Source organism: Cloacibacillus sp. An23, from assembly GCF_002159945.1.
Classification (GTDB): Bacteria; Synergistota; Synergistia; order Synergistales; family Synergistaceae; genus Caccocola.
Map to the genome: position 1 here is coordinate 112973 of NZ_NFJQ01000004.1, position 56020 is coordinate 168992.

A 56020-nucleotide genomic window follows, 5' to 3' on the forward strand; every position below is an offset into this window, starting at 1 on the left:
AAGGCACGGCGGCCTGCACCTCGCCGACCGATACCGCGTGGACCCACACGGGGCGGCGGCCGCGCAGCGCGGCGAGCTTCTCCTCCGGGATGAGCCCCTGACGCTCGTCGTTGCCCTCGGTGTATTTCGCCTTGAGCTTTTTATGCGAGAGCGCGAAGAATATATCTATCGCGGCTCCGTAGACGCTCCGCAGCAGGGACAGCTACGCCACCCCCGCCTTGAGTATCTCGTGGATGTGTACCATGCCGACGGGACGGTTGTCTTTATCAACGACGATGAGGGCCGAGACCTCCCACTGCTCGACGATGCGCACCGCTTCGACAGCGAGGCTGTCGGGAGATATCACGCGCGGGTGGGTCGTCATAGCCTCGGAGACCGGATGTTCCAGCCCTTCTACGCCGTTTTTCTCAATGAAGCGGCGCAGGTCTCCGTCTGTGAAGACGCCGACGAGTTCTCCGCCGTCGCCGACGATGGCCGTCGCGCCGTAGCCCTTGCTCGTGATATCGAATATCGCGTCGCGGACGCGCGCGTGGACGTTCGTGAGCGGCAGCTTGTCGCCGCTGCCCATGAGGTCGCGCACGCGGAGCAGCAGGCGCTTGCCGAGCGAGCCGCCCGGATGGAAGAGAGCGAAGTCTTCCTTCTGGAGGCCGAGCAGCAGCGTCGCCATGCCCGCGACTGCGTCGCCTATCGCCATCTGGAGCGTCGTGCTGCTCGTCGGGGCGAGGCCGAGCGGGTCGGCCTCGGCATCGACGTGGCTGTTGAGCACCACGTCCGCCTCGCGTGCGAGCGACGACTCGGGATTGCCGGTGACGGCGATTATCGGCGCGCCGATCCTTTTGAAATAAGGGATGATGTCTATGAGTTCGTGAGTCTCGCCGCTGTTGCTGAGGAAGTAGCCTACGTCCTCGCGGCAGACCATGCCGAGGTCGCCGTGCGCGCCTTCGGTCGCGTGCAGGAAGAAGGCCGGGACTCCGAGCGACGCGAAGGTCGCGGCGCTCTTGCGCCCGACGTGCCCCGATTTGCCGAGCCCGGTCACGACTACGCGCCCTCCGCAGCGGCTGACTAAGTGCGCAGCCTTGACTATCTCGTCGCCGAGACGCCCCGCCGCGGCCTCGAGCGACGCGGCCTCCTTGCGCAGTATCTCGCGCCCGGTCTTTATCAGCTCTTCGTTGGAAATTTTCTTCTCTTCGCGTTCGTATGGAAGATTCATCGGCTATTCCTCCGCCCAGTCGAGCCGCGAGAAGCCTAGCTCCCCGCGCGCTGTTTTGTCTATTTCGTATGTCTGGCGCAGAACTTCGCGCACTTTGGCGAGCGGTATCGAGTTCGGCCCGTCGCACTTGGCGCGGTCCGGCTCCGGATGTACCTCCATGAACAGCGCGTCGATGCCTATCGCAGCCGCCGCGCGTATCAGCGGCAGGACGAACGAACGGTCGCCTCCGCTGCACGTCCCTTTGCCTCCGGGCTTCTGCACGCTGTGCGTCGCGTCGAACATGACGGGGACGCCGAGCGAGCGCATGACCGGCAGCGAGCGGAAGTCCACCGAAAGCTCATGATAGCCGAACTCCGTGCCGCGCTCGCAGAGTATCACGTCCTCGCAGCCGCTCTCGCGGCATTTGCCGAGCACCGAGGCCATGTCCTCGGGGGCCATGAACTGCGCCTTCTTCACATTGAGCGGCTTCCCCGTGCGGCTCGCCGCCGCGAGCAGGTCCGTCTGGCGGCAGAGGAAGGCCGGTATCTGGATGAGATCGACGTGCTTCGCGGCGGCCTCGGCCTGCCACGGCTCGTGAACGTCCGTGACGACGGGGACTCCGGCCTCGCGCCCTATCGCGGAGAGCCACTCGAGCCCCTTCTCTATGCCGGGGCCGCGGTAGCTCTTTATCGAAGTCCGGTTCGCCTTGTCGAAGGAAGCCTTGAATATATAGCCGAAGCCGAATTCGGCGCAGTATTCCTTCATCGTCTTCGCGATCATGAGCGCCTCTTCGTAGGTGTCGAGCACGCACGGACCAGCGGCGACGGCAAGCGTTCCACCTCCGACGGAGACGTTTCCAACCTTAACAACTCTTACGCTATTTGAGTCGGACACCTTCATCAGCTCCTTCGCCTTTCGTTTCTTTTTCTCCGAGTGAATCGAGATATTTCTTATATTTTTCATAGACGCTGCAGCGGGCGTCCCAGCCCAGCTCCGCCGCGCAGTATTCCACGACGTTGTCGAGCGCGCCCATGCGCCCGAGGTTCTTTATCCCGGCCTCCTGCATCGAGCGGCGCAGCTCCGGGTCGGTGAGTATGCGCTCCGCGGCCGCCGCGAGCTCCGCCGGTTCAGCGGGCACGAGTACCTCCGCGTCGCGCAGCAGCTTTTTCTGGCGCAGCTTGCCGCGCTCTATTATCGAGACGACCGGCACGCCGAGCCCGGCGCAGAGCTGATTCGCAGTACCGCCGAGCCCTATCAGCAGCTCCGCGCCGTAGGCCGCCGCCGCGACCGGCGCGCGGCATATCGCGACCGACGCCGCGACCGACGAAAGTGTGAGGCCGTCTTCCGACAGCTTCCAGCCGTCAAGGCTTTCCGTCATTTTCTTCAAATCTATCGTCGGCGCGGGCACCATGACGAAGCAGCACTCCATACGGGAGGCGAGCAGCGTCACTGTGTCGAGCACGAGTTTTATGTCTTCATAGGCGCGCGGGCGGCTGCCGGGCAGCAGCAGTATCTTGAAGCCCTCGCCGTTCCACGCGAAGGCCGGCTCGTTCGTCTCGTCGAGAAGGTCCATTATCGGATTGCCCTGAAAGACGGCCGGCACGCCGGCGGCGACGAGCTCGCGCGCCGTCTCCTCGTCGCGCGTCCAGACGAGGATGCAGCGGCGGCGCATGAGCCATTTCTCGATGCGCATGTGGCCGTTAAGGTGGACGGACTTCGCAGTAGCGACGAAGAGCGGCTTCATGCCCTGCCCCCACAGCACGCTGAGAAGCAGGTAGACGTCGCCGACGCATATAGGAGTGCGGTATTTGCCGTAGAGCTCGCGCATCTTCTTCATCTGGCGGCGTATCGCGCCGCCGAGCCCGTGGCGCACGTCGCTCACGAGGTCGCGCAGGTGGTACTTCACGACGCCGCCGCTCGGCATCTCCGCCGGCGGCGAAACGACGTTTATTCCGTTCATCGTGTAAGGCTTGCCCGAGCCGACGAGAGCGAAGGCGTCCACTCTCGCGCTCGGAAAGCGAGCCTTGAGCTTCTTCGCAAGCACGACACCCATCGCATCCTCGCCGTTGCCGTTCGAGGCGACGAGAAACGCCGGGCGCAGCTTTTCGAGAATTTTCCTGCGGAAGCCGAGCGGGTCGCGCAGCGAGACCTTTATGCACGGGACGTAAAGCGGAAGGTTCAGGCTCAGCTTCCTCGGCATGTTCGCGAGGTCCTTCTCCGTGCATACGAAGCCGTCCGCGCCGGTCGCTGCGGCGAGGCGTTCGAGCTCCGCTATCTCGTTTTCCGTGAGTATGTGGTGGTCGCGGTAGGTGCGGCGCTCGGCCACGGCGACGCCGAGCTCGTCGAGGAACTGATAGAAGCCGCCGGGATTGCCTATCGCGGATAACGCGATATATTTTCCGCGCGGGACGAAGCCCTCTTCATCGACGGCGTGCTCGCAGCCGCCGGCCTCGCGCGCCATCCACGACTCGAGTTTTATGTCCGCGACGAATATCTTGTCCTCCGTCACGTACGGCGAGATTTTTTCCTTGATTTCGTCTATCGCCTCGGGACGCGCCTGGTTCGCCTTCGTCAGCACGATTATGTCGGCGCGGCGGAATGCCGACATCGGCTCGCGCATCGACCCGGCCGGCAGCACCTGTCCGTTGCCGAACGGGCAGGTCGAGTCCACGAGCACGATGTCCACGTCGCGCCCCATCTTCCTGTGCTGAAAGGTGTCGTCCGTAACGGCGACCTCCGCGCCGAGCGAAGCGAGCAGCTTCACGCCCTCGATGCGCTTGCGCGAGACGACGACCTTCGCGTCGGGCAGACGGCGCGAGAGCATCAGAGGCTCGTCGCCCGCGAAATCGCGGCGCGTGCTTTTTTTATCCTGTCCTATCCATAGCGGCGGATGTTCCTTCGTCCTGTAGCCGCGGCTCACGAGGCCGGCCTTGATGCCGGCTTCGGCGAACTGGCGCACGACGTACTCAGCCATCGGAGTCTTGTTGGTGCCGCCGAAGCAGTTGTTGCCGATGCTCACGACGGGAAGCACCGGGTCGGCGACGGAGAATATCCCGCGCTTGTAAAAGCCTATGCGCAGCCTCATCCAGGCGCGCGTGACGAACTGGCAGGGCCAGAGGAAGCCCCACAGAGGTGAGCCGCCCTCGCCGCGCGCGTATTTAAGGTAGCTGCGAAGCAACTTAGACATTTTTTCTATTCCGCTTCCACGTGTTCGCCGGCCGTGAAGAGCCTGTAGTAGTGTCCGTGGAGCGCCACGAGCTCGTCGTGCGTGCCGGACTCCGTGATGAGGCCGTCGCGCAGCACGAATATCCTGTCCGCGTCGCGAATCGTCGAGAGCCTGTGAGCTATCACTATCGCGGTGCGCCCTTCCATCGCGTTGCGCATCGCCTCCTGCACCTGCTGCTCGACAAGCGCGTCGAGCGACGAGGTGGCCTCGTCCATTATCAGTATGCGCGGGTCGCGCACCACTGCGCGCGCTATCGCCACGCGCTGGCGCTGTCCGCCAGAGAGCGTCACGCCCCGCTCGCCGACCTCGGTGTCGAAGCCGCGCGGCAAAGAGGCGATGAAGTCGTAGATGCCCGCCATCTTCGCGGCGCGAATCATGTCGTCTTTGGTCGCGCCCTTAAATCCGTAGCAGATGTTGTAGGCAAGTGTCCCCTTCATCAGGACCGGGTCCTGCGGCACTACTCCTATCTGGCGGCGGTAAGATTTCAGCTCGAGGCCGCGGAGGTCAATGCCGTCGATCTTTATCGCGCCGCCCTGAGGGTCGTAGAAACGCATGACGAGGTCGGCGATCGTGGATTTGCCCGCGCCGGTTGGCCCGACTATAGCGATCTTCTCGCCGGGGCGTATCTCGAAGTTTATATCCCTGAGCACCTGCTTCGACTCGTCGTAGCTGAAACGCACGTCCTCGAACGTCACGCGTCCCTCCATCTTCGGGTGGACTATCGGATGTTCCGCGAGCGGCACTTCGTTCGCCTCGTCGAGTATTTCAAAGACGCGGTCGGCGGAGGCGACGCCCTGCTGTATCGTGCTGACGACTCGGCTGAGGACGCGCACGGGCTGGACGAGCAGGCCGACGTAGGTGCAGAAGGCTATGAGGCCGCCAGCGGTGAGCGAGCCGGCGATGACGCTGCGCCCGCCTATCCAGAGGATGAGCGCGAGCGCCGCTATGAGTATGACTTCGACGAAGCCCTCGAGTATGCCGCGCACCTGCGTGCCTTTCATCAGGGCTTTGAAGTGGAGGTTGCTCTCCTCCTCGAAGCGCTTATATTCTTCCTCTTCCGTCGCGAAGGCGCGGACTATGCGTATCGACGAGAGAGCCTCCTGCGCTATCGCCGCGACCATCGCGAGGCGCTCCTGTATGACGGAGCCGACGCGGCGCAGCTTAGACGCCGCCTTGTCTATGACGAGGACTGCGACCGGGATTATCGTGAAGGTCGCGAGCGTGAGCTTCCAGTTGAGGAAGAGCAGCAGCCCGATGATGCCGACGAAGGTGACGCCCTGCACGACGAAATCGACGATGACGCTGCCGAGAATATTCTGGAGCGTAGCAACGTCGTTCGTGATGCGCGATAGGAACTCGCCCGAGCGCTTTTTGTAGAGCGTCAGCAGCGAGAGACGCTGCGTGTGGTCGTAGAGCTCGAGCCTTATGTCTATGACGACCTTCTGCCCGACCCACGTCATCAGGTAGAGGTTGATGTAGGCGAAGACCGCCTTGAGTATATAGAGTACTACTACGCCGACGCAGAGGACGTTCAGCATGTAGAGTTTTTTCTGAATGAGCACGTCGTCTACGACGTTCTTGATGAGCCACGGCGGGATGATGCCGAATATCGCGGAGAGCACCATACACATCACCGCGTAGGCGAGGCGCTTCTTATAAGGCAGGCAGTACTTCAGAAGACGGACGTACGACTGCCATTCTTCTTTCTTCGCAAGGTTCAGGCTCATGCCGGGGCCCCCGTTATGCGGGCGCACCAGAAGTCGTATACGCCCTCTTCGCCGAGCGTCGCGCGCGCGCGTTCCATTACCTCGCGCGTCCTTCCGCGCAGGCCGTTCCTGTCCTCGAGCCACGCGAGCGCCGCGTCGGTAAGGTTGCCGGCGGTCGCCTTCTCCTGCAAAAGCTCGGGGAACAGCTCGCATCCGGCCAAAATGTTAGCCATCGCGTAATATTTGGTCTTTATCACGCAGCGCGCGACGAAGGCCGAGATCGGGTTGAGCCTGTAGGTCACGACCATATAGAGGCGGCGCAGCAGCGCTTCGACCGTTATCGTGCCGCTCGCGCCGACCGCACACTCGGCGGCCTCCATGAGGTCGCCTCCGGGGCCGTCGTAGTAAAGTATATTTTTTTCTTTGAAGCGCGCTATCACTTCGTCGCGCACGGCGTGGTTCAGCCCGGGCGCGACGGAGAAGACAGGGCGCCATCCGGCGGCGCCGAGCGCGGCGGCGGACTCTTCCATTATCGGAAGCAGCGTCTTTATCTCGCTTCTGCGGCTTCCGGGAAGGAAGGCGACGAGCCGGCCCGGCTCGTAATCGAAGCCGAGCTCCGCCCCTTTCGCGCGGTGGTTGTACTCCTCGAGAAGCGGGTGGCCGCGCCATGCGCTCGCGCAGCCGCGCGAAAGCAGATATTCGTGTTCAAATTTGAACAGCGGCAGGCATTCGTCCACGTCGCGGCGGAGGTCGTCCGCGCGTCCGCTGCGCCATGCCCAGACGGTGGGCGGCGAGATGTAGAATATTTTTCCGCGGTAGCCGCGCGCGCGGAGCTTCGCTATCAGCCTCATGTGGTAGTCGGGGCTGTCGCATACGACGACCGCCTCGGGCGCGCGTTCCATTATGCGCTCGACCATCTCGCGGCGCAGCGCGAGTATCGACGGTATCGCGGAGAAGACCTCGGTCAGACCGAGAAGCTGAAGCCGCTCGCCGTCCCATTCGGAGCGGATGCCGGCCTTCCGCGACTCCATACCGCCCATGCCCCATATATCCCCGGCGTAGCCGCGTTCGCGCAGCCTGATCGCGAGGCGCGCCGTGTAGTGGTCGCCGGAGGCTTCGCCGGAGCTTATAAAGACCGACAAACTTCCACTCCTATCACGGCGATGCGCTCGCGTTCGGCGACGCGCGCGAATTCCTCGGGATTGAGTATCAGCGTCCAGCCGGCGTGCAGAGCGAGGCAGGTTAGCTTCGCCTCCGCCATGTGCATCAGAGTGTCGGGGCCGACGGTCGGGATGTCGTAGCGTTCGTCCTGGTCGAGGCGCATCATCTTTGCGACGGTGCCGCCTTTGCAGAGCGAGCCGGCGCGCAGCAGTGTAGCGTCGGTGCCTTCCATCGCCTCCACCGCGATGACCGAGCGCTTGTGTACTATGACCGTCTGCCCGAACGAGAGCGGCACGACCTTTTTGCAGATGTCGAAGCCGTACTCCGCGTCGTCGAGCTCCTCGCGCGTCGGCGCGCGCCCGGCGATGCGCCCTTTCTTCGCGAGAAGGTCGGGGATTATGTCGCGGTAGCTCAGCACGCGGAAGCCCTGCTTTTCCAGAAAATCGACGATCGCGCCGAGTATAGAATGGTCGTCGCGGAAAACGAGGCTCGCGAGGAAGCGCTGCGTCATAAGGTCGAAGAGCGACGGCTTGAAGACGAGCGTCTTCGAGACGGTTCCGGCCATTATGATGTCCTTGACGCCGCGTTTTTTCATATCGTTTATCGTGAAGCCGAAGTCCGGCTTCGTTATATTCACGACGTCGAGCGCGTACTTCGACAGCTCGCCTATCTGCTCTCTTATCGAGTAGACGACCGGCGGCGTTCCCTGATCCGTCAGCCGGCTTGCGATGACGACGGGAAGAAGTCCTTCTCCGGCGACTAGAGCTATCTGGTTTTCCACAATCATACCTCCCGGGCGGTTTGCGAAGGAGCTTCCGCTCCTTTTATTATTCTCACGCCGAAACGTCCGGCGCAGGCATTTTTTTGCAAAATGCCGGATTTACAATAGCTAAGTATAGCATAAAGCGCGCTCCGGACGCGCGCGGAAGTTTTTCTAACCGAGCGAGACGTCGAGGACCATCATGACGGCGAAGCCGATGAGGAAGCCGGTCGTCGCGAGGTCGCCGTTGCCCGAGGCCTGCGACTCCGGCACAGTCTCCTCGACGACGACGAAGATCATAGCCCCGGCCGCGAAGGCGAGCGCGAAGGGCAGCACGGGCCGCGCGGCCCATACGAGCAGAGCGCCAACAAAAGCGAAGACGGGCTCCACTATCGCGGAGAGCTGTCCGTAGAAGAAGGCGCAGGCGCGCGAAAGCCCCTCGCGGCGCAGCGGCATCGAAACGGCGAGCCCTTCGGGAAAGTTCTGCAGCCCCATGCCGAGCGCGAGGGCGGCCGCCCCGGCGAGCGTAGATTCCGGCATCGCGCCTATCGAGCCGAAGGCGACGCCGACGGCGAGACCCTCGGGAATGTTGTGCAGCGTTATCGCGAGCACAAGCAGAGTCGTGCGGCGCAGCGAAGAGGGCGGGCCGTCCGGCGCGGTCTCGGCCATCGCCGGATGCAGATGCGGCATAACCATGTCGAGCAGCCGCAGCGCTCCGCCGCCCGCGAGGAAGCCGAGCACGGGCGGGAGCCAGCCGGGATAGCCGAGCTCCTCGGAAATTTCTATGGCGGGCGCGAGCAGCGACCAGAAGCTCGCAGCAACCATGACGCCTCCCGCGAAGCCGAGCATCACGTCGAGCGTCCTCTGTCCCGGACGCTTAGCAAGAAAGACGCCCGCCGCGCCGAGAGCCGTGAAGCCCCACGTGAAGAGCCCGGCTATGAGCGCCCGCACCGGCGGCGACTGTTCCATGAAAAATTCCATCGGATACCTCCGTTCGTCAAAAACGATTTTAGCTGATTATATCGCAGAGCGCGCGCCGCGCGAAGCGGCGGGAAAAAGGCCGGAGCCGAGCCACGCTTCGCGCAGCGCGGAGACGGCGGCGTGAAGCTCGCCGGACGGCACGCCGGAGAAGACGAGCGCGACGGCGCCGTCCCACACTTCGACCGCCGCACCGCGCGCCGAGGCGAGGCGCGCCGCCTCGTCTGGATCGGCGCACGGCACGACTGCTGCGGTGTAGCTCTCGAGAATATGGAAATCTATGCCGCCGAAGGCCGAGCGCAGCTCCAAGGCGAGCATGCGGCTCTTGCGCAGATAGATTTTCCGGCAGCGGCGCAGATGGCGCTCGAGGCCGCCGCTTACGATGTATTCCGCGAGAGCGAGCTGCTCCGCCTTGCCGGCCGTCGGGTCGTATAGCTTCGCCGCCCCGGCGCAGCGCGCGGCGACAGCGCGCGGCATCGCCATGTAGGCGATGCGCACGGAAGGAAGCAGCATCTGTGAGAAGCTGCCGATGTAGACGGCGTTGTCCGGCGCCAGAGCCTGCGCCGCCGGAATAGGCCGCGCGCGCCAGCGCAGCTCGCCGTTGTAGTCGTCCTCAACGAGCAGCCTTCCTTCGCGCGCCCACGAGGCGAGCGCCTTGCGCCTCGCGTCAGCGCGCGCGAAAGACGATGCGGGCCGCTTCGAAGAAATTTCAAGAAAAAGCTCCGCTCCGCGCGCCGTCTCCGGCCCTTCGGCGCGCGTCACGCTCCATCCGCAGTCGCGCAGCACGCGCTCGCCCTGCTCGAAGCCCGGCTCAGCGACCGCGGCGCGCCCGGGGACGCCCAGCGCGCGGCACAAAATAAAAAGAAGCTGCTGTGTGCCCGAGGCGACGGCGATGTCCTCCGCGGAACTCTTCACGCCGCGGGCGCGGTAGGCGTAGGCCGCGAGCGCGCGGCGCAGCTCCGGCTCGCCCATCGGGTCGCCGCGCGAAATTATCTCGCCGCGCCGCTTGAGCGCGGAGCGCACGCACCTGCCCCACGCTTCTGCGTCGGCTGCCTCCGCGTCTATCGTTCCGAAGCGGAAGTCGAAGCGCGGCGCGGCCCCGTCCGCCTTCGTCCCCTCCTTCGGCTCTTCGGAGCGACGTGCGCGGCGCGCGACGAAGCAGCCGCTCTTCGGCACGCTCTCGGCCAGCCCTTCGACGATCAGCCGCGCGTAAGCGTTCTCGACAGGCGAACGGCTTACGGAGAGCGCCGCCGCAAGTTCGCGCACAGACGGCAGCTTCGCTCCGGCGGCAAGCGCCCCGCTCTCCGCCGCCTCCGCGAGCGAGCCGTAGATCTGTTTCCACACCGGCGTTTTTGAATTTTTATCGAGTTCTATAAAATCGGCGACCATTTCAGCGCTCCAATCTGTCATTGCAAAATCTTCAATATCTGGCCATTGATACAATGACAAGCATATTCTATAACAATGGCGCACGGCCGTGGAACTTCCACGAAAGGAACATAAACGATGACGGACTATGAAAACCGAGTGAAGCTGAACAGGGACCTCGCGCGTATGCTGCGCGGGGGCGTGATCATGGACGTGACTACGCCGGAGCAGGCGCGCGTCGCCGAAGAGGCCGGAGCCTGCGCGGTCATGGCGCTCGAGCGCGTGCCGGCGGACATACGGGCCGCGGGCGGAGTCGCGCGCATGAGCGACCCGAAGATGATAAAAGAGATACAGCGCGCCGTGTCCATCCCCGTCATGGCGAAGTGCCGCATCGGCCACATAACGGAGGCGCGCATACTCGAGGCGCTCGACATAGACTACATAGACGAGAGCGAAGTCCTGAGCCCCGCCGACGACGTTTACCACATAGACAAACGCGCCTTCCGCGTCCCGTTCGTCTGCGGCGCGCGCAATTTGTCGGAGGCGCTGCGCCGCATAGAGGAAGGAGCGGCTATGATACGCACGAAGGGCGAGCCGGGGACGGGCGACGTCGTGCAGGCTGTGCGCCACATGCGCGCGATGCGCGCGGAGATAGCGCGAGTGCTATCGCTGCGCGAGGACGAGGTATTCGAGGCGGCGAAGGAGATGCAGGTCCCGGCCGCGCGCCTTTTCGAGCTGCGCGAACTCGGCGGCCTGCCGGTAGTGAACTTCGCGGCCGGCGGCGTCGCGACTCCGGCCGACGCGGCTCTGATGATGACGCTCGGCGCGGAAGGAGTCTTCGTCGGCAGCGGAATCTTCAAATCCGGCGACCCGGCAAAGCGCGCGGCGGCGATAGTCAAGGCCGTGACGAACTACGAAAATCCGGAAATCCTCGCCGAAATATCAGAAGACCTCGGCGAAGCGATGGTGGGCACGAACGCGGACGAAATAGCTCTGCTCATGGCGGAGCGCGGAAAATGAGCCGTCCGCTCACTGTAGGCGTGCTCGCCGTGCAGGGGGCCTTCGCCGAGCACTGCGCGGCGCTGCGGCGCGCGGGCGCAAAGCCGCGCGAGATACGCGAAGCGCGCTCGCTCGAAGGGCTCGACGCCGTGATACTGCCAGGCGGTGAAAGCACCGCGCAGGGCCGCCTCATGCGCGAGTTCGGCATATTCGAGCCGCTGCGCGCCGCGATAGCGGGCGGCCTGCCCGTCTTCGGAACATGCGCGGGCATGATACTTCTCGCGAAAAACATAGAGAACGACGAACGGCGCCACCTCGCCGTGATGGACATAGCTGTGCGGCGCAACGGCTACGGACGGCAGCTCGCGAGCTTCGTCGCGCGCGGCGCGTTTGCCGGAATGGAAGATGTCGAGATGGTCTTCATCCGCGCGCCATATATCGCCTCGGCGGGGCCGAACGTCGAGATACTCGCCGAAACCGGCGGACGCGCCGTCGCCGCGCGCGAAGGGAACATGCTCGCCGCGGCCTTTCACCCGGAAATGACGGACGACCCGCGCGTACTCGAATATTTCCTCTCCATGGCGCGCGGATGAAATTCCTCCGGAGTGCTACAATTTAAGGGCATCGCATAAATCTTAAGGAGGAATGTTCAGCATGGACGAAGTCTACAAGTTTCTGAAGGAGAACCCGATCTTCTTCGTGGCGACGGAAGAGGGCGACCAGCCGCGCGTGAGGCCCTTCGGCGTCGTTTCGCAGTTCGAGGGCAGGCTCTACCTCCAGACCGGAAACGTCAAGCCGGTATTCAAGCAGATGATGGCGAACCCGAAGATAGAGCTCTGCGCGATGGGCAAGGACGGCAAGACGTGGCTCCGCGTAGCCGCCGAAGTCGTGCTCGACCCGAGAGTCGAGGCGCGCCGCCAGATGCTCGACGAGAACCCGATGCTGCGCAGCCTCTACTCCGAGGACGACGGGATAGGCGAAGTTCTCTGGCTCAAGAACGCGACGGCGACATTCAGCTCGATGGGCGGCGAGCCGCGCGTCGTGAAGTTCTAGCGAAATTTACGCAAATACGTAAAAAAGGGCGGAAGCGCGAAGCTCCGCCCTTTTTCGCGTATTCCGCGCCGCGCGCGGCTAGCCCATGATTTTTTTCAAATCTTCGTCGGGCGTTGTGACGGGCGCGACGTTGTAGTTCTCGACGAGGAAGTTCAGCACGTTCGGCGAGACGAAGGCCGGGAGCGACGGGCCGAGGAGTATGTTCTTTATGCCGAGGTGCAGCAGCGTGAGCAGAATGCAGACGGCCTTCTGCTCGTACCACGAGAGGACGAGCGTCAGCGGCAGGTCGTTGACTGTGCAGCCGAATGCCTCAGCGAGCGCCGAGGCGACTTTTATCGCGCCGTATGCGTCGTTGCACTGGCCCATGTCCATTATGCGCGGAAAGCCGCCTATCGTGCCGAGGTCGAGGTCGTTGAAGCGGTATTTGCCGCAGGCGAGAGTCAGCACGATCGTGTCGGCCGGCGTCTTTTTCACGAATTCCGTGTAGTAGCTGCGCCCCGGCTTCGCGCCGTCGCAGCCGCCGACGAGGAAGAAACGGCGCACCGCACCGCTCTTGACGGCCTCGACTATCTGCGCCGCGTTCGCGAGCACCGCGCCGTGGCCGAAGCCGGTCGCCGTCTCCGCACCGCCGTTGATTCCCGTGAACTTCCTATCCTCCGCCCAGCCGCCGAGCTCGAGCGCCTTTTCTATCACCGGCGTGAAATCCTTGTCCTCGCCGATATGCGCGGCGCCCGGGTACGATACGACCTCGGTCGTGAAAACTCTGTCCGCGTACGACGGCTTAGGCGGCATCAGGCAGTTCGTCGTGAAGAGCACCGGCGCGGGGATGCCGTCGAATTCCTTCTGCTGGTTCTGCCACGCGGTGCCGAAGTTGCCTTTGAGGTGCGCGTACTTCCTGAGCTCGGGATAGCCGTGCGCGGGCAGCATCTCGCCGTGAGTGTAGACGTTAACGCCGCGCCCCTCAGTCTGTTCAAGCAGCAGCTTGAGGTCGCGCAGGTCGTGCCCCGTCACGACGATGAACGGCCCCTTCTCCACCGTGAAGGTCACGCGCGCCGGCTGCGGCGTGCCGAAGCTCTCGGTGTTCGCGCGGTCGAGCAGCTCCATGCAGCGCAGGTTGATTTCTCCGACCTTCAGCACGAACGGCAGAAGCTCCTCCATCGTGTCAAACTTCGCGAGCGCGGCGAGGCCGTCGAAGAAGAATCCGTCCACCTCCGCGTCGCGATAGCCGAGCACCGCCGCGTGGTAGGCGTAGGCCGCCGTGCCGCGCAGACCGAAGAGTATCAGCGACTTCAGCGAGCGCACGTCCTCGCCGGCCTCCCATATCTTGCGCACGTCATAGGCGGGCGTCCCGCCGCCGAGCTTCGCGCGTTCGGCGCGCACACGCTCCGCGAGCTCCTTCACCGTCTCGCTGTTGAAATTCACGTTCGTCACCGTCGTGAAAAGCCCTTCGAGCATGAGCCGCGACAGCTCCTCGCGCGCCGCTCCCTTCGCCGCGAGCGCGAGCGAGATAAGCTCGCCCGTCAGTTCGTCCTGAAGCTCAGCCGTCTCCGCGGGCTTTCCGCAGACCCCCATGCTGCCCGTGCAGCCGCGGCATCCAGCCGTCTGCTCGCACTGAAAACAAAACATTTTTTTCTCCATAACAAACTCCTCCCCATCCGCGCTTCCGCGCCTAGTCCAGAATCTCCCCGTCGACCGCTACCGTGACGACGTTCCACGGCAGAAACTTGCCGCTCGCGTTCAGAGCACGCTTCACGGCGTCCTCTATGCCGCCGCAGCACGGGACCTCCATGCGCACGACCGTAACGCTCTTTATGTCGTTGTTTTTGATTATCTCCGCGAGCTTCTCCGCGTAGTCCACGCCGTCGAGCTTCGGACAGCCGGCGAGCGTCACGCGCCCCTTTATGAACCTCTCGTGAAAATCCGCGCGCGCGAAGGCCGTGCAGTCCGCCGCGACGAGCAGCTTCGCTCCGTCGAAATAGGGCGCGCGCAGCGGCGCGAGCTTTATCTGCACCGGCCACTGCGAAAGACGCGAAACTACGCCGCTCTCGCGCGGTGTGGGAACCTCAGAGGCTTCGCGCCGTATCTCGCGCGAGAACGTCCCCGGGCATCCGCACGGCAGCTTTCCGCCCGCCGCGCGCTTCGCAGCGACGTTCGCCTCCGCCGCGGCCTTGTCGTAGGGCGCGGCCTCGCGCTCTACGAAGCGTATCGCGCCCGCCGGGCAGGCCGGCAGGCAGTCGCCCAGCCCGTCGCAGTAGTCGTCGCGCGTGAGCCGCGCCTTTCCGTTTACCATAGCTATCGCGCCCTCGTGGCAGGCCTCGGCGCACGCGCCGCAGCCGTTACATTTTTCCTCGTCTATCTCTATTATCCTTCTTTTCAAATCTCATACCTCCGTGCGGCGATCTCCGCCGCTTTTTCACATTCAACCGAGTTTCCTTGATTCAACGGTGCAAGCATACTACAATGGGAAAGAGAAGTACGTCGCAAAAACAACGGACTGCGGAGGAACGATGAAAGAATATCTCGGCGTGATAAAAAATTCGCGGCTCTTCCGCGACATAAAGGAGGACGAAATCGAGGCGATGCTCGCGTGCCTCTCCGTCCGCACGCGCCTCTATGCGAAGAACGAATTCATCCTGCGCGCCGGAGAAAGCGCGCGCGCCATCGGCCTCGTCCTCTCAGGCAAGGTCCACATAATCAAGGAAGATTTCCTCGGCAACCGCAACATCATCGCCGAGGCCCGCGCGGGAGACATCTTCGCCGAAAGCTACGCCTGCGTCCCGGATGCGCCGCTCGAAGTGGGCGCCGCCGCCGCAGAACAGGCCGCGGTGATGTTCATGGACGTCAGCCGCGTCCTCACGGTCTGCGGCTCGGCCTGCGCGTTCCACGCGCGGCTCATGCGCAACCTGCTCGCCGTGCTCGCCGAGAAAAATCTGAAATTCAGCGAAAAGCTCACCTACATGACCCAGCGCTCCACGCGCATGAAACTCCTGTCGTACCTCTCCGCCGAATCCGTGCGCCGCGGCGCGCGCGAGTTCGAGATCCCCTTCGACCGCCAGCAGCTCGCCGACTACCTCTCGGTAGACCGCAGCGCGCTCTCCGGCGAGCTCTCGAAAATGCGCGCCGAAGGTCTGCTCGACTACCGCAAGAACAAATTCATCCTCGCGCCCGGAACGCACGCCGGAGAGTAAACGTCCGCACCTGCGGCGTCATAAAAATAAAAAATATGGAGCGCGTATCAAAGAGCGTTATATAATTATCGAAAAAGGAGATGAATGCGGCAATGTCAGAAAGACTGTCTCCGGAACAAATATCGGCGCGGCTTGCGCCGGTTTTTGAAAAACACGGCGTACGCAAGGCCGTACTCTTCGGTTCTTACGCAAAAGGTACGGCTACGGAGAAGAGCGACGTAGACATATTCGTCGACAGCGGACTGCGCGGACTGAAATTCACCGGGTTCCTGTACGACGTAGAGCAGGCCGCCGGAGTAAGGACGGACGTTTTAGACGCCGCGGACATAACATCCGGCTCCGCCGTCGAAAAAGAGATACGACGTACGGGCATCATCATCTATGCGAAATAAAATAATCATAGAGAAAATAGTCCGTCATGCGGACAGAATACTGGCTTACTGCCGCGGCGTAAGTTACGAAAAATTCTCGGCAGACGCCATGCTCAGTGACGCGTGCGTTTTCAACCTCGGACAGATAGGCGAGCTGGCGAACCAGCTTGACGATGATTTTACCCGTTCGCACCAGGAAATACCGTGGCGCAGCCTTTACGGCCTGCGCAACCGCATCGTCCACGACTACGACGGAGTCAACATGAACCTGATATGGACGATAATCGCCGAAGACCTGAAGCCGCTGCGCGACAACCTCAGTAAAATTCCTGAATAATCCCACAGACACACAAATGCCCGCTCTCAGGCGAGCTCTCGAAAATGCGCGCCGAAGGTCTGCTCGACTACCGCAAGAACAAATTCATCCTCGCGCCCGGAACGGGAGAAAAAAGCTGAAACCTCCGTGCGGTTGTATAATCTCATCGGACGGAGGTAAGGTAATGTATTCGACCGAAAAGACAGAGGAATGGTTCAGCGTGTACGTCGACTCCTTCCGCGTGGACGGCGCGCTCGAAAATATGCAAGAGCTGAAAAGAAAGCACAGTTGGCGCGTCTGCGGAATCGCCTGCGCGATAGCCGAGTCGCTCGAATGGAACGAGCCGCGCGACAGATGGCTCGCCCACGCGATAGGGCTGCTGCACGACACGGCGCGCTTCGAACAGTACCGCGACTACAAGACATTCGCGGACGCCGCGAGCTTCGACCACGGCGACCGCGGCGCGGAAATTTTGGCACGTGAGTTCGACTGGGAGGACGTGGAGGACGGCGACAGGGAAAAGCTGCTCGCGGCGGTGCGCTTCCACAACAAGATAGAAATACCGCCGAAAACACCGCTGGCGCAGTACCGCTGGTGCGCGCTCGCGCGCGACGCCGACAAGATAGACGTGTTCCGCATGGTACAGAGCCGCATAGACAACGGCACGATATACGACATGCTGCCGCGCCACAAAAAAGTCACGGGCCTCTCCCCCGCGCTCGTGGAAGAAGTCCGCGCCACGGGCCGCGGCTCCTACAAAAACGCGCGCTCGCTCCAGGACTACCGCCTGATCCAGCTCACGTGGGGCCTCGACCTCAACTTCCCCGTCTCCGCAGCGACGCTGCGCGAAGAGGGAATTTTCGCGCGCATCGCCGAGGATTTAGAGAAATACGAAATAAAAGACCTGACGGGCGAAATAATCAAGAAAATATACAATATGTAAAACGATACAAGAAAGCCGCGCAGGACCTAAACATACTATCTCTGCGCGGAGTATCGTTTTCCGACTGTGCCATGTCTATATGCTTCGAATCTGCGGCGCCGGCCGCACGAGATCAAAACGCCCAGATGAGCGGGATAAGTATTATCGTCACTACGGTCGTTATCAGCGTCAGGCTGATGTTGACCTTAAAGAAGTCAGTAAACTTGAAACCGCCGTACGTGTAGGCAAGGTTCGCCATGCCGCACGAAATCGGAGTAAGCAGAGACATAATTCCTCCCATGCAGAGCACGATGAGCATCGTCACCGGGTTTGCCTGTATTTCGTTCGCCAGCGATATTGCGATAGGAGCAAAAAGAGTTATCATTACGACGTTGCTCATGAATTGGGTCATAATGGTCGATACGATGAAAATAACGCTGCATATCACATAGGGATTTGTGGAACCGCCTATGACAGCGACTAATGCTTGCGCCATCATATCCGCCGCCCCCGTATTGGAAAGCGCGCTGGCAAGAGGCACACAGCCTCCCATCATTACAACTATGTTCCAGTCCATCGCTGTGTAAATTTCCCCGCGCTTATAAACTCCGAGGCAGGCTACCGCTACGGCTCCGATAACCGCGCATATATACGGCGTCAGACCAAGCTGTTTTGAGAAAATAATCCCAACGACTACAAGAAGCAAAACGGCGACTGAACCGACCTGCTTCCATTTCGGCGTATTTTCGTTAAAGGAGCGTGTCAGCGACGCTCCGCTGGCGCTCAACGGACGGTCTGGAATTATCTTATATCCCCAGAACCAGAGCCAGACCGCGTTTAGAATGAAGAGAGGAAGTCCTATTTTCGTAACCTCGAACATGCCGAATGTTCCGCCGACGCTTTCTATATATTCCGCGATTTTCAGAAACACAGACGAATCGCCGATCAGAGTTAAACGCCCGCCCGCCAAACTGCCGAGAAACGAAGCAAAAATAAGACGCGAAGCGCTTAATTCTTTTGCGTAAGTGTTGCACATACCTATGATTAAAGGGATAAGAACGCACATGCTCGCAGTATCGCTCATAACAGACGAAATAGCGCCCGTAATAAGATACATAGCCATTATCATTTCACGTTCCGTCTTCGCGTATTTCATGGCGAAACGTGCGACCTTATCACACACTCCTGATTCAAACAGCGCGCCTCCGACAACCATCATAGCGACGATCATGATAATAGTCGGACTCGCAAAACCTGAAATCGCCTCCTGAGGAGACACGATTCCGGCAAAGACAAGAATGACCGCCGTCAGCATAATGGTAAGATTGACAGGTATGAATTCGGTTATAAACGCAACCATGGCGACGCATAACAGAACAATGGTAAAAATTGCCGCAGTGCTCATATATAACTTCCTTTCCTTTAGTCTTTCAAAGGCCGGAAAAAGGAATGACAGTAAAAAAGGGAATTAAAAGAATCGATGGATGATATGACTGCCGGTATCCGGCCGTTTTTTGTAAATATACAAGGCGCGCCGCCCATACGCGGAAGTGCGGCGCGCCAGTCGTGTGTTTAAGGCTGAATCGAAATCCTGCGGATGTCGTAATATTCTTCGAGTGACCATTTGCCTCGGTCGCAGCCGAGTCCGCTCTGCTTGATGCCTATGTGCGGCATGTTCGGCCCGGCGCCCGGCTGATTGACCTGAAGCTCGCCGACTTCCACGTCTTCGATGCATCTGCCGATGACGCGCGAATCGTGAGTGAAAAGGTAGCCCGTCAGTCCGAGGTCGGTCTTGTTCGCCCGTTCGACTACTTCGTCCAGATCTTTGAACGTCAGCACCGAATAGATCGGGCCGAATATTTCCTGCTGGGTTATGGACATTTCGTCTGTCACGCCGTCGAGCACGGCGGGAACGAAGAATGCCCCGTTTTTCAGCTCGTCGGGCAGTTCGGGGATGTTTCCGCCGTAAAGGAGCTTCGCTCCTTCTTTCTGCGCCTCTTCGACGAGATGGATCATTCTGTCTCTCGTCTTGACGTTGATCATCGGCCCCATCGCGTTCGGCATGTCGCCGCTCCAGCCTACCTGCACCTTTTTGACGTAGCCGAGAAGTTTTTCGACAAATACGTCGTGTATGGATTCGTGAACGAATATGCGGTTGATGTTCGCGCAGCCCTGTCCGCTGATGCGAACTTTGCGGTCGGCGACGAATTTCGCCGTTTCTTCCAGATCGCAGTCCGGCATGATTATGCACGGGGCGTTGCCGCCGAGTTCCATGGAGAAGCGCTTGACGGAGGTCGAGGCGTTCTTCATGACTTCCACGCCGACGGACGACGAACCGATGACCGCCACCATCGCGGGGATTTTGCTCCGGCTCAGATGGTTGCCGATGACGCTCGCGCGTCCGGTGACGATGTTGACGACTCCTGCGGGCAGGCCGATCTTTTCGCAGAGTTCGCCGATTTTGAGGCTCGCGAGCGGAGTCTCCGTGCTCGGCTTGAGGACGCAGGTGCATCCGGAGGCCATCGACGGACACATTTTCAGGCCGACGTTGCTGACCGGCATGTTCCACGCGAGATGTCCGACGACCACGCCGACGGGGCGTTTCAGGACTACGTGGAAATTGCCGCGGCGTCCGCCGTATTCCGGGATGTCCGTGCCGTAGACGCGCTTAGCCTCTTCCGCGTAATATCCAAAGTAGCTGATGAAGGCGTTGAAGTCGTTCCCGGCCTCTTTGTAGGATTTGCCGCCCTCTTTCGCCATAAGGTCTATTATCACGTCTTTTTCGGCGAGGCAGGCATCTTTCAGCTTCATCATCCATCCTATGCGCTCGTTGAGGCTGAGGCGCGACCACGACGGGAACGCGGCCTGCGCCGCTTCGAGCGCTTCGTCGGCCTGTTCCGTGGACGCGGTCGATATCGTTTCGAGCAGCCCTCCAGTGGCCGGGCATGTCACGTCGAGTTTCTCGCCCGCTCCTTCAACGCATTTTCCGTTTATATACATTTTATACATCCAGATACTCCCCTTTCGTAAAAATACCTTTCCGTAACGGCGATTTTTCAAAAACGCGGATTTCTGTTTTTAATAGGCGTTTTTGTAAATCGCGATAAGGTCCTTGAGCGTGCCTTTGCACGGGTTGACGAAGAACGGTTTGCCCTGTATGCAGTCCTTCGCCATCTGCTCGAAGGCTTCCGGATCGACGCCCGCGTCTTTCAGGTTGCAGGGAAGCCCTATGTCGGCGCACATCTCTCGGATGGCCTCGCACGCGGCTTTCGCGGCCTGGACTTCGTTCATGTCTCTTGTGTCGACTCCCATTATTTCAGCGACTTTGGCGAATTTCGCGGGATTTCCGCGCCACGTGTATTTGACGACGTGCGGCAGCATCAGGGCGTTCGCCGTCCCGTGCGAGATGTGGAAGTGCGCGCTCAGCGGTTTCGCGAGTCCGTGTACAATGCCGAGGGCCGCCTGCGAAAGGCACATCCCTCCGAGCGTCGAGCCGATCAGCATGGCCTGCGCCGCCGTCTGATTTCCGGGGTTCGCTACGTACTGGCGTATGTTCGACGAAATCAGCCGCATTCCTTCGAGCGCCATAAAGTCGCTGAAAGCCCACGAGCCGTTCGTCGATATGTAGGCCTCGAAGCAGTGGGTGAAAGCGTCTATCCCGCAGCCTGCCGCGACGGAGGCGGGGACGGTCGCTATCATTTTCGCGTCAAGCACGGAGAATACCGGGACGTAGAAGGGGCTCTGCGCGCGGACTTTTTTGACGTTGTCAGTATCGTTGATGGCGATGTTCCAGCTCGATTCGCTTCCCGTCCCCGCCGTGGTCGGGATTGCGAAGCACGGAACCGGCGCGTTTTTGTATCTGTTGACTCCGGTGTAGTCGCCTTTGTAATCGAGAATGTGAGTTCCGGGGTTGGCGATGAGGATGGAGGCTGCTTTCGCGGAATCGAGAGAACTGCCGCCGCCGACGCCGAGGACGCAGTTAGCCCCGTCTTTTATCCCCTGTCCTCCTATGGCGTCCATCAGGTGGGCCGAGGGGTCGGCCTCGATTTTATCGAAGACGGAATATTCGAGTTCCGCGTTCTTGAGCGACTCGAACACTACGTCGAGCACGCCGAGTTTTACAAGGACCTCTTCGGTTACTACCAATACTTTCTTTCCGCCGCGTTTCTTTATCTCTTCGCCTATCGTGGCGGCGAGCCCTACGCCGCAGTTCAGACGACCCTGGTTGTGGAAGTGTCCCGGATTTGCGTTAAACATATAAAATCGCTCCTTTATATTAAGTGTATAGGTAAATCAGTCTGTCATAAGCCGCTGTGCCGAAATTATCTTACGCGCGTCGCCTCTATGACGCTCTCGTCTATTTCGAGGCCGAAGCCAGGCTTGTCCTGCATCGTTATCATTCCGGTCTTCGGGTCGTAATCCATCGGAAGCGGCGTGAGGTCCCATCTCAGCGGGTTGCGCTGGTCCTTCGCCCAGTCGGACTGCATATGCTCGAACATATAGCAGTCGTTAAAGGCCGCCGCGATGTGCAGCGTCGAAGCGAGGCATACGGCGGAGCAGCTTCCCGTGTGCGTGAGGTACTTGACGTTGTAGGCGTTGGCGAGCCCGTGGATTTTCAGCGCTTCGGTGACGCCTCCGCAGCGGCAGATGTTCGGCTGTATTATGTCGATTTTGCCGCGCGTGATGAGGTCTTTCATGCCCCAGCGGAGGAAGTGCGCCTCGCCTCCGGCGATGGGGACGCTCAGATTTTCGGAGAGCAGCCTGTAGCCGTCGTAGTCGTCGGGATGCACCGGCTCTTCAAACCAGCGGATGTTGCACTCTTCGAGCACGCGTCCGACGCGGAGCGCCGTCTTCGCGTCGTAGCCGCAGTTGGCGTCGCTGGTAAGCTCAATATCGTCGCCGACGACTTCGCGCACGGCGCGCACCGTCGCCATGTCGTTCTCGGGGACCTGCCCGATCTTTATCTTCATGGAGCGGAATCCCGCTTCCTTGAATTTCAGAGCCGTCTCTTTGACAACCTCAAGGCCGCGGAAACGTATCGACGAGGCGTAGGCCATGAAGGAAGGACGTCCGCCCGCTCCGAGCAGCTTGTAGACCGGCACGCCGAGCGCCTTTCCCTTGATGTCCCACAGCGCGCAGTCAATGCCGGACATCGCTTCGATGTAGAAGCCCTGATAATGTCCGCGGTTCATCATCGCGCCGAACATCAGATCCCATATGCGCTCAGTGTCGAACGGGTCTTTGCCTATGAGCAGCGGCGATATATATTCAACTATGTCGCGCGTGGCTGTCGGCGAGAAGCGGACCATGCATTCCCCCCAGCCGGTGACGCCTTCGTCCGTTTCGATTTTCACGAGAGTGGCGCGGTATTCCTTGAACACGAGATGCTCGAGCTCGCTCGCATACGGAATGCTTATCGGCGCCTTGATCGGGTTCTTTATCTCTTCGACACAGGTTATGGCTTCAACTTTGGTGATTTTCATAATACTCCCCCTAAGATTCTGAAATTCAATACGCTTATTTATTTTTGAAAAATCTGTAACTGACTGAGCATATATTAACCCTCTTAAAACGATAAGTAAAATAGAATTATATAAAGACTTACATTAGCTTTTAATAATATATCAACGCACAGCGCGGCTGCGCGCGGCAAACTTGTTTTTTCCAGCGGCATCAACTAAGATAAATGTTAGGAAGGTCGCGTTATTACAGAACAAAAAGGGGCGTGAACGCCGTGACTTTAAGGCATCTGCGTATTTTTGTGGAAGTCGTCAACTGCGGCAAGATGAGCGAGGCGGCGTCCAAGCTGTATATTTCGCAGTCGTCGATAAGCCAGACGATCGCTGAGTTGGAGAGCTACTATAATGTAAAGCTCTTTGACCGGCTGTCGAAAAGGCTTTTTCTGACTTCTTCCGGGCGAGAGCTTTACGAAATGGCTTCCAAGGTAATCCTCTCTTACGATGAGATGAACCAGTACATGACGCACATCACGGACAGGCAGGAGCTCAAGGTTGGCGCGACGTTCACGATAGGGGCGACCGTGATGACGCAGATATTGAAGCGGCTGAACGGCACGTGCCCGAACGTCACAACGAGGGTCGTCGTCGACAGAACTCCGGTTCTCGAAAGGCAGATCCTCCACGGCGAGCTAGACGCCGCGCTCGTCGAAGGCACGGTGAAGAGTCCAGACGTCGTAGTGCAGAAACTTATGCAGGACGAACTTTTTCTGGTCTGCTCGCCTGAACACCCGTTCGCCGGAAAAGAGCAGGTAGAGATAAAGGAGCTTGAAGGACAGGATTTTATTATGCGCGAGCCGCAGAGCAAGACGCGCAAAATTTTTGAAACTTATCTGGAGCGCGAGCACGTCGCCGTGGCCGAGAAATGGACCTGCAACAACCCCGAAACTATAAAGTCTGCGGTAATATCAGGCTACGGGCTGTCGGTGCTGTCGGAACGCTACGTAAGGCGCGAGCTGGAGAAGGGGACTATAAAGGCCGTGCCGGTCAGGGACATACATATGGTTCGTGATTTTTCACTCGTCTATCACAAAAGCAAGTATCGTTTCCCCGCTTTCGTCAATTTCGTAACGATTTGCAGTAATTTCAGCGAAATACAGTAAGGCGGGCCGCGCGCGGCCCCCGGATAAAATTCGAGCGGCCCGCGATTACCGGAGCCGCTCGACGCAGTTCAGCTGCGCTGTCGACGTTTTTACTGCGCTTCGAACATCTCCTTGCCGACGCCGCAGACCGGGCAGACCCAGCCGTCGGGGATGTCTTCGAAGGCGGTGCCGGCGGCTATGCCGGAATCGGGGTCGCCTATCTCGGGGTCGTAAACGTAACCGCAAACTGTGCAGACATATTTCTTCATGGGAACTTCTCTCCTTTTCGTTGCTTCGTTATGTGATGCGAAACTCCACGCGGTCATTATAACACGCTGAAATCATTTTGAAACTACGAAGAGTTCCGGCGCGAGTTCATCGGTCAGAAGCTCCGCGCCCTCCGACGTTATCAGATAGTCGTCCTCGAGCCTCATGCCGCGCGAGCCCTCGAAGTAGAGCCCAGGCTCTATCGTCACGACGTCGCCGGCCGCCAGCGCGTCGTCGCGGCGCGGAGAGAGCACCGGGGATTCGTGGACTTCGAGGCCGAAGCTGTGGCCCAGGCTGTGCGTGAAGAATTTTTCTTTTCCTTCCGCGGCGAATACGCGCGCCGCAGTTTCGTGCAGTTCTTTGCCGGAGGCTCCGGCTTTGAGCGCCGCGGCTCCTGCGTCGTGCGCGCGTTTGACGAGCGCGTGGAGCACTAGCGCTTCGTCCGTTGGCTCGCCTATCGAGAAGTTGCGCGTGATGTCGCAGAGGTAGCCGTTCCAGCGCGCGCCGTAGTCCACGGTGACGCATTCGCCGCGCTCCATCGGCTTGTCCGTCGCGCGTCCGTGCGGCATCGCGCCGCGAGCGCCGGAGGCGACTATCATGTCGAAGCCCGCGCCGCCGCCCGCCGCGCTTATGCGGTAGTTGAGCAGCGACTCGAATTCTTTTTCGGTCATGCCCGGGCGCGCGGCGTCGAGCGTTTCGAGGAAGGCGCGCGCGCCTATCGAGGCCGCGCGCTTGATGCAGGAAATCTCCTCCGCGTCCTTCCTGCGGCGCAGCCGCTCCATTATCGCGCCTCCGTCGCGCCACGTTCCGAGGCCGTCCGCTAGGCGCAGCCAGTTTTCGTGCGACGTTTTGCGCGCCTCGCATAAAATCTCCTCCGCGCCGTGCGCGCGCAGGCTTTCGCGCAGGTCTTCGGCGAGATTTTTTTTCTGTTCCTTCACGCAGTAGGGAGACTGGGTCCGTCCGGCCTCGGCGTAGCGCCCGTCGAGGAAGAGCTCCGGTTCCGCGTCGTCGTAGACGACGAGCGCGCCCGCCGTGCCGCGGAAGCCGCTGAGGTAGAAGAGGCTCTCCCAGTTGGAATCTTCGTCGTTGAGCACGACGTAGGCGCGCGCGCCCGCTTCGCGCATTTCCGCGCGCAGCCGCGCCGCGCGGCTCAGAATATATTCCGCGCTCATTCTTTTCCCATCTTCAGCAGACGCCAGAGCTCTTCGGCGGGCTCGGGCAGCTTTTCCGTGAGAGGGCCGCCCATGCGGCCGGCGACGACGGAGTCGAAGCCCGCGGCTTTGAGCGACGCCTGCGCCTCTTCCGCCTTGTCCGCGGGGACGACGGCGAGCAGGCTGCCGGAGGCTATGAGTTTGAGCGGGTCGAAGCCGAGGCGTTCCGCCGCGCGCTTCGTCAGCGGGTGTACCGGAAGCGCGTCGCGCCAAAGTTCGGCGCTGCGTCCGCAGAGCTGCGAAATTTCGTCGAGGCCGCCGAGGAAGCCGCCCTCCGTCGGGTCGTGCATGAATTTCGCGTATTGCCGCACGGCGCGCGACTCGGCGAGCACCGAGGTCATGTCCGCCCACGAGACTATTTCCGCGATTTCCTCCGGCGTCATGAAGGGTTCGAGAAGCTCGGGCCTGTCGAGCGCGAGTATCGACATTCCCTCAATGCCGATGTGTTTCGTTACGATGAGCATGTCGCCTTCGGATATGTCGGTCGCGCGCATGACTTTGTCCGCCGTGCCGATGAGCGCGCCCATGATTACGGGACGGTCGTAGCGGTCGTTGAACTCGGTGTGGCCTCCCGCGACTGCGATGCCCTGAGCTTTGCATTCCTCGTCGATCTCGCTCATTATGCGGCGCGCGCCCTCTTCGCCGAATCTCGGCGGCAGTATGAGCGTGACGGCGAGATATGCGGGGTCGCCGCCTTTCGACGCGATGTCGTTTGAATTTATCCTGACAAGAAGTTTTCCCGCGCCGCTGTCCGCGCCGACTATCGGGTCGGACGAGAAGACGAGATATTTTCCTTCGGGCCAGCGTATGACCGAGGCGTCCTCGCCTACGCCGGGGCCGATGAGCACCTCGGGCCTGCGCGCGCCAACGTAGGAGAGCACGCTGCGTTTGAGCGCCTCGGGCGGCAGCTTGCCGGCGGGGAGTTTGTTTTCTTCCGCCATTTTTTATTTCACCTCTGTGACCGCGGCGTCTCTCATCGAGAAGAGGCAGCCGCAGTAATTCTGTCTGTATAGTCCGAGCCTTCTGCTCTCGGCGACGGAGCGTTTGAAGCCGTCGTTCTTGCGCCAGACGCGCTCGACCCATTCGAGGCCGCGCGCCGCGGCGGCCTGCGCGCCTATTGCGTTGATGAGTTTCGCGTCCTTGTGCGGGCTTATCGTGAGAGTCGTGCACAGGTGCGAGAAGCCGTTTTCGCGCGCGTAGTCCGCCGCGGCCTCTAGCTGCACGCGGAAGCATACGGCGCACCTCGCGCCGCGCTCCGGCTCATCTTCGAGACCGCGCACAGCGGAGAACCATCCTTCCGTATCATACGCTGGCAGTACGAGCTCGCCGCGCGTCTCCGCCGCGAGCATCCGCACGGCTTCGAGCCTGCGTTCGTACTCGGCGGCGGGGTGGATGTTGCCTCCGTAGAAATATCCCGCCGTCTCGTACTCTTCCGATATGAGCTCTGGCCACGGCACGGTCGCGTCGGGCGCGCAGCAGATGTGGAGCAGAAGGCGTTTTTTACTCAACAGGCTCTTTTTCTTCCTTTTGCTCCGCTTCTCCGCTTTCCGGCGCTTCCTCGTGAGCGTCGGCGTTTTCCGCACGTTCGCCAGCTTCAGCCGCGTTTTCCTCCGGCTCCTCGATTTCAGGAAGCGGCAGCGTCTTGACGCCGAAGATGAGATAGCCGGTGTGCCCTATCATCATATCCTCAGGGCGTATGCGGTTCGGCTCGGTCTTGAAGTAGCGCAGCATTATCTCGACGACCTGCACGTCGGCGAAGTTGAACTCATTCAGCGCGCGCAGCGTCTCGGAAATCTGGTTCGTCGTCGGCACGAGTATGCCGAGATGGCAGCCAGGCGCGAGCGCCTCGTAGGCCTTGTCGATGTATTCCCACGGCGCTGGCACGTCGAGGAACACCGCGTCCGCGTTGCGTTCCTTGAAGCCTTCGTCGAGCGAGCGCACGTTGAATTCTATGCGGTGCGCGACGCCCCACTTCTCGGCGTTCTTCCGCGCGAGCGCGGAAAATTCCTCGCGGCGGTCGTAGGTGCAGACCTTGCCGGTGTCGCCGACAAAGTGCGCGAAGGTGCAGCAGAGGCTGCCCGAGCCGGTGCCGCACTCGACGACTGTGCAGCCGGGATATATGTTCAGATGTTCGAGTATGAAGCCGGATTCTTTGGGGAAAACTATCTGCGTCTGGCGCTTGAGGCGGCGCGTGTACTCGCCGAGCGTCGGGCGCAGCAGGTAGTAGACCTGCCCCTTCGGCGTGCGGATGCCCTCGCCGTAGTCGTGCTCCATTATCTCGGAGTGCTTTATCTGCCCGAAGTGCGTCCCCTGCGACTGCCCCGGCTGTACCTTGATGAGGAAGCTGTCGCCTTTTTTCGGGTTCCAGATAAAGACGAGGTCGCCTTCTTTAATCATTGAGAAGTTCCTTCGCCGCGGCGGCTATGCCCTCCGCACAGAGCCCCATCTCGGCGAGCACCTCGGGGCTCGGGCCGGAGCAGCCGTAGCGCGTCACGCCGAGGTTCTTTATTTTTACGGCCTTTCCGGCGCGCGCGAAGGCGAGCGCGGCTATGGCGCCGATGCCGGTCTCGGCGTGGTGGTCCTCCGCCGTCAGCAGCGGCATATCGCCTACGAGCTCGAATAGTTTTTCCGTATCCATCGAGAGCGGCGTCGCGCAGTGCAGCACCTTCGCGCTGACGCCATCTTTCGCAAGCGCCTCCGCGGCTTCGACGGCGCGGCCAGCGAGGTGCCCCATCGTGAGTATCGTCACGTCCGTCCCGTCGCGCAGCACGTCTATCGCGCCGTCGCGGAATTCGTAGTCTCCGCCGAAGAACGGCGTCCCGTCTTCTTTAAGCACTACGGGCAGCACGCTGCGCCCCATCGCGAGGCAGATGTTGCCGGGCTGCGTCAGCATCCAGCGCGTAGCCCTGTCGGTCTGGTTCGGGTCGGCGGGCACGACGACGCGCCAGCCGAAGGTGTTGCGGAACAGGCCGACGTAGTCGATGCACTGGTGAGTCATGCCGTCCTCGCCGACGTCGAGGCCGCTGTGGGTCAGCACCGTCTTGATTCCCGCGCGGTTGATGTCGTTGAGGCGCTGCTGGTTGTAGACCTCGTCGCTTCCGAATACGCCGAAGTCGGCCCACACCGCTACGACTCCCGCCGCCGACGCAGCGCCCGCCGCCGTCGCGGTCGTGTGCTCCTGTATGCCCGCCTCGACGAAATTATCGGGGCAGACCTTGGCGAAGCTGTCGACCTTGACGGAGCCCGCGAGGTCGCAGTCGAAGACGAGCACAGGCGTCGCGCCCTCTTTCTTGTAGTTCAGCTCGCCTACCTCCGCGAGCGCCTTGCCGAAGGCTCCGCGGTTGTCCTTCTTGTCGTCCTTCGTGTATGTGTGCGGCGTCCCCGTGTCGAGCGATGCGGGCTCGTGCTTCACGCTGCGCCCTTTCGGCAGCGGCCCCTTGCGCGCTTCAAGCGCCGCGTTGAAAATCTCCATGCTCCCGCCGAGTTCCATGAGCGCGGTTTCGAGCTTGTCGCCAGAGGCAGGCTTCCCGTGGTAGTCGGGGATCCCCTCCATGAAGGAGACGCCCTTGCCCATCACGGTGTGGCAGAGGATGACGGTCGGGACTTCGGAGGCCGCGGCCGTTTTCATCGCTTTGTAGAGCTCCGCGTAGTCGTGGCCGCAGCACTCGATTATCTTCCAGCCGTCGGCGGCCCAAAGCGCGCGGAGGTCGACCGGCATGACGTCGCCGAGATGGCCGCTTATCTGAATGTCGTTCCAGTCTACGAGCGCGGTGAGGCTCGTGAGCTTTTCCTTGACGGTGATGCGGCGCGCCTCGGCTATCTGCCCTTTTACCTGTTCGCCGTCGCCCATGACGACCCACGTGCGCGCCTTCGAGCCGCGAGCGCGAGCCGCGAGAGCGAAACCGACGCCGGCGGAGAGTCCCTGCCCGAGGTTGCCAGTTCCCCAGTCCACTCCGGGAACGTCGCGCTCGACGTGTCCCTGGTACGGGCTGCCCGTGCGGCGGAAATTCGCCGCCATCTCCTTCGCGTCGAAGAAACCGTACTCGGCGAGCGCCGCGTAGAAGCCTGCGGAGGTGTGTCCGTGGCTCACGACGATGCGGTCGCGCTCCGGCGAGTCCGCAAGCTCGGGCGAGACGTTCGCCGCGCCGAGCAGCGTCATATATATATCCATCGAGGACAGAGCGCCGGCCGGATGTCCGCTCTTCGCGGCAGACGTCGCGACGACGGCCCACATGCGCGCGCGCCGCGCCGCTTCCGCAAGTTTCGCAGCGCCTTCCGCGCTTATGCTTTCGGCCTGAAAGTTGCGTATCTCTTCAGCGATATTCATTTTATAGAAAACTCCTCTCCCCGTTGCGGGAATTGTGTGAACACACTTAGCTTTATTCTACTACCAAAAGAGACCGCTGTGTTGTAATTTTTTCGGCGGCGGCGCGTCGCGCGCGTGTTGACAAAGGCGCGCGCGGGTGTTCTAATAAACGCGAGCAAGCGGGGGAGCCCGGAGGACGGGCTGAGAGGAAGCGGACGCTTCGACCCTTCGACCTGATGCGGGTAATGCCGCCGTAGGAAGATTCGGCTGTTTGAAGTCTTTTAGCGGGAAGCGTCCGTGTCGGCGCTTCCCGCTATTTTTATGAAAGAGAGTGAACGCTGCATGACTTACGTAACGCAGATGGAAGCCGCGAGAAATTCGGTAATCACGAAAGAGATGGAGGCCGCCGCCGCGAAGGAGGGAATCGCGCCCGCGGAGCTGATGCGCCAGATGGCGGAGGGACGCGCGATAATCCCGTGCAACAAGCGCCACGCCTGCATATCGCCGAGCGCCGTAGGCGCGGCTCTGAAAACTAAGATAAACGTCAATCTCGGCACATCGCGCGACATGACCGACATGGAGATGGAGTTCGAGAAGGTCAAGAGCGCCGTCGATATGGGCGCGGAGGCGATAATGGACCTCAGCTCATTCGGCGACACGCGCAAGTTCCGCCGCTACCTCACGGAGAACTGTCCCGCGATGATCGGCACCGTACCGATATACGACGCGGTCGTCTACTACCACAAGCCGCTCGCGCAGATAACGACCGACGAATGGATAGACATAGTGCGGATGCACGCGGAGGACGGCGTGGACTTCATGACGATACACTGCGGCATGAACCGCGACAACGCGGCGAAGTTCAAGCGCAACAAGCGCCTCACTAACATCGTCTCGCGCGGCGGCTCGATAATGTTCGCGTGGATGGAGATGACGGGGAAAGAAAATCCGTTCTTCGAGCGCTTCGACGAGATTCTCGAAATCTGCCGCGAGTACGACGTGACGCTGAGCCTCGGCGACGCCTGCCGCCCGGGCTGCCTCGCCGACGCGACCGACGCGCCGCAGATAGGCGAGCTCATCACGCTCGGCGAGCTGACGAAACGGGCGTGGGCGCGCGACGTGCAGATAATGATAGAAGGCCCGGGCCACATGCCGCTCAACCAGATAGCGGCGAACATGGAAATCGAAAAGACTCTCTGCCACGGCGCGCCGTTCTACGTTCTCGGCCCGATAGTCACCGACGTCGCGCCGGGCTACGACCACATCACCTCGGCGATAGGCGGCGCGATAGCGGCCTCGCACGGCGCGGCCTTCCTCTGCTACGTGACGCCGGCCGAGCATCTGCGCCTGCCCGACGTGAACGACGTCAAAGAAGGGATAATCGCCGCGCGCATAGCCGCGCACGCCGCCGACATAGCGAAGGGCGTGCCGGGCGCGGCCGAGTGGGACTATAAGATGAGCGAAGCGCGCAAGCGCCTCGACTGGGAGGGAATGTTCGCCCTCGCGATGGACCCCGAGAAGGCGCGCCGCTACCGCGCCGAGTCGAAGCCGGAGAAGGAAGACACGTGCAGCATGTGCGGCAACTTCTGCGCAGTGAAGAACACGAACAGGATACTCGACGGCGAGATAGTCTCAATATTCGACGAATAAGGGGCCGCGCGCCCGCCGCGCGAAGGAAAGGCAAAAAACGCTCCCGCCACGCGCGGGAGCGTTTTCGTATGGATCGTGGAAAATTTCGGAACGCGGCGCGGCGGCGTGAATTACGCGCACCGCCGCCGGACGCTCGCCGTAGCGGCGCGCGAAGCAGGAACACGGCAAAACGCCGAAGGCTCCGGCGCTTGAGACGGAAAGGGTGAAGCCCGCAGACTTCTACGAAATCCGCGCCGCGCGCGCAAAACGCGAAGGCTTCGCCAGCGCGGCGGCGCTTCCGTAAAGTTATGAAGATTTTCCGAATCCGCGGAAATCATGCGCGCGCCCAGCAGACGACCGCGGCCCGCAGGAATTTTCAGAATCGGCAAAAGTTACGCGCGCTTTGCGGCGTTTTCCAAAAACACCGGACTTTGCGTAGATCAGAGGACATTGATATTTTTTATTTCTTCTTCGCGTTCGCGAGATACCACGGGAACTTCTCCGCCATGCCGGGGCGGCGCGGGATTCCCTTCTGCTCAGCGCCGGTCTTGTCCCAGACGACGACGCAACGGGCCATATCCTCGAGCTCGTAGCGCACGAGGCGCGGCTCGGAGAGGCCGAGCGTCTTCCATTTGCCGGCGGCCGGCGCTAGTTCTTCCGCCGCCTTCGGCCCTTTGAAGGCGAGCAGCCTTCCGCCGCGCTTCACGAACGGCGTGAGATATTCCGCGAGCACGCCCGCGGCGCACACGGCGCGCGCCGCAGCCGCGTCGAACTTTCCGGCCTGCTTTTTCGCGTAGTCTTCGGAGCGGGCGCAGACGACTGTGATGTTGGCAAGCCCCATAGCGAGCGCCATCTTCTCGACGAGCGCGCACTTTCGCGTGATGCTGTCGAGCAGCGTCACATTCAGCCCGGGCCTGCACACGGCCCAGACTATTCCCGGAAGGCCGCCGCCCGTGCCGACGTCTATGACCGCGCCGCGCTGCGGCAGCAGCGGCACTACGGACGCGCAGTCGGCTACGTGCGCGCGCCAGAGCGTCTCTTCGTCGGACGGCCCCGTGAGCCGCGCCAGCTCGTTCGCTTTTGCAAGCAGCGATACGTATCGCCGAAGCCGCTCCTCGTTCTCGTCAAGGATTTTTTTTATCTCCGCCGCGTTGATGCTTTCGCCCATGCGCGCGCCTCCTTTGTATTTTTCAAAACGCATATTCTCTAAGAACGGCGCCATTGTATAATAATAGCACGACCGGCAGCGATGGGAGGCTGATCCATGAACACTTTTGAGAACGGCTCGAAGTCTAAGAACGGAAGGCTGAGCGTTATAGAGCTCAGCGGCACGTGGCGCGAGATGGGGCGCCAGTACGGCGCGCTGATGGCGGAGGAGCTCCGCCACATTTATGAAAAGGGAGTCGGCCGCCTGCTCGCCGAGGCTGAGAACGCGGAGGAGCACGCGCTGTCCGCCGCGAAGTTCTTCGCGAATTATCCCTATAAATTCAAGTCTCTGATGCGGGGCATGAGCGAGACCTCGGGGCTTACGCTCGACGAGCTGAAGCTGGTCAACGCGATAGAGGTCATAGCGGCGCAGTCGCTAGCGCCGCAGCAGTGCACCGGCATCGCGGCGTGGGGCGACTACTCGGACGGTCCGCTCGTATACGGGCGCAACTACGATTACCTGCCGTGGTTCCGCGAGCTCGCGGACGACCTGACGCTCGCCTGTTTCCACCCTGGAGACGGCTCTCTCTCCGTCGCGACGATCGGCTACGCGGGCGAGATATACGCGGTGAACGGCATGAACGAGAAGGGAATCTTCCTCGAGCTCAACAACGGTATGCCGTCGGGCGGCGCTCTGTGGTACGACAGCCGCGTCCCGGCGGTCGTCGAGCTTTTCAGCTTTCTGCTCGAGGCTTCGACGCTCGACGAGATAGAGAGTTTCTTCAAGACTACGAAGGCGAACTTCGCCTACATCGTCGGCGTCGCGGACGGGCAGACGGCGCGCTGCTTCGAGTGGCCCGTCTTCGAGGTCAAGCGCCGCGAGTCGCATTCGCGCCTCGGCCTTACGGTGCTGACGAACCACTTCACGGAGTTCTCGTGGGGGCTTCCGCGCCCCGACGACAAACGTTTCTGGATGACGCGCACGCGCCGCCAGAACCTTCTGACGCTCGCGAAGCACTTCAAGGGCTCGATAAACGACAAGGTGATGAAGGACATCATGGACACGCGCATCGAGGACCTCGGCGCGACGACGGACATGACGCTCTATCAGCTCGTCGCGGTGCCGGAACGCTACGAAATGTGGTTCAAGATGCCCGGCGTGCAGGACTGGAGCCTGGTCGATATGCGCGCTCTGCTGAAGCCGCGCGAGGAGTAAACCATGGGCCAGTATTACGTCGTCTTCGACTGCGGCACGATGGGGACGAAGACGGCTATATATTCGCTCGACGCGGAACGCGTCGCCGAGGCTTACCGCGAGAATAAAATTTCATACCCGAAGCCCGGCTGGGCCGAGATGGACGCGAACGGCTTCGTGGAGAACGTCCGCGAGGGCGTCCGCGAATGCGTATCGAAGTCCGGCGTGAATCCCGCGGAGATACGCGCGATAACGGCGAGCGGGATAATCTGCGGCATAGTCGGCATCGACGAAGAATGGCGTCCCGTCACTCCGTTCGTCTCCTACCTCGACAACCGTGCCGCCGGCGAGGCCGCCTACGTGCGCGCGCACGCTAAGCCAGTATGGGTAAAGGAGAGCGCGAACGCCATCGTGGACGAGTTCATGCCGCCGCTGATACTTCGATGGTTCCTCAATCACTACGAGGGCTTCCGCGAACGCGCGGTGAAGGTCGTAAACAACGGCCCGTTCGTCCTCGGCGCCCTCGCGGGGCTGCGCGCCGGCGAGGCGTTTCTCGACTGGGCGACGATGTCGGGCTGGCTCATCGGCTACGACGCGCGCGAGCGCAAGTGGTCGCGCCGTCAGATGGACGAGCTCGGCATACCGATGGAGATACTTCCGCAGATAGTGAAGCCGTGGCACATCGTCGGCTTCCTGTCGCCCGAGGAGGCCTCTAAGATGGGGCTGCGCGCCGGGATACCGATAGCCGCGGGCGCTGGCGACACGATGCAGTCCGCTCTCGCATCGGGGCTGCTGGAGCCGGGGCTCGCGGCGGACGTGGCGGGCACGGCATCGATATTCGCCGTCGCCGTGGACGGCCCGGACGAGCGCATAACGAACGCTCCGGGCATGATGTTCGCGACGGGGACGCTCGAGGATTCCTATTTCTACTGGAGCATGATACGCGCCGGCGGCCTTTCGCTGCGCTGGTTCCGCGACCGCGTCGCGGGGCGCGCCGGAGATCCGCTCTTTTACGCAGAGATGGACGGGCTCGCGGCGAACGTTCCGGCCGGGGCCAACGGCCTGCTCTTCTATCCGTATCTGCAGGGCGCAGGGCCGGACACGCCGGGAGCCTGCGGAGTATTCGCCGGGTTATTCGGCTCTGCGGACCGCGCCTCCATGTGGCGCGCGATACTCGAGGCGATAGCCTTCGAATACGCGCAGATGATAAAGATCTACCGCGAGTGCGGAATGCCGCTCGACGAGATAATCGGCACCGAGGGCGGCAGCAAGAGCCCGCTCTGGACGCAGATAAAGGCCGACATACTGCGCGGCGCGTACAACATACCGGCGCGCAGCGAGGGCGGCCTCATGGCGGACGCCGCGGTCGCGGCCTACTCCGTAGGCGACATCGGCGACATCAAGGAAACCATGCGCGAGTGGATAACCTTCCGCGGACGCTTCGAGCCCGACGCGAAGGACGCGGCGAAGTACGAAAAAATATTCGCCGAGCGCCAAAAGCTGCTGGCCGGCCCGATGCGCGAGGTGTTCAAAGCGATGGGCAGGATAAGGAACATATGACGAAAGCGGCGAGTCCGCAGAAAATCAGAAAACTACGCGCGCCGCTCCCATAGGGGACGACGCGCGCATATTATGAGGACATGACGAATATACTTTCAGGCAAAAAATTTTCGATACACATACAGGGCTGCCGCACGAACCAGTACGAGGGCGAGGCGATTGCCGCGGCCCTCGAGGCGCACGGCGCGCGGCGCGACGACGAAGCCCCGGACATAATAGTGATAGTAACCTGCGCGATAACGGCGGTCGCGGAGCGCAAGTGCCGCAAGCTAATACGCCGCGCGCGGCGCGAACATCCAAACGCAGTGACAGCCGCCTGCGGCTGCAGCTCGCAGAAAATATCCGAAAGCGAAGCGGCGGAGCTGGGCCTCGACATAACGATAGGCAACAGGGAAAAGCATCTGCTGCCGCACATGATAGTCGAACGGCTAGCGGGCGCGCGGGATATCTATAAAATCAACGAAAACATCATGACCGACGCGAGCTGGGATTCGCTCTCGCTAGACAGGCCGAGGCTCCACACGCGCGCGTTCCTCAAGGTGCAGGACGGCTGCGCGCATTTCTGCTCCTACTGCATAGTCCCTTTCGTGCGCGGCAGGCCGGTTTCGCGCCCGATGGACGAGGCCGTAGACGAGGCGCGGCGCATAACGGAGTCCGGCTGCCCCGAAATCGTGCTGACCGGCATACATCTTGGGCTTTACGAAAATCTGCCGGAGCTGGTGCGGCGCATAGGCGCTCTGCCGGAATTGAAGCGGCTGCGCTTCGGCTCGATAGAGCCGTTTGCAGTGGACGAAGCTCTGCTTTCCGCGCTCGCGGAGACGCCGGCCTTCTGCGAGCATCTGCACATGCCGCTCCAGTCCGGCGACGACGGAGTGCTCGCCTCCATGCGGCGCGGCTACACGGCCGCGGAGTTCGCAAAAATAGCGGAACGCGCGCGCGCCGCGCTCGGCGACTCGCTGCACATAAGCACCGACCTGATGGTCGGCTTCCCTGCGGAGGACGGTGCGGCCTTCCGACGCAGCCTCGACTTCGTGAAGAGCGTGGGCTTCGGCAAAGTCCACGTCTTCCCCTACTCGCCGCGCAGCGGCACGACGGCCGCTTCGATGACGCCCGTTCCAGACGCCGTTATGAAAGAACGGACGGCGGAGGCTCTCGAGACGGCGGCGGAGCTTCACGAAAAATTCTGCTCGCGCTGGCTCGGGCGCGAAATAACGATCCTGACCGAGGAGATAAAGGACGGAGCGGCGCGCGGCCTCACGCGCAACTACATACGCGCGGAGGCCCCCGCGCGCGGCGCGGGCGTGAACGAGGAGCTTTCGCTCACGCCCGCGGGATACCGCGCGGAGACGCTCTTCGCGGCGGAGACGCCGAATGCCGGCTTCTCCGAGGAAATTTCCGTAATTTGACCTGCCGGAGGTGATTTTCATGGAAGTGTCTAAAATTCTCGCCGAATACGACGCGATGCTCGCCGCGGGACGGCGGCGCGAGGCGGGAGAATTTCTGTCCGAGGCCGCCGACGTCGCGGCGCGCGAGGACGACGCAGTCTCCGAGGCGTCGCTGCGCGGCGAGCTGACGGGCTATTGGCGCGTATTCGGCGAGCCGGAAAAGAGCTTCGCTTCGGCGGAGCGGGCGCTCTTTCTGCTCGAATCGCGCGGCCTCGGCGAAAGCGCCGCGTACGCGACCGCACTCCTGAACTACGCGACTGCGAAAACGGCCTTCCGCATGACGGACGAGGCGCTCGCGCTTTACGGGCGCGTCGCTGAAATTTACGAAAAAACCGTAGCGCCCGGCGACTACCGATTCGCGAGCCTCTACAACAACATGGCGCAGGCGCTGATGCGCGCGGGGCGCGCGTCGGAGGCGCTGGGATATTTCGAGCGATCACTCGCGCTGCTCTCGCCGCCGGAAGACGCCGCGGAAATCGCGACCTGCCGCACGAACATGGCCTACTGCCTGACGGCGGAAAAGAAACTCGACGAGGCGGAGCGTTCGCTCGCGCTCGCCGAAGAGATATATTCCGCGCTGCCTGACGACCCTCACTTGGCGAGCGCGCTGTCGTGCCGCGGACAGCTTTCGTACATACGCGGCGAATACGCGCGCGCGGCCGAATATTTCGCGAAAAGCGCCGAAACGGTAGAACGTTTCTTCGGGCGTACCGCGAACTACGCCGCGGCCTGCCGGAGCTGCGCAAAGTCGTTCGAGGCCGCCGGCATGGCGGACGAGGCGGCTAAGTACCGCGCGCTCGCGGACGCCGCGCGAGGCGCGAGGTGACGGCGCGATGAAGGGGCTCGAACTCTGCCGTGAATTTTACGCCAGATGCGCTCGCGATGCGATAAAGGCGCGCTTCGGCGAACGCGCCGGACGAATAGCCGCGGGACTCGCGGGCGAGGGCTCGGAATGCCTCGGCTTCGACGACGAAATTTCGCGCGACCATGATTTCGGCCCAGGCTTCTGCCTCTGGCTGAGCGACGAGGATTTCGCTGAGTTCGGCGCGGAGCTGCGGAGCTTCTACGACGGCCTGCCGGCCGAGTTTATGGGCTTCCGCCGAAACTCCACGCCGCAGGGCGCGGCCCGCGTCGGCGTCATGCGCATAGGCGATTTCTACGCGCGTTTCACGGGCTCGCGCGGAATCCCCGAAAGCGAGGCCGCGTGGCTGCGTATCCCGGAGCATGCGCTCGCGGCCGCGACGAGCGGCGTGGTCTTCGACGACCCGCCGGGCGAGTTCAGCCGTATCAGGTCGGCGCTGCTTCCCTGTTACCCAGAGGAAGTGCGGCTCAAAAAGCTCGCGGCGCGCCTCTTCACGATGGCGCAGGCCGGGCAGTACAATTACCCGCGCATGACAAAGCGCGGCGACGCCGCGGCGGCTTCGTTCGCGCTCGCGGAGTTCGCGAAGGCGGCCTTCTCCGCGCTGCATCTGCTCAACCGCCGCTACGCGCCATACTACAAGTGGCTCTCGCGCAGCGCGCAGGAACTTCCGAAATTGTCCGAATCGGCACGCGAGACGGCGGCGCTCTTCGAGCCAGGCGCGGATCGCGAAAATCTTATAGAATCTGTATGCGCGCGCGTGCGCCGCGAACTCCGCGAAGAGGGGCTCTCGTCGTCCGACGACCCGTTCCTCGTCGCGCAGGCGGTCGAGACGACGCGGCGCATAAAAAGCGAATACCTGCGGAAACTCAGCGTAACGGTGGGATGACGATGAAAGAACTGATAAAAGAGATAATCGCGCTCGAATGGGCGTTCTTCGACAAGGTGCAGAACGAAGGCGGACGCGCGGACTGCCAGGACGACTTCCGGACGTTCGAGATAATGCGCGGCAGCCAGTACGAGGCGTGGGACGAAGCGACGCTCGAAAGCTGGCGCGACGACCTCGAGGCGGCGAAGGCCGAAGGGCGCAACCCGCTCGCGGAGAAATACGGCTACATGATGATCATAGACGCGCCGGAGGAAAACCGCGCGCTCGCCGCGATGCTGCCGCCCGTCTCCGAAGAAAAGAAAAATCTCGCGCGGGAGATAACGAAACGGCTCGCGCCGCAGAACGCTGCCTTCGCCGCCCGTTACCCTCTTCTCGCCGCTCACGCGCGCCCGCTCAGCGGAGCGGGCGGCGAGTGTACGTCGATAGAGACCTATCAGACGGGCGAGCTCTGGACATATTCAGAGCGCACGCTACGGCTGCTCGCCGCGCGAGTGTCGGAGCTCGAAGCGCGCGGCGAGAGCTACGCGGAGCTCGTCATAGAAAACGGCCTCAAACGCCGCGGCTTCGCAGGACTCGCGCACGCGGAAGAAATTCTTAGAACGCGGCGGGCCGGCGATTAAAATAAAATATATTGCACACGATTATTTATTGACAAAACATCGCTGTAACCCCCATAATATGCAGATGTAATATTCGCAGAGATAGACATCGGGCGGATACGCCAAACATTTCGCTTAGGTGTTGATCCCCAGCTGAACGAAAGGGGGGAATGTTGATGACCACCGTAACTAGACGCGACAATGAGTCGATAGAAGATGCCCTCAAGCGTTTTAAAAGAGAGATCCGGAAGGTGGGCGTGCTTCGCGAAGCAAAGAAGCATGAACATTACGAAAAACCCAGCGAAATCAAAAAACGTAAGAAGGCCGAGATGGCACGAAACAGAGGCAGGAGGTCCGATTACTAATGTCCGGACTTGCGGCTAGAGTACAGAGCGACCTTGTCGCCGCTATGAAACATAAAGACGAGCTGACCCTTTCGGTGCTCCGTATGCTCAAATCCTCGATACAGCTCATGCAGGTCGAGAAGGGCAAGGATCACGAGCTGACGGACGACGACGTTCTTGTTCTCGTGCGCCGCCTCATCAAGCAGCGCGTCGAAGCCGCCGAGATGTACAAGAGCGGCGGGGCGAACGACCGCGCCGAGCGTGAGCTCGACGAGGCGAAGATACTCGAGGCCTATCAGCCCGCGCAGATGTCCGACGGCGAGATCGCGCAGCTTGTCGCGAAAATCGCCGGAGAACTCGGGGCCAAGGGGCCGAAGGATATGGGCAAGGTGATGGGAAAAGTCATGGCGGCAGTCAAAGGCCAGGCCGACGGCAACAGAGTCAGGGCCGCCGTACAGAATTACCTCGCCGGACTCGCCCAGTAAAAATTTCATAGCGATCTATTCGAACGACGAAGTGCCGGAGAGTTCCAACGCTCCGGCGCTTTTTCTATATCCGCGCCCGCGCGCAGCGGAGCGCACAAGGAGAGAAAAGCATGAAAACTTACAAAATACCGCTCGTCCCCGGGCCGACGTCGGTTCCGGCGGAATACCGCGAAGCCTACATGACCGACTACGGAAGCACCGACCTCGAGGAAGAATTTTTCGAGCTTCTCGAGGAGAACCAGAACCTTCTCAAAAAGATGCTCCACACGGAAAACGACGTGATTATAGGTTCCGGCGAAGGGATGCTCGCTCTGTGGGGCGCGATGAAGAGCGTCATAAAGCCAGGGGACAAAGTGCTAGCCGTCTCGAACGGCATATTCGGACACGGCTTCGGCAAGATGGCTGAGGCGATGGGGGCGCGCGCCGAATATCTGGAAGCGTCCGACGGCGCGTTCGTGAGCGCCGAAGCTCTGCGCACCAAGCTCGCGGAGTTCCGCCCCGACGTCGTGACCGCCGTACACTGCGAGACGCCGAGCGGCCTGCTGAACCCGATAGCTGAGATTGCGCAGGCGGTCGCCGAAAGCGGCGCGCTCTTCATCGTCGACTTCGTCGCGAGCGCCGGCGGCGCGGAAGTGCGAGTAGACGACTGGCGCATAGACCTCGGCCTCATGGGCAGCCAGAAGTGCCTCTCGATACTGCCCGACCTCAGCATGATAACGGTAAGCGGACGCGCGTGGAAGCGCGCCGCCGAAGTAAACTACCCGGGCTACGACGCGATACTACCGTGGAAGACCGCCGTCGCCGACAGATATATGCCGTACACGCACAACTGGCACGCGAACGCGGCGATGAACCTCTCGCTGAAGCATTTCTTCGCCGAGGGCGCGGAAAACGTCTTCCGCCGCCACGCCGGGGCCGCCTCATGCTGCCGCGCGCGCGCGAAGGAACTCGGGCTCAGGCTCTACGCAGCGGACGAAGCGCTCTGCTCGCCGACCGTAACCGCGCTGATTGTTCCCGACGGCTGGACGTGGAAGGAGTTCGACTCGGCGCTGCGCGCCGAAGGGCTCGCAGTCGGCGGCAGCTACGGCCCGCTCGCCGGAAAGGTGTTCCGCGTCGGACACATGGGAAGCCAGGCGGACCTCGGCCTAGTCAACAAAGGTATGGACGTAATAGCGAGGGTGCTGAGGAAATAACGGCCTCGCCCCGCCGGAAAAAGCACAGGCCGCGCCTCCGCAGCGGAGGCGCGGCTTTTTTCGTCCCTTTACACTGCTTCCGCTATCTTTCAAACGAATCTATAATTTCCTGAACGTCGGAAAAGAAGCGGCAGAGATGGAAGCCGTCGGCTACGGCGTGATGGACGCTCATCGTGAGCGGCATTGGACATTTTTCGCCTTCTCGCTCGTATCTTCCCCACGTCACGACCGGCGCGAGAAATTTTCCCTCGTCGAAGACGTGCATGTCGAAATGACGGTACCGCAGCCACGGCAGGCACGAGACGTCGAAGAAGTTCGGCGGCTGGTTCTCAGCGAAGCCGCGGACGTTTTTATATTTTTCCCTGCCGGCGGCAAAGCGCGCGTAAAATTCGAAAAGGTCGGCTGAATATTCCGTGACGTATTTTGTGAATCGTTCGTCCTCTTTGTGAAAATCAGCGTAGGATGGGGAGACTAAGTCCCACTGTATCAGCTCCCCGCGGCGGTCCCAGCCGTATCTGAATTCTCCGCGCGCGTTGACGGCCTTCGAGACGGCCCAGATCATGACGGGATAGAACTTCATCCCGTTTTCCTTCGTAAATTCCAGCAGCGGCGCTGCGTCCACGTCGGCGGTCAGGCTCATAACGACGCGCAGATTGTCGATATAACTTTTGAAAAGTCCGCCCCTGCTCCATTCGTCCAGATTTATCTTCCTATATTTCACAGCAATTCCTCCCTGCATTTTTTATCTGAAAAAACGCAGGGCCTTCGGAAATCTCATTCCGCTCCATACAGGCTGTTCCGTCAGGCCCCGCATGGAGCGGGGACGAGCCCGAGCTTCATTCCGCACCGCCTCCCTTCTTTTTCAAAATCCATAAAAGCCGCGCCTGACGCCTCGCTTTTCCGATTTTATACCGTAATCACGGCGGCGCGCGGCGTTACTGCCCTCCGTCGAAATACTCGCATATCCGCCGCGCGATGTGGGCCGACGCGCCGCGGCGAAGGTCGAGCGCTGCGTAGCCTTCCTTTATAGCGCGGCGGCGCTCCGGCGACTCTATCAGCTCGGAGATGTAGCGGCAGGCGCTCTCGGGCGTCATCAGCTCGCGGCGCTCCGGCAGCAGCCCGCGGCCTGCGAGCATGTTCGGCAGCGATACGTATTCGTGAGTCTCGTTGTACCAGTGGACGAGTTTTTTTCTGAACGCGACCGCCGCCGCGCTGCGGCGTGGCAGCGAACCGGCGAGCCCGTCGAGCGGAATGTTGTGCGCCTGGTTGAGCGGCGCGATCATCAGCAGCGGCACGCCGAGCGACGCTATCTGCAAATTGTTTGTCCCTGGGAATGCGACCGCGAGCGACGACGCGGCTATAGCGGCGTACTGCCCTTCGCGCACCAGCGGCGCGCGCGAGCCGTCGCGCAGGATTATCTCTTCGACGCGCTCGCCGCCGCGCCACGACAGCCCCGTCTTCGCTAGCCCCGCGCGAAGTATCTCCTCGTGTACCGTCGGAGCGACCGGGAAGACCGCGCGCCATCCGTCGTAGCGTTCGCGCACGAGTGCCGCGCATTCGCAGTAGAAGCCGAAGCCGAGCTCGTATTCGAACGGACGGCTGCCCGGCATAAAGGCGATGATGTTTTCGCAGCCATCTCCGTAACGTTCGCGCGCCGCGGCGAGCTTAGCTTCGTCCGACGCTTCGACGCTGTCTAGTATAAGATTGCCCACGACCGTATAGCGTTCAGGCGCTACGCCGGCGCGCTCGAAACGCGCGCGCGCCGCGCCGTCCGGTATGAAATAGTGCGTCACCTTGCCGCGCCACCGCGGGCGCGCCGTGTATATCATCCACGGGCAGCCGAGCCGCGCCGAGAGCGCCCAGCCGTACATCGGGTCGCCGCCGAGCTGCAGCACGAGCGAACGCCCCGGCTCCTTCTTCGAGCCGATCGCCTCGCGGAAACGCATCACGCGAGCGACGCCAGGCATCGTCCCCGCGTGCGCGCCCTCCCTCCCGCTCGCGTAGGGGCACGGCAGAGTCACCGCCGCGACCGGCGCGCGAAAGCCGTCCGCCGCGAGCGCCCGCGTCACCGGCCCCATCCAGCCGGAGACCTCGCCCGGGGAATTTGAAAGAATATAGAGAAACCCCACCGAACCACCGCCGTTCGTAATCAGCGCGCGGTTACACGACCGCTTGACCGCATGATATAATTATAGCTGATTGGGGGACTATGCGAATGTTCATTCCTCTGGAGGGCGAAAACGTCCTCTACCTCGAAAACGCCGTCGCGATATACAGGGAAGACGGCGCGACGGTTATTCTCAAACGAAACGGCGGAAAAGAACACACCTCATTCACACCGCGGGCCATCGCGAAACGCGGGGCCAGGCTCGGCGCGCGCTGGGCGTCCGACGCCGCGCTTATGAAAGAACACTTGCGCAAAAGGAGCAATTCATAGATGGCAGATATGGAAATTCCCGTAAATCCGCAGAACGGCGAACACGCCTCCGACTACAACGAAAAAGACATACACGTTCTGGAGGGCCTCGAAGCCGTACGCAAACGCCCCGGCATGTATATAGGCGACCAGGGGCCGCGCGGCCTGCATCATCTGGTCTACGAAGTCGTGGACAACTCGATAGACGAATCGCTCGCGGGCTTCTGCGACACTATCAACGTGACGGTGCACAAGGACGGAAGCGTCAGCGTCGTAGACAACGGACGCGGCATCCCGACCGGCATGCACGAGTCCGGCCGTCCCGCCGCCGAGGTCGTCCTCACAGTGCTGCACGCGGGAGGCAAATTCGACAAGAGCGCATACGCGATATCCGGCGGCCTCCACGGCGTCGGCGTCTCCGTCGTCAACGCGCTTTCCGTGTGGCTCGACCTCACGATATGGCGCGACGGCAAGGAATACCATCAGCGCTATGAACGCGGCAACCCCGTGACGAAGCTCGAAGTCGTCGGGGACACGACGCTGCGCGGGACGCGCGTGCAGTTCCTGCCGGACGGCGAAATTTTCTCGACGACGGAATTTCAGGCAGACGTCCTGAAACAGAGGCTGCGCGAACTCGCCTTCCTCAACTCGCACGTCACGATAAACTTCGAGGACCAGCGCCCCGAGAAGCCTGAGATAAAAACTTACCACTACCCCGGCGGCATAAAGTCCTTCGTCGAATACCTCAACAAAGGCAAAGAAGTCCTCTTCAAAGAGCCCGTCGTGATACGCGGCGAGAAGGACAAGACTCAGTTAGAGGTCGCGATACAGTACAACGACACCTACATCGAGCGCCTCTTCGGCTTCGTCAACCTCATCAACACAGTCGAGGGCGGCACCCACGTCGCGGGCTTCCGCACAGCCGTCACGCGCGCCGTCAACGACGAGGCGCGCAAGCAGAAACTGCTTAAGGACAAAGACGCGAACCTCACCGGCGACGACCTCAAGGAAGGCCTCACCGCCGTCATCTCAGTCAAGGTCATGGAGCCGCAGTTCGAAGGGCAGACCAAGACCAAGCTCGGCAACAACGACGTGAAGGGCATCGTCGATTCGATAGTCTACGAAGGGCTCAAAAACGCGCTCGACGAGCGCCCCGAGATACTCAAGCCGATAGTCGAGAGCGCGCTGCGCGCGCGCCAGGCGCGCGAGGCCGCGAAGAAGGCGAAGGACCTCGTGCGGCGCAAATCCGTTATGAGCAGCCTCTCGCTGCCGGGCAAGCTCGCAGACTGCTCCAACCGCAACCCAGCCGACTGCGAGATATACATCGTCGAGGGAGACTCCGCCGGCGGCAGCGCCAAACAGGGGCGCAACCGCGAATTCCAGGCGATCCTCCCGCTTCGCGGAAAGATACTCAACGTCGAGAAGGCGCGCCTCGAAAAGATATTGAGCAGCGAGACGATACGCAACATCATACTCGCGCTCGGCTGCGGCGTCGGCGATGAATTCAACGAAGACAAGCTGCGCTACCACAAAATATTCATCATGGCGGACGCCGACGTAGACGGCGCGCACATCAGGACGCTGCTGCTGACGCTCTTCTTCCGCTACATGCCTCAGATAATCGAAAAAGGCTACCTCTACGTCGCGCAGCCGCCGCTCTACCGCGTGCAGTGCGGCAAAGACGTGACCTACTGCTTCTCCGAAAAAGAGATGAAAGAGGCGCAGAACAAGGCGAACGGCAAAAAAGTCGAAGTCCAGCGCTACAAAGGACTCGGCGAGATGAACGCCGAGCAGCTCTGGGACACGACGATGAACCCGGAAAACCGCGTCATAAACCGCGTAGAGGTGCAGGACGCGGTCGAGGCCGACGAGCTCTTCGGCATACTCATGGGCGACGTCGTCGAGCCGCGGCGCAAATTCATCGAGGAATTCGGACGCGAAGTCAAGAACCTGGACATATAGCGATTTCACAAAAAGAACATAAGCCCCGGCACATACCGCCGGGGCTTTTTCGTAACTTATATTCCGCTTGACACGGAAAAAACTAATATATTATGATACCGTAAGTTTTAGACTACACCCAAGAGGAGCGGTTGGATGTTTCTATTATATAAGTTCGTGGGCTCTCTCGTCGTACCTCCCGGATGCTTTATAGTCGCAATACTCGTAATCGCCGCGCTCGCGCTGCGCAAGCCGCGCAAGCCGGTTCTCGCGGGAGCGCTCTGCGCGCTCGCCGCCGCCATGTACGTCATGAGCTCTCCGATATTCGCCTACCACGTCAACAAATCATTAGACATCGCATATAAGCCCCAGCTTCCACCTAAAAACGTCAAAGCCGCGGTCGTCGTGCTCGCCGGCGGCTCGTCTGTAGACGAGAACGGCAGACCATTCCAGCCCTCAGCGGCGACGATGGAACGTCTCTACGCCGCGGTAAAGCTCTCGAAGGAGCAGCCTTCGTGCTCGCGCCTGATCTTCTCCGGCGGCGACGTCTACGGGCGCAACAAAGTGACGGAAGCCGAGGTCATGAAATACGCGGCGCAGATAATGGGCTGCCGCGCGAAGATCATCCTTGAGGACAAATCCAGAAACACGGACGAAAACCTCAAATACAGCGCGGAGATCATCGAGAAGCTCGGAGTGAAGCACGTCGTCGTCGTCACCAACAACTTCCACATAGAGCGCGCTATGGACTTCGCCTACCAGTACATGCCGTCGAACGTAAGGCTCTACGCCTACCCGAGCGGCGGCGCTAAGCAGAAGGAGCTGCACGTGACGCCGGAGATGCTGATGCCGAGCGTCGGCTCGCTCAGCGCGTCATGCACCGGCATAAAAGAATGGATAGGCATAGCCGTCGCGAATCTAGCGCCAGAACAGCAGAAGAAGCGCGTTCTTTCTTAAAAATCAAATCAGGCGAATAAGCAGCGCGCCCGCGTTAAAACGTGGGGCGCGCATTTTTTTGCGTCCAAAGGCAAAGGAGCAGACCGCCTCCGCCTGTATTTTCAGGAAGCGCGCAGTTTTCCGATTAACGGCTATAATACGAAGAAAGTCTGAAAAACGGAGCTGGCGTGAAATGTTCGCACTGTATAAAATCATCGGGGCCTTCGCGGCCCCGCCCGGCCTCTTCATAGCGGCGCTTCTCGCAGCCGCTTCCGCGGCTTTCGTAACGGCGCGCCGCCCGCGCCGTCACGGCCGGAACTTCACGCCGGTTGCGCTCGTCCTATTCGCCGCAGTCCTTTACGTAATGAGCACGCCAGCCGGGGCGCTTTTGACGGCGGGACCGCTCGAGTCCGCATATTCCGTGCAGCTTCCGCCGGAGGGCGAAGATGCCGCTTTCGTCGTGCTCGCCGGCGGCTCGTCATACGACGGGCGCGGTTCGTCAGTCCAGCCGTCGCCGCAGGCGCTCGAGCGCGTCTACACAGCGGTCACGCTGGCTTCAAAGCGCGATGGAAATTCCGTGCTCGTGATGTCGGGCGGCAACGTCTTCGGCGACAACGACCGTTCGGAGGCCTCGGCCATGCGCGACGCCGCGCGCGCGATGGGCTGGCGCGGAGAGACGGTGCTCGAAGAAGAGTCGCGCACCACGGCGGAGAATATGAAATACTGCGCCGGTATAGTGCGTTCGCTCGGCATTGAAAACGTCGCCGTCGTCACGAACGCCTACCACATGCCGCGCGCGATGTACCTCGCCCGCCGTTTCATGCCCGGGACGCGCCTCTATCCATGCCCCGGCCCGCGCCAGGCAGACCCGCTCGTCAGGGGGCTGCCGTCGTTTCTGCCGGCGGCGGGAAGCCTCGACATATCGTGCACCGCGGCCCGAGAGTGGATAGGAATCGCGGCGTCGGCCGCGGCCAGCCTCCGGAAATGATATATTAACGGAAATTTATAAATGAGAAAGGGCAGCAAAGAACTACAGTGACACAGACAGTTTACAGATTTTACGCAGAGCTTTGCGATTAATTCCCCCAAAATATGGCGGCGCTTCCAGACGGCGAACGACGTGACGATGGCCTATCTCGGTTACGTTCTGATGACTATGTTCGAAATGCAGGCGGGCCACCTGTTCGCGTTCGACATTCCGCACGCGGATAACTTCGACCGCGCTCTGAAAAAACGCGTGTCCGTCGAGCTGCCTCCAATGGAGGACGAGGGCGCGCGGCGACTGGCACATCGTGCTGCCGCTTCCGGATGAGTGGAACTTCAGCTCGCCGCTGACGGAAGGCGAGAGGCCGGAAGAGTTCGACGCGGCCGAAATTAAGCTGCGAAACGCGCTCTTCGACGAGGGAGACCTCGCCATGTTCACCTACGATTTCGGCGACGACTGGCAGATTGCGCTGCGCGTGGAAGAAATAATCAGAAACAGCAGCATTCCCGCGACCGACCTTCCGAAGGTTCTCGACGGCGAAGGATACGGCATAATAGAAAACTGCGGGGGAGCATACGGACTGAAGAAACTCGCCGCCGCCTTCAAAAGAAAGCGCGGGCCGCAGTACGAAGAATTTCGCGAGTGGCTCGGCGTCGATTCGCTCGACATGACCGCCTTCGACATTGCTGATATGAATTACCGCCTGAAAAAGGTTCCGGCGATATACAGAAAAATCTACGAAAACCATCAAGCTCCGTCGAGACGATCCGTAGCGATACTAACGCGCGAATATCTGAAAAAATAAAAAAACGGCCGCTGGATTTCAGCGGCTTTTTCGTCTTTATCTCGTTCAGCCGAAAATACGGAACTATTCGCCGCTCTCCGCTTCCACGCCGAGCCCGAGTATCGTCTCCCTCAGCTTTACGCCGGAGAGGCGGCCTTCATCGGCCTCGCGCAGGATTTCCGTGACTCGCGGCAGTATCGAAACGGCCTCGGGCGTCAGCTTCGTCTTGAAAATCTTCGTGTGTCCCGTCGTGTCCACGTGGCTCGGGTCGTAGAAGAGCTCCTCGTACAGTTTTTCGCCGGGGCGTATGCCGGTGTACTGGATGTCTATGTCCTTGTACGGCTCGTAGCCGTGGAGGCGTATCAGGGTCTCCGCCATTTCGGATATTTTCACGGGCGCGCCCATGTCGAGGACGAAAAGCTCGCCGCCCGTCCCCATCGTTCCGGCCTGGAGGACGAGGCTGACAGCCTCTGGTATCAGCATAAAGTAGCGCTTCATATCAGGGTGCGTGACTGTGACTGGGCCGCCAGCCGCTATCTGGCGCTCGAACTTGGGCACTACGCTGCCGCGGCTTCCGAGGACGTTGCCGAAGCGCACCGCCATATACTTCGTGTTCGGAAATTCTTTCTGCACCGACAGAAGCAGCCTTTCGGCGGCGCGCTTGGTCGCCCCCATGACGCTTGTCGGATGGACGGCCTTGTCGGTCGATATCATGACGAAACGTTCGACGCCGTATTTTCCGGCGAGAGTGGAAATGTTCCACGTACCGAATGCGTTTACGCGCAGAGCCTCGCGCGGGTTCTCCTCCATCAGCGGCACGTGCTTGTGCGCGCCGGCGTGGAAGATCACCTGCGGGCGGTGTCTTGCGAATATCATGTTCATCGTGTCTTCATCGGCGACGTCGGCGATGATCGGGATCACCGGTATGGTGTTGCCGGCGTCGTGAAGCGATTCGAGAAGCAGGTATATCGACTGCTCGCCGTGGCCGAGGGCCAGCAGCTCCTTAGGCTCGCGCGCGAGGACCTGGCGGCATATTTCGGAGCCTATCGAGCCGCCGGCGCCCGTTACGAGGACTGTCTTGCCCTTTATTACGGCCGAAATGTTTTCGTTGTCGAGCTTTATCGGGTCGCGGCGCAGGAGGTCCTCAAGGTTGACGGAACGCAGGCGGCTGACGCTGACGTGCCCGTCGGCCAGCGCGATGAAGCTCGGGACGACGCGGACTGTGACGTTTTCCTTATTAAGTATATCCACGTATTCGCGCATCTGAGCGCCGGTGGCCGACGGTATGGCGAGCAGCACGGTGTCTACCGCGTAACGCTTTATGACCGCCGAGATGTCCTTCTTAGTGCCGAGCACCTTGAGAGAGGCGACAGTCATCTTGCGCAGGTTCGGATCGTCGTCGATGAAGCCGACCGCCTCGAGCGCGGACTGGTTGCGCAGCAGATCGCGCGCTATGAGCGTACCGGCCTCGCCGGCGCCGACGATGAGCGCGCGCTGGCTCACCGCGCCGTGCTTATGGCGGCTGACCGCCGCAAGACGCCAAGCGGCGCGCATTCCGGTCATGAACATGATCGCGAGCAGTATCGATATAAGGAACGACGAACGGGGGACGCTGACTATCCTCGTGAAGTAGTTGAATATTACGAACACCGCCACGCCTATGCAGTACCACTGCGCGAACCGCGTGTATTCCTCGATGCTGGCGCGCGTCCATACGACGGTGTATGTTTTGCCCAGAAAGAGCGCAGCCATGACTATGGCGGAGAAGGCCGCAAGCGTCCGCGTAAAGCCCTCGCCGTCGTCGAGGCTCAGGAAAAAATACGAGAAGCGCATCGAGTAGCCGATGAACACGGCCAGGGCTATGCAGCAAACGTCCACCAGCATTACGCGGCGGTTGCGCATACCGAGCCAGACCACCATCTGAAGCAGTTTCCTGTACATCTTAAAGCCCCCTTAGAGCGGACGGTTACGGCTTGGCTTTAAAGCCGAGAAGTTTTCTGAGGTAGTTTTTCTTTTCCGCCGTCTCAGGATCTCCAGGCGACTGCCAGAAGTGGCGCAGGAAGGCCGCGGTCACGGCGCAGAAGAATCCGAGCAGGGCGGCTAGGACGACTATTTTCCCGCGTCCCTGCGGCTCCTTTTCATCCGGCAGCGATGCCGGAGAGACGAGCTGAAGCACCATCGGGCTCTTGTCTTTTATGCGCTGGTTCTCGTTGTACTGGGAAAGTACGGAGTACAGCTCGAGCACGGAAGACAGCCTCGCGTTCGGCTCGTCCGAAGCTTCGTTCCTGCTTATTTCGTCCAACTTTTCTTTTATCGTCTTTGCGAGGAAAGCGTCGCGCGTTTCTATCGTCGAGGTAACGCCCATCGCGAGGAGCGCCGCGTCCGTCCTTCTGTAAATGAAGTCGGCCATCTTCATCGAGCGCTCGGGCGACGGCGACGTCACGGATATTGTGATAAGCCCGTTCCTTCCTGCGTCGACCTTGACGTTCTTTCCGAGCTCGCGCATCGCGGCTTCTTTCGAGACCGTCCTGCCTGCGGCGTTTGTGAGGTCGAACTCGGCTATCAGAGCGTCGCGCATCGAGTTGCTCGAGACGACGGCGTCCACCATATTGCCCGGCATATAGACGGAGAGCTCTCCGTCGCCTATGATGCGCGAGTTGACCGTCATCATCTGCACCTCGCTCTTGTACTCCGGCTCGGTGAAAAAGAACGCGTAGGCCAGTCCAGCGACGGCGAAGAGGACGGTGACGCACGCGATGAATTTTTTCTGTTCGGCAAGGACGATAAGGATATCAAGAAGAGATAATTCTTCGCCCTCGTCTTGGAACATTTCCATATTATTGCGGTTTTCCATTTTTATCCCTCGCTGGTCAGAAAATCAACGGCTTTTAAAAAAGATATAATGCCGCCGACAAAGTCAACGACATTATATCAAAGCCAACGATAGAAAGAAAGGTTGCAAAGCGCCGCTAAAGCGCGGCGGAAGAGCTAGCCGAGGTAGGCGAGCAGGATGCCGCCGGCGAGGACGGAGCCGATCTGTCCGGCGACGTTCGCGCCGACCGCGTGCATCAGAAGATGGTTGCCCGGGTCGGCCTGCTGTCCGAGACGCTGAATGACGCGCGCCGACATCGGGAATGCGGAGATTCCGGCCGCGCCGACCATCGGGTTGACCTTTTTGTCCTTCGGCAGGAAGAGGTTCAGTATCTTGGCCGTGATGACGCCGCCCGCGGTGTCGAGCACGAAGGCTATGAGCCCCATGCCGATGATGGCGAGCGTTCCGAGGTTGACGAACTTCTCGCCGGTCATCGTCGCAGAAATGGAGAAGCCGAGGAGTATCGTGACGATGTTGGCCATTTCGTTCTGGGCGGCCTGCGAGAGACGCTCGGTGACGCCGCTGACGCGGAGCACGTTGCCGAACATGACGAAGCCGAGCAGCGCGACGGAGGCAGGAGCTATAAGACCGCCGATAATCGTTATCGCTATCGGGAACAGGAAGAGCTTGGTCTTGGAGACCGGACGCGGCGCGTAAGGCATCCTCATCTTACGCTCTTTCTCGGTCGTGAGCGCCTTGATGACGGGCGGCTGAATGAGCGGGACGAGCGCCATATAGGTATAGGCCGCGACTGAAATCGGGCCGAGCAGGTTCGGAGCGAAGCGCGTCGAGACGTATATCGAGGTCGGGCCGTCGGCGGCTCCGATTATCCCTATCGAGGCGGCCTCATATATGTTGTAGTCGAATATGAAGTAGGCGATGCCCATCGTGAGGAATATGCCCGCCTGCGCCGTAATTCCGAAGAGGAATACCTTCGGGTTCGCCAGCAGCGGCGTGAAGTCGCACATCGCGCCGACGGCGACGAGTATCAGCAGCGGGAATATCTCGGTCGCTATACCGAGGTCGAAGAACATCTGGAGAGCGCCGTGAACGACGCTGCCGCCTTCTATTATCTGATCGAGCGCCGAGGAAAGCGGAAGGTTTACAAGTATCGTGCCGAAACCCATCGGCAGAAGCAGGTTAGGCTCGAAGTCCTTCTTTACGGCCATGTACATCAGAAGGCCGCCCACACATATCATTACCAGGCTCTGATAGGTTATCGCTTGGAAAGTTGCTACAAATGATTCCAATCTAGCGTCACCGCTCCTTTATAAGATTTAATACGGGGGTTACTATACCATAAAATTATCTGAAACGTGCTCCGTATTTTATCCGCCTGTGAAAAAATCATGTAAAATAAATTTGTGGAGATGGTGAAAAAAATGTTGATACGGTCGTGCAAAGAAAGCGTTATTATATATGTTTGCCGCCGCGCGTTCATATCCGCGCTTCAGCGTTCGGAGTAACGGCGGGCATGCGCTTTCCCGACGCGCTGCGCGCGCTGAACTCGCGCAACTACCGGCTCTTCTTTACAGCGCAGACCATATCCATGACCGGGCTCTGGATGTACCGCGTCGCGATAGGCTGGCTGGTCTTCCGCCTCACGGATTCCAACAGCGCGCTCGGCCTCATGGATTTCGTAGCATCTCTGCCGATTTTCTTCCTTTCGCCGCTCGCGGGCGCGGTCGTGGAACGGCTCGACCTTCGGAAACTCATCTTCCGCACGCAGGCCTGCTGTATGTGCATCGCCTTCGCGTTCGCCTTTCTGACCTTCACGGACCTCATAACCTACGAGATAATTTTAGCCCTCGTCCTCGCGCGCGGGCTGCTCGACGCATTCGAGATGCCGGCGCGCTATTCGCTCGTCTCCTACATGGTGGACGCGAAGGAGGACGTCGGCAACGCCGTCGCGCTGAACTCGACGCTTTTCAACACGGCTCGCATGATAGGGCCGACGGTCGGCGGCTTCGTCATCCACGCCTTCGGCGAGGCTTTCTGCTTCTTCTCCAACAGCTTCTGCTATCTCAGCACGCTGTGGGCGCTCAGCAGGATGCGGCTCTCGCGTCCCCCCGTGGGCAGGACCGGCGGGAAAAGCCGTCCCGTCCGCGACATGATAGACGGCCTGCACATCGCGCGGGATTTCGCGCCTTACAGGTATTTCCTGCTGATGATAACGGCGACGGGATTTTTCGCATTTCCGAGCATAACGCTGATGCCGGCGATGGCGAAGAGCGTGCTGAACGGCTCGTCGAAGACTCTCGGCTTCCTGCTGATGGGCGTCGCGGTAGGCGCGCTCGCCGGCTCGCTGCTGATGGCCTCGCGCAAGAGCGTCGCGCGCCATTCATGGTGGTGTACGCGCACATGCGCCGCTTTCGGCGTATCGGTGATGCTCTTCTCGCTCTCGCGCAATATATGGCTCAGCATAGCGCTCGCGGCTCCGCTCGGCTTCTGTCTCGTGACATGTACGATAGCCTGCAACACCCTGCTCCAGACCATGACTGAGCCGGAGAGCCGCAGCCGCATAATGGCGCTCTACACTCTTGCGAACATCGGCATCCCGCCCTTCGGCAGCATGCTCGCGGGCCGGTTCGGCGACCTCACGAACACCGGCTGGGCGCTCTTCGCCTGCGGCGTCTGCTGCACTGTGTCGTCGCTCTTCTTCACGCGCAGAATCGACCGCATCGGCGGCGAGGTCACGGCGGCGCTCAAACGCCAGGGGGCGCTGCGATGAAGCTGAGCCTTCGCGGTAATCCGGTGCTCGCGGCGGATCTGACGCTCGCGCTCGTCGCTCTGATATGGGGCGCGGGAATTCCGCTCTCCGCCGTACTCGCGCGCGGACTCACACCTCTTTGGGCTGTCGCGCTGCGTATGCTGCTCGCGTCGTTCTTCCTTATAATTATGTTCCGCCGCACGATAACGTCGTCGAGCGCGCGCGACTGGAAAATTTCTTTTCTCCTCACGGCGGTGCTGACGGCCGTATTCGTCTCGATGACCTTCGGCCTCTCCTACAGCACGGCGAGTAAGCAGGCCTTCATCGGCGGGCTGAACGTCATACTGGTCCCGCTGTTCGTCTGGCTCTTCTACCGGAAGCGTCCGCCCGCACGCCTCTTCGCCGGCGCGGGGCTCACGACCGCGGGGCTGCTCGTCATGGGCTTCACGCCTGGAATGGAGTTCAACTTCGGCGACTTCCTCTCGTTCATCATGGCGGTATCCTACGCGCTGCAGATCATAGGCGGCGGGTTCTGCGCGCGGCGCGTCGAACCCGCGCGTCTCACGGCGCTGCACATAATCATGCTCTCTGCAGTGCTGACGGCGCTGGCGCTCATATTCGAGCCGCTGCCGCAAATCTCCGACTTCACGCCCAAGATATGCGGCGCTCTGCTCTGCGTCTCGCTCTGCAACACGATACTATGCTTCAACATGCAGTTCCGCGCGCAGAAAAAAACCAGCGCGACGCACGCGGCGGTCATCTTCTCGCTCGAGGGGCTCTTCGGCTACATACTCGCCGTCGCGAGCGGTCAGGACCCTTTCCACCTCCAGGGGGCGCTCGGGGGGCTCATGATCATCGCGGGAATGCTTGTGACCGAGCTTGACGGCGTGACGACGCGCAAAAAATAGCCGGAGCTCTGCAGATCCGCGCCCGTACCGGCTTCCATTACCTGACAGCGCCGGCGCCGCCGTCCGCCGCGGCGCGTGGTTTTTATTCATTTGAACAAATGATTATAATTTGAAGTTGAATGAATTCTTCTTGCGTTTGAACATTGACGCTCGTTTCACAAGAGATAAAATGAAGGGTCGAAAACAGGACGCGCGCGGCGCGCGTCTAAAGGGGACCTGAGATGAGATTCAACTGGGAATATTTCTTCGAGACTCTTCCGCTGATTGCGAGCAAACTCAACGTCACGCTCTCGCTCACTCTTATAAGCGCTTTTTTCTCTCTTGTAATAGGCATCGTGCTCGCGCTCATCAGCTATTACAACGTCAAGGGGCTGAGCCAGCTCCTGCGCGTCTGGATTTCGTTTATACGCGGCACGCCGGTCGCGACGCAGCTTTTCTTCTTCTATTACGGAATGGCGAACATCAGCTCGATAATCCTGAACATGTCGCCTACGGTCGCCGTCGCGGTCATTATGAGCCTCAACATGGGGGCGTTCGTCTCAGAGTCTATACGCGGCGCGCTGATTTCCGTAGACGAGGGGCAGCGCGAGGCGGCGATGTCGCTCGGCATGAGCGGATGGCAGATGACGACGCGCATAGTTATACCGCAGGCGATACGCGTCGCGCTCCCCCCGCTCTTCAACGACCTTATCAACCTCTTCAAGATGTCCTCGCTCGCCTTCCTCGTCGGCGTGCGCGACGTCATGGGCGCGGCGAAGATAGAAAGCACGCAGACCTTCCTGTTCTTCGAGTGCTATGCATGCGTCATGGCCGTCTACTGGGTCGTCACGCTTATGCTCACTTTCGTGCAGCGCAGGCTCGAGGCGCGCTGCAACGCGATCTACTAGGATTTACCCGCGCCGCGGCGGCGCGGTAAAGAAACTTAAACGACGGAGGTAATTTTTAATGAGACACGGGAAATTTACGGCGGCGTTGACGGCGGCGGCTCTCGCCGCGCTGCTCGCGGCGGGCTGCGCTTTCGCGGCCGACGGAGCGGCGCGCAAAGTAATAGTCGGTACGACGGGCACGGGCGAGCCTTATACGCTCGTCGCTGACGACGGCACGTGGACCGGCGTCGAAGCCGAGCTCTGGGCCGAGGTCAAGAAGCGCACGGGCTGGAACATCGAGATGAAGCAGGTGGCGGACATGGCCTCGCTCTTCGGCGAGCTCAACACGGGCCGCGTAGACGTGGCGGCCAACTGCTTCGCGATAACGGAGACGCGCCTCAAGAATTACCTCGCCTCTATCCCCATCTATGCCGACGCTCAGGTCATCATAGTCAAGCCCGACAGCAAGTACAAGACCTTCGAGGACCTCCGCGGCTGCACGATGGGCGTGACCGCGGGACAGGCGGCCCAGACGACGGTCGAGGCCATGGCTCCGAAGTACGACTGGAAGGTCATCACCTACGAGGATTCGCCGCAGGGCTTCCTCGACTGCGCAAACGGACGCATCGACTCCTACGC

General features: G+C 61.0%; 55 protein-coding genes and 1 riboswitch (2 of these 56 cut by a window edge). Of the genes, 28 read left to right on the forward strand and 27 right to left on the reverse strand.

Annotated elements, in window-relative coordinates; translation table 11 throughout:
- From B5F39_RS04975 to B5F39_RS05015, 9 genes are all read right to left on the reverse strand, one after another.
- Positions 1-202 carry the 5' end (the start) of a glycosyltransferase N-terminal domain-containing protein gene (locus B5F39_RS04975; RefSeq protein ID WP_087364578.1) on the reverse strand. 1067 nt of this gene lie to the left of the window's left edge, so only the first 202 of its 1269 coding nucleotides appear in the window; its start codon is at positions 200-202; the stop codon falls past the left edge of the window.
- The gene (locus B5F39_RS04980) at positions 203-1210 is read right to left on the reverse strand and encodes a KpsF/GutQ family sugar-phosphate isomerase (RefSeq protein ID WP_087364580.1); all 1008 of its coding nucleotides are present in this window, start codon (positions 1208-1210) and stop codon (positions 203-205) included.
- Positions 1211-1213: 3 nt separating this feature from the next.
- Complete coding sequence (gene kdsA / locus B5F39_RS04985; RefSeq protein ID WP_087364582.1) at positions 1214-2089, reverse strand: 3-deoxy-8-phosphooctulonate synthase; 876 nt, start codon at positions 2087-2089, stop codon at positions 1214-1216.
- Entirely contained in the window at positions 2067-4376 is a 2310-nt protein-coding gene (gene lpxK, locus B5F39_RS04990; RefSeq protein ID WP_087364584.1) for a tetraacyldisaccharide 4'-kinase, read from the reverse strand. The genes kdsA and lpxK overlap by 23 nt, the downstream gene beginning before the upstream one ends.
- A gap of 5 nt (positions 4377-4381) precedes the next feature.
- Positions 4382-6142 (reverse strand): ABC transporter ATP-binding protein, encoded by a 1761-nt coding sequence (locus B5F39_RS04995; protein ID WP_087364585.1) that lies wholly within the window; start codon positions 6140-6142, stop codon positions 4382-4384.
- Entirely contained in the window at positions 6139-7263 is a 1125-nt protein-coding gene (locus B5F39_RS05000; protein WP_158095938.1) for a lipid-A-disaccharide synthase, read from the reverse strand. The genes B5F39_RS04995 and B5F39_RS05000 overlap by 4 nt, the downstream gene beginning before the upstream one ends.
- Positions 7248-8069: a UDP-2,3-diacylglucosamine diphosphatase LpxI gene (gene lpxI / locus B5F39_RS05005; RefSeq protein ID WP_204245039.1), complete on the reverse strand. Its 822-nt coding sequence runs from the start codon at positions 8067-8069 to the stop codon at positions 7248-7250. Before lpxI ends, B5F39_RS05000 begins: the two co-directional genes overlap by 16 nt.
- A gap of 147 nt (positions 8070-8216) precedes the next feature.
- On the reverse strand, positions 8217-9023 hold the full coding sequence (locus B5F39_RS05010) for a ZIP family metal transporter (protein WP_087364590.1): 807 nt from the start codon (positions 9021-9023) through the stop codon (positions 8217-8219).
- Between the two features lie 36 nt (positions 9024-9059).
- A complete protein-coding gene (locus B5F39_RS05015) occupies positions 9060-10430 on the reverse strand; it encodes a PLP-dependent aminotransferase family protein (RefSeq protein ID WP_087364592.1) in 1371 nt (456 codons plus the stop codon).
- A 96-nt stretch (positions 10431-10526) separates the two neighbouring features.
- On the opposite strand from B5F39_RS05015, the gene pdxS reads away from it, so the two are divergent.
- The 3 genes from pdxS to B5F39_RS05030 all read left to right on the forward strand — a co-directional run bounded on the left by pdxS (position 10527) and on the right by B5F39_RS05030 (position 12440).
- Complete coding sequence (pdxS, locus tag B5F39_RS05020) at positions 10527-11408, forward strand: pyridoxal 5'-phosphate synthase lyase subunit PdxS (protein WP_087364593.1); 882 nt, start codon at positions 10527-10529, stop codon at positions 11406-11408.
- Positions 11405-11980: a pyridoxal 5'-phosphate synthase glutaminase subunit PdxT gene (pdxT, locus tag B5F39_RS05025; RefSeq protein WP_087364595.1), complete on the forward strand. Its 576-nt coding sequence runs from the start codon at positions 11405-11407 to the stop codon at positions 11978-11980. The genes pdxS and pdxT overlap by 4 nt, the downstream gene beginning before the upstream one ends.
- Positions 11981-12041: 61 nt before the next feature.
- Positions 12042-12440, forward strand: coding sequence for a pyridoxamine 5'-phosphate oxidase family protein (locus B5F39_RS05030; protein WP_087364597.1), 399 nt, complete (start codon positions 12042-12044; stop codon positions 12438-12440).
- A 78-nt stretch (positions 12441-12518) separates the two neighbouring features.
- Here the strand turns inward: B5F39_RS05030 and hcp are convergent, their stop codons facing one another.
- Together hcp and B5F39_RS05040 are read right to left on the reverse strand one after the other, a co-directional pair.
- Positions 12519-14078 carry a hydroxylamine reductase gene (hcp, locus tag B5F39_RS05035; RefSeq protein ID WP_087364598.1) on the reverse strand — a complete coding sequence of 520 codons (1560 nt, stop codon included), beginning with the start codon at positions 14076-14078 and terminating at the stop codon, positions 12519-12521.
- Positions 14079-14109: 31 nt separating this feature from the next.
- Positions 14110-14817, reverse strand: a complete 708-nt coding sequence (locus B5F39_RS05040; RefSeq protein WP_087364600.1) for a 4Fe-4S dicluster domain-containing protein — start codon at positions 14815-14817, stop codon at positions 14110-14112.
- A gap of 130 nt (positions 14818-14947) precedes the next feature.
- Here B5F39_RS05040 and B5F39_RS05045 point away from each other — a divergent pair, with 130 nt between their 5' ends.
- From B5F39_RS05045 to B5F39_RS05060, 4 genes are all read left to right on the forward strand, one after another.
- Positions 14948-15628, forward strand: a complete 681-nt coding sequence (locus B5F39_RS05045) for a Crp/Fnr family transcriptional regulator (RefSeq protein WP_087364602.1) — start codon at positions 14948-14950, stop codon at positions 15626-15628.
- Positions 15629-15720: 92 nt separating this feature from the next.
- A complete protein-coding gene (locus B5F39_RS05050; protein WP_087364604.1) occupies positions 15721-16020 on the forward strand; it encodes a nucleotidyltransferase domain-containing protein in 300 nt (99 codons plus the stop codon).
- On the forward strand, positions 16010-16336 hold the full coding sequence (locus B5F39_RS05055; RefSeq protein WP_087364606.1) for a HepT-like ribonuclease domain-containing protein: 327 nt from the start codon (positions 16010-16012) through the stop codon (positions 16334-16336). The genes B5F39_RS05050 and B5F39_RS05055 overlap by 11 nt, the downstream gene beginning before the upstream one ends.
- A gap of 163 nt (positions 16337-16499) precedes the next feature.
- Positions 16500-17258, forward strand: a complete 759-nt coding sequence (locus tag B5F39_RS05060) for an HD domain-containing protein (protein WP_158095939.1) — start codon at positions 16500-16502, stop codon at positions 17256-17258.
- 112 nt (positions 17259-17370) lie between these two features.
- On the opposite strand, the gene B5F39_RS05065 is transcribed toward B5F39_RS05060, so the two are convergent.
- From B5F39_RS05065 to B5F39_RS05080, 4 genes are all read right to left on the reverse strand, one after another.
- Positions 17371-18693 carry an SLC13 family permease gene (locus B5F39_RS05065; protein ID WP_087364610.1) on the reverse strand — a complete coding sequence of 441 codons (1323 nt, stop codon included), beginning with the start codon at positions 18691-18693 and terminating at the stop codon, positions 17371-17373.
- A gap of 116 nt (positions 18694-18809) precedes the next feature.
- Complete coding sequence (locus B5F39_RS05070) at positions 18810-20237, reverse strand: aldehyde dehydrogenase family protein (protein ID WP_158095940.1); 1428 nt, start codon at positions 20235-20237, stop codon at positions 18810-18812.
- Between the two features lie 78 nt (positions 20238-20315).
- Positions 20316-21494 carry an iron-containing alcohol dehydrogenase gene (locus tag B5F39_RS05075; protein ID WP_087364614.1) on the reverse strand — a complete coding sequence of 393 codons (1179 nt, stop codon included), beginning with the start codon at positions 21492-21494 and terminating at the stop codon, positions 20316-20318.
- A gap of 65 nt (positions 21495-21559) precedes the next feature.
- Positions 21560-22720, reverse strand: a complete 1161-nt coding sequence (locus B5F39_RS05080) for a mandelate racemase/muconate lactonizing enzyme family protein (protein WP_087364616.1) — start codon at positions 22718-22720, stop codon at positions 21560-21562.
- Between the two features lie 251 nt (positions 22721-22971).
- On the opposite strand from B5F39_RS05080, the gene B5F39_RS05085 reads away from it, so the two are divergent.
- Positions 22972-23856 carry a LysR family transcriptional regulator gene (locus B5F39_RS05085; RefSeq protein WP_158095941.1) on the forward strand — a complete coding sequence of 295 codons (885 nt, stop codon included), beginning with the start codon at positions 22972-22974 and terminating at the stop codon, positions 23854-23856.
- Between the two features lie 89 nt (positions 23857-23945).
- Here B5F39_RS05085 and rd read toward each other — a convergent pair whose 3' ends face one another.
- From rd to B5F39_RS05115, 6 genes are all read right to left on the reverse strand, one after another.
- Positions 23946-24104 carry a rubredoxin gene (gene rd, locus B5F39_RS05090; protein WP_087364619.1) on the reverse strand — a complete coding sequence of 53 codons (159 nt, stop codon included), beginning with the start codon at positions 24102-24104 and terminating at the stop codon, positions 23946-23948.
- Between the two features lie 72 nt (positions 24105-24176).
- Positions 24177-25274, reverse strand: coding sequence for a Xaa-Pro peptidase family protein (locus B5F39_RS05095; protein ID WP_087364621.1), 1098 nt, complete (start codon positions 25272-25274; stop codon positions 24177-24179).
- Positions 25271-26254 carry an AIR synthase related protein gene (locus B5F39_RS05100; protein WP_087364622.1) on the reverse strand — a complete coding sequence of 328 codons (984 nt, stop codon included), beginning with the start codon at positions 26252-26254 and terminating at the stop codon, positions 25271-25273. Before B5F39_RS05100 ends, B5F39_RS05095 begins: the two co-directional genes overlap by 4 nt.
- A gap of 3 nt (positions 26255-26257) precedes the next feature.
- The gene (locus tag B5F39_RS05105; protein ID WP_087364624.1) at positions 26258-26821 is read right to left on the reverse strand and encodes an epoxyqueuosine reductase QueH; all 564 of its coding nucleotides are present in this window, start codon (positions 26819-26821) and stop codon (positions 26258-26260) included.
- A complete protein-coding gene (locus tag B5F39_RS05110; RefSeq protein WP_087364626.1) occupies positions 26814-27710 on the reverse strand; it encodes a tRNA (adenine-N1)-methyltransferase in 897 nt (298 codons plus the stop codon). Before B5F39_RS05110 ends, B5F39_RS05105 begins: the two co-directional genes overlap by 8 nt.
- The gene (locus B5F39_RS05115; RefSeq protein WP_087364629.1) at positions 27703-29640 is read right to left on the reverse strand and encodes a transketolase; all 1938 of its coding nucleotides are present in this window, start codon (positions 29638-29640) and stop codon (positions 27703-27705) included. Before B5F39_RS05115 ends, B5F39_RS05110 begins: the two co-directional genes overlap by 8 nt.
- Before the next feature lie 150 nt (positions 29641-29790).
- A riboswitch (TPP riboswitch) is annotated at positions 29791-29896 on the forward strand.
- Between the two features lie 65 nt (positions 29897-29961).
- Here B5F39_RS05115 and thiC point away from each other — a divergent pair.
- Complete coding sequence (gene thiC, locus B5F39_RS05120; RefSeq protein WP_087364841.1) at positions 29962-31269, forward strand: phosphomethylpyrimidine synthase ThiC; 1308 nt, start codon at positions 29962-29964, stop codon at positions 31267-31269.
- Between the two features lie 439 nt (positions 31270-31708).
- Here thiC and rsmG read toward each other — a convergent pair whose 3' ends face one another.
- Entirely contained in the window at positions 31709-32416 is a 708-nt protein-coding gene (gene rsmG / locus B5F39_RS05130) for a 16S rRNA (guanine(527)-N(7))-methyltransferase RsmG (protein WP_087364633.1), read from the reverse strand.
- Between the two features lie 96 nt (positions 32417-32512).
- Here rsmG and B5F39_RS05135 point away from each other — a divergent pair, with 96 nt between their 5' ends.
- The 9 genes from B5F39_RS05135 to B5F39_RS05175 all read left to right on the forward strand — a co-directional run bounded on the left by B5F39_RS05135 (position 32513) and on the right by B5F39_RS05175 (position 40963).
- Positions 32513-33610 (forward strand): C45 family peptidase, encoded by a 1098-nt coding sequence (locus B5F39_RS05135; protein WP_087364634.1) that lies wholly within the window; start codon positions 32513-32515, stop codon positions 33608-33610.
- 3 nt (positions 33611-33613) lie between these two features.
- The gene (locus tag B5F39_RS05140; protein WP_087364636.1) at positions 33614-35149 is read left to right on the forward strand and encodes an FGGY family carbohydrate kinase; all 1536 of its coding nucleotides are present in this window, start codon (positions 33614-33616) and stop codon (positions 35147-35149) included.
- A gap of 80 nt (positions 35150-35229) precedes the next feature.
- Positions 35230-36555, forward strand: coding sequence for a MiaB/RimO family radical SAM methylthiotransferase (locus B5F39_RS05145; protein ID WP_087364638.1), 1326 nt, complete (start codon positions 35230-35232; stop codon positions 36553-36555).
- Positions 36556-36574: 19 nt separating this feature from the next.
- Entirely contained in the window at positions 36575-37420 is an 846-nt protein-coding gene (locus tag B5F39_RS05150) for a tetratricopeptide repeat protein (protein ID WP_087364641.1), read from the forward strand.
- 7 nt (positions 37421-37427) lie between these two features.
- Complete coding sequence (locus B5F39_RS05155) at positions 37428-38342, forward strand: DUF4037 domain-containing protein (RefSeq protein WP_087364643.1); 915 nt, start codon at positions 37428-37430, stop codon at positions 38340-38342.
- A 2-nt stretch (positions 38343-38344) separates the two neighbouring features.
- Positions 38345-38962 (forward strand): DUF4125 family protein, encoded by a 618-nt coding sequence (locus B5F39_RS05160; protein WP_158095942.1) that lies wholly within the window; start codon positions 38345-38347, stop codon positions 38960-38962.
- 155 nt (positions 38963-39117) lie between these two features.
- A complete protein-coding gene (rpsU, locus tag B5F39_RS05165) occupies positions 39118-39306 on the forward strand; it encodes a 30S ribosomal protein S21 (RefSeq protein ID WP_087364646.1) in 189 nt (62 codons plus the stop codon).
- Complete coding sequence (locus B5F39_RS05170; protein WP_087364648.1) at positions 39306-39770, forward strand: GatB/YqeY domain-containing protein; 465 nt, start codon at positions 39306-39308, stop codon at positions 39768-39770. The genes rpsU and B5F39_RS05170 overlap by 1 nt, the downstream gene beginning before the upstream one ends.
- Before the next feature lie 110 nt (positions 39771-39880).
- The gene (locus B5F39_RS05175; RefSeq protein WP_087364650.1) at positions 39881-40963 is read left to right on the forward strand and encodes an aminotransferase class V-fold PLP-dependent enzyme; all 1083 of its coding nucleotides are present in this window, start codon (positions 39881-39883) and stop codon (positions 40961-40963) included.
- 82 nt (positions 40964-41045) lie between these two features.
- Here B5F39_RS05175 and B5F39_RS05180 read toward each other — a convergent pair whose 3' ends face one another.
- Entirely contained in the window at positions 41046-41684 is a 639-nt protein-coding gene (locus tag B5F39_RS05180) for a CatA-like O-acetyltransferase (protein ID WP_204245040.1), read from the reverse strand.
- 214 nt (positions 41685-41898) lie between these two features.
- Complete coding sequence (locus B5F39_RS05185) at positions 41899-43092, reverse strand: hypothetical protein (protein WP_087364654.1); 1194 nt, start codon at positions 43090-43092, stop codon at positions 41899-41901.
- A gap of 86 nt (positions 43093-43178) precedes the next feature.
- Here B5F39_RS05185 and B5F39_RS05190 point away from each other — a divergent pair, with 86 nt between their 5' ends.
- From B5F39_RS05190 to B5F39_RS05215, 6 genes are all read left to right on the forward strand, one after another.
- The gene (locus B5F39_RS05190; protein ID WP_087364656.1) at positions 43179-43400 is read left to right on the forward strand and encodes a hypothetical protein; all 222 of its coding nucleotides are present in this window, start codon (positions 43179-43181) and stop codon (positions 43398-43400) included.
- Between the two features lie 9 nt (positions 43401-43409).
- The gene (gyrB, locus tag B5F39_RS05195; protein ID WP_087364843.1) at positions 43410-45341 is read left to right on the forward strand and encodes a DNA topoisomerase (ATP-hydrolyzing) subunit B; all 1932 of its coding nucleotides are present in this window, start codon (positions 43410-43412) and stop codon (positions 45339-45341) included.
- 135 nt (positions 45342-45476) lie between these two features.
- Positions 45477-46277: a YdcF family protein gene (locus B5F39_RS05200; RefSeq protein ID WP_087364658.1), complete on the forward strand. Its 801-nt coding sequence runs from the start codon at positions 45477-45479 to the stop codon at positions 46275-46277.
- Positions 46278-46449: 172 nt separating this feature from the next.
- Positions 46450-47244: a YdcF family protein gene (locus B5F39_RS05205; RefSeq protein WP_087364660.1), complete on the forward strand. Its 795-nt coding sequence runs from the start codon at positions 46450-46452 to the stop codon at positions 47242-47244.
- 102 nt (positions 47245-47346) lie between these two features.
- The gene (locus B5F39_RS14645; protein ID WP_255376012.1) at positions 47347-47568 is read left to right on the forward strand and encodes a plasmid pRiA4b ORF-3 family protein; all 222 of its coding nucleotides are present in this window, start codon (positions 47347-47349) and stop codon (positions 47566-47568) included.
- A complete protein-coding gene (locus B5F39_RS05215; RefSeq protein ID WP_158095944.1) occupies positions 47549-48046 on the forward strand; it encodes a plasmid pRiA4b ORF-3 family protein in 498 nt (165 codons plus the stop codon). The genes B5F39_RS14645 and B5F39_RS05215 overlap by 20 nt, the downstream gene beginning before the upstream one ends.
- A 63-nt stretch (positions 48047-48109) precedes the next feature.
- Here B5F39_RS05215 and B5F39_RS05220 read toward each other — a convergent pair whose 3' ends face one another.
- The 3 genes from B5F39_RS05220 to B5F39_RS05230 all read right to left on the reverse strand — a co-directional run bounded on the left by B5F39_RS05220 (position 48110) and on the right by B5F39_RS05230 (position 52096).
- Positions 48110-49966: a nucleoside-diphosphate sugar epimerase/dehydratase gene (locus tag B5F39_RS05220; RefSeq protein WP_087364667.1), complete on the reverse strand. Its 1857-nt coding sequence runs from the start codon at positions 49964-49966 to the stop codon at positions 48110-48112.
- 25 nt (positions 49967-49991) lie between these two features.
- Complete coding sequence (locus tag B5F39_RS05225; RefSeq protein WP_158095945.1) at positions 49992-50861, reverse strand: Wzz/FepE/Etk N-terminal domain-containing protein; 870 nt, start codon at positions 50859-50861, stop codon at positions 49992-49994.
- A 152-nt stretch (positions 50862-51013) separates the two neighbouring features.
- Complete coding sequence (locus B5F39_RS05230; protein ID WP_087364671.1) at positions 51014-52096, reverse strand: sodium ion-translocating decarboxylase subunit beta; 1083 nt, start codon at positions 52094-52096, stop codon at positions 51014-51016.
- 275 nt (positions 52097-52371) lie between these two features.
- Here B5F39_RS05230 and B5F39_RS05235 point away from each other — a divergent pair, with 275 nt between their 5' ends.
- The 4 genes from B5F39_RS05235 to B5F39_RS05250 all read left to right on the forward strand — a co-directional run.
- Complete coding sequence (locus B5F39_RS05235) at positions 52372-53628, forward strand: MFS transporter (protein ID WP_087364673.1); 1257 nt, start codon at positions 52372-52374, stop codon at positions 53626-53628.
- Positions 53625-54515: a DMT family transporter gene (locus B5F39_RS05240; protein WP_087364675.1), complete on the forward strand. Its 891-nt coding sequence runs from the start codon at positions 53625-53627 to the stop codon at positions 54513-54515. The genes B5F39_RS05235 and B5F39_RS05240 overlap by 4 nt, the downstream gene beginning before the upstream one ends.
- A gap of 221 nt (positions 54516-54736) precedes the next feature.
- Positions 54737-55402, forward strand: a complete 666-nt coding sequence (locus B5F39_RS05245; protein ID WP_087364677.1) for an amino acid ABC transporter permease — start codon at positions 54737-54739, stop codon at positions 55400-55402.
- 58 nt (positions 55403-55460) lie between these two features.
- A protein-coding gene (locus B5F39_RS05250; RefSeq protein WP_087364679.1) for a transporter substrate-binding domain-containing protein crosses the window boundary here: on the forward strand, positions 55461-56020 show its 5' portion. It continues 271 nt past the right edge of the window; only the first 560 of its 831 coding nucleotides appear in the window; its start codon is at positions 55461-55463; the stop codon falls past the right edge of the window.

Excerpts from the sequence above, each read along its gene's own strand:
- rd (WP_087364619.1), bottom strand. The coding sequence starts at position 24,104 with ATGAAGAAATATGTCTGCACAGTTTGCGGTTACGTTTACGACCCCGAG.
- lpxI (WP_204245039.1), bottom strand. The coding sequence starts at position 8,069 with ATGATTGTGGAAAACCAGATAGCTCTAGTCGCCGGAGAAGGACTTCTT.
- B5F39_RS05100 (WP_087364622.1), bottom strand. The coding sequence starts at position 26,254 with ATGGCGGAAGAAAACAAACTCCCCGCCGGCAAGCTGCCGCCCGAGGCG.
- B5F39_RS05140 (WP_087364636.1), top strand. The coding sequence starts at position 33,614 with ATGGGCCAGTATTACGTCGTCTTCGACTGCGGCACGATGGGGACGAAG.
- B5F39_RS05080 (WP_087364616.1), bottom strand. The coding sequence starts at position 22,720 with ATGAAAATCACCAAAGTTGAAGCCATAACCTGTGTCGAAGAGATAAAG.
- pdxS (WP_087364593.1), top strand. The coding sequence starts at position 10,527 with ATGACGGACTATGAAAACCGAGTGAAGCTGAACAGGGACCTCGCGCGT.
- B5F39_RS05110 (WP_087364626.1), bottom strand. The coding sequence starts at position 27,710 with ATGATTAAAGAAGGCGACCTCGTCTTTATCTGGAACCCGAAAAAAGGC.
- B5F39_RS05070 (WP_158095940.1), bottom strand. The coding sequence starts at position 20,237 with ATGTATATAAACGGAAAATGCGTTGAAGGAGCGGGCGAGAAACTCGAC.
- B5F39_RS05115 (WP_087364629.1), bottom strand. The coding sequence starts at position 29,640 with ATGAATATCGCTGAAGAGATACGCAACTTTCAGGCCGAAAGCATAAGC.
- B5F39_RS05240 (WP_087364675.1), top strand. The coding sequence starts at position 53,625 with ATGAAGCTGAGCCTTCGCGGTAATCCGGTGCTCGCGGCGGATCTGACG.
- B5F39_RS05200 (WP_087364658.1), top strand. The coding sequence starts at position 45,477 with ATGTTTCTATTATATAAGTTCGTGGGCTCTCTCGTCGTACCTCCCGGA.
- thiC (WP_087364841.1), top strand. The coding sequence starts at position 29,962 with ATGACTTACGTAACGCAGATGGAAGCCGCGAGAAATTCGGTAATCACG.
- B5F39_RS04980 (WP_087364580.1), bottom strand. The coding sequence starts at position 1,210 with ATGAATCTTCCATACGAACGCGAAGAGAAGAAAATTTCCAACGAAGAG.
- B5F39_RS05155 (WP_087364643.1), top strand. The coding sequence starts at position 37,428 with ATGAAGGGGCTCGAACTCTGCCGTGAATTTTACGCCAGATGCGCTCGC.
- B5F39_RS05060 (WP_158095939.1), top strand. The coding sequence starts at position 16,500 with ATGTATTCGACCGAAAAGACAGAGGAATGGTTCAGCGTGTACGTCGAC.
- B5F39_RS05160 (WP_158095942.1), top strand. The coding sequence starts at position 38,345 with ATGAAAGAACTGATAAAAGAGATAATCGCGCTCGAATGGGCGTTCTTC.
- B5F39_RS05015 (WP_087364592.1), bottom strand. The coding sequence starts at position 10,430 with ATGACAGATTGGAGCGCTGAAATGGTCGCCGATTTTATAGAACTCGAT.
- pdxT (WP_087364595.1), top strand. The coding sequence starts at position 11,405 with ATGAGCCGTCCGCTCACTGTAGGCGTGCTCGCCGTGCAGGGGGCCTTC.
- B5F39_RS05205 (WP_087364660.1), top strand. The coding sequence starts at position 46,450 with ATGTTCGCACTGTATAAAATCATCGGGGCCTTCGCGGCCCCGCCCGGC.
- B5F39_RS05220 (WP_087364667.1), bottom strand. The coding sequence starts at position 49,966 with ATGTACAGGAAACTGCTTCAGATGGTGGTCTGGCTCGGTATGCGCAAC.
- B5F39_RS05245 (WP_087364677.1), top strand. The coding sequence starts at position 54,737 with ATGAGATTCAACTGGGAATATTTCTTCGAGACTCTTCCGCTGATTGCG.
- gyrB (WP_087364843.1), top strand. The coding sequence starts at position 43,410 with ATGGAAATTCCCGTAAATCCGCAGAACGGCGAACACGCCTCCGACTAC.
- B5F39_RS05045 (WP_087364602.1), top strand. The coding sequence starts at position 14,948 with ATGAAAGAATATCTCGGCGTGATAAAAAATTCGCGGCTCTTCCGCGAC.
- rpsU (WP_087364646.1), top strand. The coding sequence starts at position 39,118 with ATGACCACCGTAACTAGACGCGACAATGAGTCGATAGAAGATGCCCTC.
- B5F39_RS05170 (WP_087364648.1), top strand. The coding sequence starts at position 39,306 with ATGTCCGGACTTGCGGCTAGAGTACAGAGCGACCTTGTCGCCGCTATG.
- B5F39_RS05190 (WP_087364656.1), top strand. The coding sequence starts at position 43,179 with ATGTTCATTCCTCTGGAGGGCGAAAACGTCCTCTACCTCGAAAACGCC.
- B5F39_RS05010 (WP_087364590.1), bottom strand. The coding sequence starts at position 9,023 with ATGGAATTTTTCATGGAACAGTCGCCGCCGGTGCGGGCGCTCATAGCC.
- B5F39_RS05030 (WP_087364597.1), top strand. The coding sequence starts at position 12,042 with ATGGACGAAGTCTACAAGTTTCTGAAGGAGAACCCGATCTTCTTCGTG.
- lpxK (WP_087364584.1), bottom strand. The coding sequence starts at position 4,376 with ATGTCTAAGTTGCTTCGCAGCTACCTTAAATACGCGCGCGGCGAGGGC.
- hcp (WP_087364598.1), bottom strand. The coding sequence starts at position 14,078 with ATGGAGAAAAAAATGTTTTGTTTTCAGTGCGAGCAGACGGCTGGATGC.
- B5F39_RS05145 (WP_087364638.1), top strand. The coding sequence starts at position 35,230 with ATGACGAATATACTTTCAGGCAAAAAATTTTCGATACACATACAGGGC.
- B5F39_RS05235 (WP_087364673.1), top strand. The coding sequence starts at position 52,372 with ATGCGCTTTCCCGACGCGCTGCGCGCGCTGAACTCGCGCAACTACCGG.
- B5F39_RS05175 (WP_087364650.1), top strand. The coding sequence starts at position 39,881 with ATGAAAACTTACAAAATACCGCTCGTCCCCGGGCCGACGTCGGTTCCG.
- B5F39_RS05135 (WP_087364634.1), top strand. The coding sequence starts at position 32,513 with ATGAACACTTTTGAGAACGGCTCGAAGTCTAAGAACGGAAGGCTGAGC.
- B5F39_RS04995 (WP_087364585.1), bottom strand. The coding sequence starts at position 6,142 with ATGAGCCTGAACCTTGCGAAGAAAGAAGAATGGCAGTCGTACGTCCGT.
- B5F39_RS05050 (WP_087364604.1), top strand. The coding sequence starts at position 15,721 with ATGTCAGAAAGACTGTCTCCGGAACAAATATCGGCGCGGCTTGCGCCG.
- B5F39_RS05150 (WP_087364641.1), top strand. The coding sequence starts at position 36,575 with ATGGAAGTGTCTAAAATTCTCGCCGAATACGACGCGATGCTCGCCGCG.
- rsmG (WP_087364633.1), bottom strand. The coding sequence starts at position 32,416 with ATGGGCGAAAGCATCAACGCGGCGGAGATAAAAAAAATCCTTGACGAG.
- B5F39_RS05075 (WP_087364614.1), bottom strand. The coding sequence starts at position 21,494 with ATGTTTAACGCAAATCCGGGACACTTCCACAACCAGGGTCGTCTGAAC.
- B5F39_RS05230 (WP_087364671.1), bottom strand. The coding sequence starts at position 52,096 with ATGATATGTGTGGGCGGCCTTCTGATGTACATGGCCGTAAAGAAGGAC.
- kdsA (WP_087364582.1), bottom strand. The coding sequence starts at position 2,089 with ATGAAGGTGTCCGACTCAAATAGCGTAAGAGTTGTTAAGGTTGGAAAC.
- B5F39_RS05055 (WP_087364606.1), top strand. The coding sequence starts at position 16,010 with ATGCGAAATAAAATAATCATAGAGAAAATAGTCCGTCATGCGGACAGA.
- B5F39_RS05225 (WP_158095945.1), bottom strand. The coding sequence starts at position 50,861 with ATGGAAATGTTCCAAGACGAGGGCGAAGAATTATCTCTTCTTGATATC.
- B5F39_RS05095 (WP_087364621.1), bottom strand. The coding sequence starts at position 25,274 with ATGAGCGCGGAATATATTCTGAGCCGCGCGGCGCGGCTGCGCGCGGAA.